Raw genomic sequence first — 42016 nt, forward strand, 5'->3', positions numbered from 1 at the left:
TAAGTCCGGTCCATCGTCCAATTAAGCGCCCTCGAGAGCGCCATATTGACGAGGTCGCCGTCGCCGAGTTGCTGGAAGACGCGAGCCTCGTCGATCAGATCGCGAGCGTCGACCGTGACGACGACGCCTCCGCCGAGAGAAAAGCCTTCAGCCATGACGGATCCTCCGAACGGCAGAACCGGAGCGAGGCGGAGCCGGACGGAAGCCGCCCTTCTGCGGCTGATAGCCATTCCGGCGGCCTCGAAGCATCTCTCCGGAGATGAAGGCCGCGGCGAGAACCCATCCGACCGCGAGAGCCAGGAAGCCGCCGGAGAGGACGAGATAGAGATCGGAGACATTCGGGATCATGATTCGACGCCTTCGAATTTCGAAGTTTCCGGTTCGACGTTCCGGGAAACTAACCCGCGGACGGCCTCGCCGATAGCGCGGAGGGAACGATCCTTCTCGGCCGGATCCTCGAGGAGAAGACCCGTTTCCGCGAAGAGGTTGATCTTCCGGAGGACGCTCTCGACTGTCGCGACGTCGTTCCGGAGGTTCTCGAGAAGGGAGCGTTCACGCATCGGAGCCGCTCCCGACCCGAGGAACCCAAATCGGGCGCCCTAGTCCCCTTCTCGCTTCGACGCCGTCCGGAGAGACGTCAAAGATCCGATATCCCTTCGCCTCGAGCGACGATCGGATCCGGAGGATCGCGGCCGTCTTCTCGCACCGGCGGCCGATGATGCCGGGAGCCGGCCCTAGTTTGTTGTCACGCGGCATAGGATTCGATCTCCGAGACGGAAAGGTTGAGCCGGAGCATCGTCCGGAGGAGGAGGACGACGGACTTTGGGATCTCCTGTCCGGTCTGCCACCGGCGGAGCGTCCGGGAGTTCACGCCGAGGAACTTCGCCGCCTCGGAAGGCGAGAGGCCGAGAGCCTCGATCGCTTCGCGGAATTGATCGCCTGTCATGGTGCGAGCCTCAAACGAGCGGACGAGCGAGGAAGAGAGCGGCGATGGCGACTTGCCAGCCGACGAGAGCCGAGCAAACGGCGCCGGCGAGGACGGTCAGGATCTTTACGGGAAGCGGAGTCATGGGAGGCAATCCGAAATTCGGAGGGAGAGGGAGGGAGCCGAGAGGCTCCCGTTAGGCAGGGAAGAAAGCCTCGACGGCGATCTCTTTCCGCTTCGAGATCTCGACCGCGTTGTTCGCGAGACCCGTCATAACCGCGAGGTTCTTCTCGATCGCCTCTTCGAAGGTGAAGCCCTTCTCGATCCAGACGGAGAGGCCGGCGACGAAGCCGCGAACGTCGGCTTCAGAAACGCCCATGAGGGAGGCAAGTTCGGCGATCTTGTTCATCTGTCGTGTCTCGCTGCTGTCGTGTCTGCGATGACCTGACACTAGCGGACAAAATGTCCGACCGTCAACTCCGAAATTTCAAATTTCTATTCGGAGTTTCAAACCTGACGCTTCAACGATCGAAACGAAGCGTCAGGAGGGAGGCTCTAAGCCTTGAAATTGTTCGCTTTTACGAGGGTTTCCGCCATAGAGCCGAACGTCGGCCGGATGACCGGAGACGAATTTCGGATATTCGGAGAGGAGAGGGACGTCGTCCGCCGGAGGAAGGAATCGGCCGGCTCGCGGCTCTTGTTCGCTTCGGTCTGGATCGTCGGGAGATGCTTCGGAGCTTCCATCGTCGCGCCTTTCGCTTTGAGGAGGTCTGTCCTCCTGCCCTAAGCGAAACGGCCGGCCCCATGAGGAGACCGGCCGCTCGATCTGCGATCCGGGACACGACCACCGGACCGGGAGATTTCGCCGCTGTCTCCTTCGCCTTTGATCTCGACCACTTGCCGAGAGGCTCCGGAGTTTTCGGCGCCGCGGCCGCGCCTGTCATGGGGGATCGGCCCCCTCCGTTTATTTCGCCGCCTTTAGATCCTCTCGGATCAGGGATGACGGCCCCCCTTCTTCCGGCTCCGGCGAGGAGCGGAAAATTACTTGCTCGACGAGGAAGACTTCTTCGCCGTCTTCGGACGCTGCGTCTCGTCCGTTCCCTGGATCTCGACGCCCTCGGCGTTGCCGCCCGTCGTCGTGACCGTCTCGCCTTTGTCGTCACCAGTCGAGACAGGCTCCGAACCATACGGAAGGTTGACGATGACAGGACGGCCGGCGCGATCCTCCGTCGGAGTGCCTTCCGTCGTCTGAAGCGGCTTGAAGAGCTTCTCGGATTCCGGAACGCCGGCGTCCGTCGCCTTCGTCTCGTTCTCCTGATTCGTCGTCTTTTCGTCTGCCATGATGAAAACCCTCGATCGAAGTCCGGGACGGAACGCTAGACCGGAGACCCGTCCCGATGGATGCACCGGAAGGGAAACGCCGCTGTAGTCCGATTCGTGCCGCTAAATTTGTCCGTCGTCAATTTCCGAAATTCGATTGATGACTCTCATTCCTCCCGGCGGCCGCTCCAAGGTCCGCGAGCCTTCAGGAATCAAGCATCCCTTCTCCCACGGAGGAGGCCCATACTTCGCACAATCCCAGACCAGCAAGCCCCGCGCGACCTTCTGGATCTTCTCCCAATCCGCCGGCGTCTTCTGTAGGATCTCGGCCGGATTCGGCCCTTGGAAGATCTGAGGCGAACCGTCCGAAGCGATCGCCTTCGGGAGACCTTCGGGAAACTCGCCCATCCAATACTCGCCGTTGAGCCATGCCGCGGCGCCCTTAATGAACTCCGGCTCATGCCCCTTCCGGCGCTTATATCGGACCGCGCCCTCGACGATCGTCGCCGGATCGTGACCGTCTCCGATCGCTTTCCGGAAAGCCTTCTCGGCGTTCTTTCTGCTGTCGCCCGGACGCTTGGCGCAACTCTGCCAGAACCTCGGGAACCATTCTTCTGAGATTCGATCCTGTCGTTCTTTCTTAGATTCTTTTCTATTCTCTTCTTCTCTCTTTGGGTTTTCGGCCACGAAAGGGAACCCTTTCTGTAAGTCACTGAGATTATTGATCTCGGCCCCGCTATCTTCGGAGGAAGTCGAGACAATGTCGGAATCTTCTCCGTCTGTTTTCGGGGACTTCTTCTCGACTTCTTCTCGACTTAGCTCCGACTTAGGTCCGGACGGACGGCCTCCCTTGGCTCCATCGGAGGCCGCCTTAGCCCGTTTTTCGGCCGCCTCTTGGAGCGCCTGATCTGCCTCCCGATTGCCGACGAGGCCGTCGTCTGTTCGGTAGATTTTGCCGAGTTCCTCGAGCCGTCGGATCAATGCCGCTGCCTTCCGCGTCGGGAAGCCGGTCCCCATGTGCGAGGCGATATGTCCGAGATCGTAATAGATCGGACCGCCGTGTTCATAGATCAGATCGAGGAGCGTCGAATAAGCGGCTCGTTCCTCGAAGCTCATTCCGAGGCAACCGTTAAAGAAGGCTCGAGGCCGGCGAGGATACCAAGCGGCTTCACCGCGAGGCTTGATTTTGGGAGGAGAAACGGGAATATTCGACGCCATGGAAGGCGCCTCCTTTCAGCACAAAGGGACGTCATAGGCCGGAAGCGATGCCAGTCGCTCCGGCCTTTTCCATTTCTGCGCTCATGATTTCGAATCTTCAAGCCTGAATCTCCGATTCGAATTCCCGAATTTCGAACCGAACGGCCAAGCCGGACGTTATCCCGGCGTCTGTAAGGCAGATCCGCAAACTAAAAGGCCGCCCCTGCAACCGAGGAGCGGCCTATTTTTTTCGTTACTGTAGCGTAAGGAAGGGATCAGCCGCGGCCGGTCCGGAGCGCCTCGCGGCCGTCCTTATTGATCGAATAGAGGACGGAAGCGACGTTCCCCATCTCCGGACCCTTCATCCAATCCAGGAAGCCGCGGAGCCGGCAGGAATGGACGGCGTCCCATCTAACTTCCTCTTGACCGCCGTCGGCGTCGATAACGGCCGCCGAACTGTTTTGGGAATCTTGCTCGTAAATGACTAGGCAAACCGCCGTAGGTTTTGCCATTAGCTCGAGGACTTTCATCATCCGAGGAGAGACAGGCTTCGCCATCCTCTCGCTAACCGGCCGGAAACGACGACCTTCCTTGTATGGTCGCGTTTCCTTTGTCGTCGTCGAACTGGCGTCGGATTTGTCTTTGGTCTTCTTTGCCGCGTTCATGGTGTTTAACTTCTTTGATACTGAGGACGCCCCCCGATTTATGGTTCGCGCCGCGCTTTCACTTGCCATCTGCATCATAACCATTTTCGACCCCCTGATTTCGACGTTCGGTTTTTTAGCCCCGACGTTTGAAAGGTAATCCCGCAAAAGTGAAATTCTCAAGACATTTTCTCATATCTGAGCCTTTTTTAACCCTTTTGCGCCATGGGCAGCAACATATGAAACATTTCCGCTATGTCAAGGATTACGCTTAAGACAGGCTTAACTAGCCCTCCGGGAGTCCTTCAATGCGTACCGCTCAAGTCTATACGGATCCCTTAACGGCCCTGGAAATCCTTCGGACCCTGAAAGGGAAGGAGCCTCGCGTCCTCGAATCCTTGAGGCTCGAGGAGGAGGCTCCGGCCGTTGTGCGACTAACCGTCCCGGAAATTCGGAGGCGCCGCCGGGATTAACCGGCGGCCTTCTCCTCGTCGAACCATCCCTTCCGGAAGGCGATCGCGACGGCGTGAGGAGCGTTCTTAGCTCCCATCTTCCGATAGAGGCTCTTCCGATGGACCTTCACCGTCGCGTCAGTAATGCCGAGGATCGAGCCGGTCTCCTTTGAGCCGGCGCCGTCGGCCGCGAGCTTTAGGATCTGCTTCTCGCGCTCGCTGAGATGCCGCCAAGCAACCATGACTAGACCTCCTCCGGGACGTTCTCGATCGTCGGCCCGAGATCGAGCGGCTTCCCGCTGTCGATCCCGTATTCGTAAACCTGACCATCGATCCTGACGCGAACGAGCCGGTTAAGTTCGAAGATGCTAGAGACCCGCGCCGGCCGCCCGTCGATCGTCCGGAGCGGCTTCGTCCATTCGATCCGCTTAGGCGCCGGCTCCTCCTCCGGGATCTGGACCTCGATCGTCTTAAGGTTCGCCGCGATCGCCTCCTCGACCTTCGACGGCGTCCCGACGGGATTCCTCTCGTCGACGATCTCGATCGCCTTCCCGACGTTCCCGGAGAAGAGCCGGACGATCCCGTCGCCGAGGACGATCCGGTCCGGGAACGCGAGCGCGAGGATCTCCTCGATCCGCTGAAGGCGCTCCTCGATCGAGGGAGGGACCATTCCCTCGGCCTTCAGTAAATCGAGATGGGAGGCGAGAGCGACCGTCTCCTCGTAAGTGAGGCCGAGGAGATTCCCGGCGGCCGCCTCCTTCTCCGCGAACGCTTTGATCCGCGCGATCGCGCTCTCGAGATGCTCGCCGCCGATCGCTGGCTTCGTGTCTGTCATGATGCTTTCCCTTAGTCTTCGCTGCTACGGAGGCCGGCGCCGTTCCTGACGACGCTCGCCGGCATATCGACGAAGAGAGTCGCCTGTCCGATCTCTCCGAGACGATTCTTCAAAACGTGAAATTCGAGGTCATGCGTGAAGTCATGCGAGTCCGTCCCGTCCTCCATCGCCTTAGCCTGGAGCGTCGGATCTCGATCGACATAGTATTGATGACGGTAAAGAGCGCCGATGACGTCGGCGTCTTGTTCGATGTGACCGGAGTCGCGGAAGTCTGCCAACTGCGGACGCTTGTTCTCGCGGCCTTCGACGGCTCGCGACAACTGACAGAGCGCGAGGACGCAAACGTCGTTATTGACGGCGATCGCCTTCAGTCCCTCCGTAATCTCGCCGATCTCGTTCACGCGATTCCCGTTGTGAGACCGGACCGGCCGCATCTTTCCGATATGGTCGACGACGACGAGCCGGAGCGGCGCTCCTCTGCGCTCGAAACGCTCCTTCCACTTGCGGACCCTCGCGCCGAGTTCCGGGATCGTCATCCCCGGACGGCCCTCGACCTCGATCGGGAGGCGCTTCAGATCCTCGGCCGCTTCCCGGAGGCGCCATAGTTCTTCCGGCGTGAAGGCGGATCCCTTCATCGTCGGCGACGGCCGGAACTTCTGATAAGCGATCGGCTGTCGATACTGCCACGACATATCCGTAAGGAGTCGTTGGTGCGTCTGCTCGACTGTCATCTCGAGAGTCTCGAAGAGGACACCGTTCGCGGCCCGAAGCTTCAGGAGGTCCGCGAGGTTATAGGCGGCCGCCTGTCTCGAGGAGGCGACGGCGATCGTCGATTTACCCATCGAAGGCCGCGCTCCGACGATCCAAAGATCGCCGGCGACATAGCCGCCCGTTAGGCGATCGAGATCTTCTAGTCCTGTCGTGATCCCGCGCGGCATACGGGACGGATCTTCGGCGTTCATAAGGATATCCTCCAAGACGATTGTTTTAGGTTTGGCGGCCGTCGAGACGTTCTCGGACATAAGGACGCCGTCGAGCGCGGAGATCTGCTTCTCGACCTCCTCCTTCAGTCCGACGCGGACGTTCCGGACCTTCTCCGCGACGTCGATCGATTCCGTGATGACGCGGCGCCGGTTCGCATATTCCCGGATGATCCGCGCATAGGAGGGAGCCTGTTCCGCCGGGACGGACTGATAAGTCGTCCACCGAGCTAGGACCGCGGAGAGCGGCTCGTCGCCGAGGCCCTCGACCTTCCCGATCTTCGCGCCGATCAGAGCGGCCGTGATCGCCTGATTTCCCTCTCGAAGCTCGCACATTGCCGCGAAGATCGCGGCCGTGATCGGCTGCGAGAAGTCGTCCGAGGAGACGAGCGTCCGGACGCTATCGAGCGCCTTGTTATGAAGCATGATCGTTCCCAGGAGACCGGCTTCGGTCTCGAGGGACGTCGGGAGTTCGCCATAAGGCGAGGCGTTTTGATTGTTGTTCATGATGCCGTGTCGTGTCGGGAAGGGATCAAGCCGCCGAGGCCGCTAGATCGTTGAACTTCGTCGTCTCATTGCCCCAAGCGTCCCAACCCGGACGGACCTGTCGCGAGAACATATCGAAGCGGCGAGCATCCGGACCGGACATTTCCTCCGCTGCGCTGTAAGCCTCTTCCGGCTTCTGGGAGTGAGCGCGGAGCGGACCCTCGAGTAGCGATCGGATTCGCCGGGAATGAACCTTCGGCTTCCCACGCTTCCCGATAAGAATCATCTCGGAGGAATTCCGGAAGACGTAGCCGGTCCCGAACGCGAGCTTCCCGTTCGTCGTCCGCTTCCCCCAGACGCCGGAGGTCGAATAGTTGAAGCCCCAAGCGTGAAGGACGTCGATCGCCTCGCAAAGCATGGGATGAGTCCCCCAGAGCCAGAGGAGGCAATCCTTCGCGGCGAGATCATGAACCGGGAGATCCTTAATCTCCTCGAGCGTCATCGTCTGATAATGGTTCTCGGCGCTCTTCTTCTCTTTGCCCTTCTCGGAGAAGGTCGCGAAGCGCCAAGGCGGATCGCTCATGATGAAGTTATAAGCGTTGCGCTCGTAACCGGCGAAGGGACCGTTCTCGATAATCATTCTCTGTCGTGCCTGTCGTTTTAGAGGTCTGTGATTTTCTTCGCGAAGGCTCCGAAGACCGTCCCGGAGAAGGCGCCATCGGCGCGGCCTTCTGGGAGCTTCTTCACCTTTCCGGAGGCGACGAACTCGGCGATCAATTCCGCGTCCGTCCTCGGCGTCGTCGCCTCTGCTAGTCGTTCCGCGCGGCGCTTCGCATTGAGCGCGATCGCGGCTTGTTTCTTGATGTGCGAACCCTGTCGCTTACGCTTTGCCGGATCCATGGCCGCGATCCCTTAAGGAGATGACGTCTCCCGGCTTGACGTCCTCGAGGCGCTTCCGCGCATCCGGACCGCGGCCGAAGACAGACTCGACCGTCGGGACGGCCGGAGGAGGAGCTTTAGGAGGAGACTTCGGAGCGCCGAATTTCGGAGCGGGAGCCGGCGCTGGCTTCATGCCGTAAGCGAAGAGCGGATCGACGATATGGGCGATCGCGGGATTCGTTTGTCCGACGCCAAACGACCATACCGCTAAAGCATCGGCTTCATCGGGATTCTGGAAGCTCCATCCGAGGAGCCGGCATTTGTCCTGCGTCTTCGTCTTCCCGGACTTGTCGCGGCCTTTGCCGCTTGTCGCCTGTCCGATGAAGTGTTTTCGGACCTTCTGAGAGTCGACGAGTTCCGCGCGGATCCCGCGGCTCTTGCATGTGACGAGGACGAGATAAGCGATCCCGATCAGGAAGAGAGCCGTCTCCGGCGTCGTCCCGATCTGTGCCATAACGACCGGCGTCATCGGCTTTTCGATATAGACGCGATCGATCTTTTGCATCGATAGGAAGTCGAGGAGATGCCGGAGGAGCTTAACGCCCTTCTCCTCCGGCGAGAGGATCGAGACAGTCCCGCCGATATTCCAAGTCGCCGCGAACGGCTTCCCGTCTGCCGGTCCCCAAGCGACGCCGACGTTCGTCGCGAGGTCGAGTCCGAGGATTACTTCTTTCGCCATTGCTACCCCTGGAAGAAAAGGAGCGGCGCTCGCCGGCGCCGCTCATTCTGTCGTTAATGGACGTTGGCGCCGAACGCCGGAGGAGGCGTCTTCTTCCGGCCGCGACGGGAGGTCTTCTCCTCCTGCGCTGCGTCGGCCTCGGCGTCCTGCGCCTCGCGATCCTTCAGGAAGCGCGGACGGACGTCGTCCTCGTCGGAGCCGTTCTCGTCGCCACCGGCGGAGCCTTCCGAATTTCCGAAGACGCGATCGATCTCGGATTGACCCTCGAGGGAGACCTCCTCCGGATCCTCGCCGCGGAGGACGGCGATCCGGCGAGCGGCGATCAATCGAGCTTCGCCGAGGAAGTCGACTCCCTCGTCCGCATGATCGGCGAGGAAGCGATTCAAGCCGAGGTTGACCGCGACCTCGTCGCCTTGCTCGAGGATAGCAAGCTCGAAGGAGACGAGGCGGTTATCCTTCTCGCCGAAGCCGGCCGGAGCGTCGCCGTCGAGAATTCGGCTCATAAGAGCGCCGTTATTCTGCTCCTCCGCCCGATCCTCTTCTTCCGACTTCTTAATGAGGTCTTCGAGGTCGACTTGCGAATTCAGCCCGAAGCAATCGACATAGTACATGAACGCCCGAAAGGTCTGGGAGCGCCGCGGCTCTTCCATCTTCTCGAGATCGGCCGCCATGTTGAACGCCTTCTTATTCAAATGCGCGTGTTCGACGGCATGATTCAGAGAGGCGCCATAGGACTGATTTTCCTCGGCGACGCGGGACTTCGTTCCCTTCCGCTTCGCCAGGAGCGCCTTTAGCTGTTCCGCCGGCGTGAGGCGTTCCACGATCTGAGAGTCTTTCTGTTTCGCCATATCGGCGACCTCCTTCGTTAAGCCGCGACCGTGCGGCGCTCGTCCGCCGGCGCACCGGCGAAGCTCTTCGGGACCTCGAAAAAGAGACGGTCGTCCCAATCGATACCGGCCTCGATCGCGGCCTTCCGGATCCGGGACATTTGACCGGCGTCCGGAAATCCGCGGCCGGATTCCCAACGCGAAACCGTAGCCTTCGAAGCTCCGGCGATCTCTCCGAATTTCGTTTGATCGTTCCGGAAGATGTGTTCCCGGATGAACTTCAGAGCGAAGCGGACCTCGTCGCCTCTGCTATTTGCCTTGGAAATCATAGGTTTTCCGCTGTTTTTGGGATGACCCATCCGGCATAGGGCCGAAATTTTGATCGATCAACGTCAAATGTGATCCGAATTTCGAAATTCAGAAATTGAAATTTCAGGATTGACGTTCCGCGAGTTTAGCCCTCTCTCATGGGATATCGATCGGCCGTTTCGCTCCCTGGAGCCTCTCGCTCGATCCGATGAACCCCAGAGGGACACGACCCGATGACAACAGAATCGCCCCCGCTCCTCCGCCTCCCGGCCGAGTCGAGCCTGATCTCCGAAATTCGAAATTCCGAGTTCGCGTCCGAGTGACGCGGAGGCCGCCGGCGCCCCCTGAAACCATGCCCCCGACTTGCCGGCGGCCCCTTTTCTTCACCCCCAGAGAGAGAAGCCCCCATGATTGAAGCGGGAAAAGCCTATCGGCCGGCGGAGCTTGTTAAGGCTCTCGTCGATCTGCCGACGACGACGACCATCACGTTCCGAGGTCTGACGCTCGCGTTCGCGTCGGAGCCGGAGAAGGGTCTCGGCGCCGGGACGTTTACGATCGAGAAGCTCCCGGAGGATCTCGCCTCCGATCTCGATCGCTTCGCCAATGCCGGCCCGTCCTCGGACGAGCTTAACGCCGCGATCGCTCCCGCCATGAGCGGGAAGCCTGTCGTCCCTGAGATCGTCGGCGACCTCTTCGCCGGCCCGTCGCGCCAGAAAGGCGCTTACAAGATCCGCAATCGCGGCCGGATGCCGACGATCCGCTTCGATGCCGCGAAGATCGTCTTCGATCGGAAAGAGGACGGCGCCGCGACGACGATCCGGGACGTCGCCTCTCGCCTGAAGATCCCGCAAGAGACCGCGCGACAGGCTCTCCGATTCCTGGAGCGCGGAGGGTGGATCCGCGAGGTCTCCGTTCCCGGACGGATCGTCCACTTCACCCGGACGTCAAAGCGGATCCGCTTCGAGGATTGCCAGGAGGCGAACGCATCATGAGCCGCCTTCGCTATATCTCCCTCTGTGCCGTTATGGGCGTCGTTTGCGTCGCGATCGGCGTCGCCGCCGGCCTGTTCGTGATTGCGTTCTTCTTCCTCGGACTGAGAGCGTTTCTCTCGCTCCGGACGCTGGCGATCCTCCTCGAATTTCCGGAGATGCTCGCGACGACGGCCTCGATCGTTGCTCTCCTCGTCGGCCTCTTTGTCGTCCTCGTCTGCGGCCTGTCCGTTCAAAGGGATCTGGCCGAGATCATCGAGGAGAGAGGCGCGAAGCAATGAAGGAGATGCTTCTAAGGCTCGTCGACTTCGAGACGACCGGAACGCCTCCGGATGCCGCGATCTGCGAGGTCGGATTCCGCGACGTCTTGTTTAAGGACGGCGAAGCCAAGATCGATCGAGGCTTCGGGATGCTCGTCAATCCCGGACGGCCGATCCCGCCCGAAGCTATGGCCGTCCATCATATCCGCGATCATGAGGTCAAATTCGCGCCTCCTGTCGATCGCGGATTCCGGCTCCTGATGGATGACACGCCGGACATCTTCGTCGCTCATAACGCGAGCTTCGAGCGGGAATTCTTCGCGGGAGGTTCGATCCCCTGGATCTGCACACTAAAGGCCGCGCGTCGCGTATGGCCGGAGGCTCCCGGACATTCGAACGGAGTTCTCCGCTATTGGCTAGATTGCGACTCCGCCGCTGACTTCGACGACGCTCTCGCCATGCCGCCGCATCGCGCCGCGCCGGACGCTTACGTTACCGCTCATATCCTCGTCGAGCTTCTGAAGGTCGCGACGATCGAGGAGATGATCGCTTGGACCGCGGAGCCGTCGCTCCTGCCGAAGATCAACTTCGGAAAACACCGCGGAAAAAAATGGACCGAAGTCCCGCGCGACTATCTCGAATGGATTCTTCGTCAGGAAATGGACGAGGACACCAAGCACACCGCGCGGCACTACCTCAACGGAGGCGAGGCGCCATGACGGAGCGCGTCCGTTGCTGCGTCCCTTTCTGCCGCCGGACGATCGCCGCCGAGAAGCTGAAGCCTTGGAACGAATGGATCTGCGGGAAGCATTGGAGCGCCGTCCCAAAGATCGAACGCCGCGAATACTCATGGACGAAACGTCGGATCCCGAACTCGGACGCGACGTCCGTCCAATGGGAACGCCTGAAGGCCGTAGCGATCGAAGCCGCGGCCGGAATTTGACCTCTCAACCCTGAAGGAGCCGCCACAATGGCGCATAATTTCGAAGAGCTTTTGAAGTCCCTCCGCGCGGAAGAGAAGCGCCTCTCCCTCTTCGAAGGGAACGCGCAAGTCGACGCCGACGTCCGCGCTCGCGTCCGCGTCGATCTCCTCTTGATCCGCTCGAACGCTGCGATCCTCGAAGCGATGGGCGCCGGCAAGCCGAAGGACGAGAAGGGGAAGAAGTCCGGCTCCGCTGAAGGCGCCGGCAAATGAGCGGCGATCCCTGCCTCTGCCTCCGCTGTCAGACGAGAAAACTCGTCAAAGACTGGACCGCGACGGATCCGAAGGGAGAACTCGTCGCGCTCCGGAAAGACAACCCGGAGAACGCCGACGAAGAGATCATCGGCGCTTATGTCGCTGTCTCTCTCTTTTACGTAGCCGGAGAGTTCCTCTCGAAACTCGATCCGTTCGATCGTCTCGTCATGATGAGCGAAGCGACGGCCGCCTTTAACGCCGCTGTGAGAGCCGGCCCTCCTGCCGAGGACCATATCGGCCCCGTCGCCGGCTCCTGCTGATCTTCCAAGCCAGAAAGGAAAAGCGCCACCATGAGCGCGAAGGATCTCATTCGACACCATATCCGCCACGGCTCCGCGCCGGTCCGCGCCGACGACTCGATCCCGAAGGGACAATTCTCCCTCCGCGACAAACAGACGGAGCGCGTCGTCGCGGCCGGCAAGATGACGGACAAGGCGACGCCTCCGACGGCCGGCCGCGTCCTCTGCGTCAATCCCGAAGATTATTCCGATCTGGGAGGCGTCTAACGTGGCGACGTATGATTACTATTTCGCCGCGCTGCGCTTCCACGCCGGCGAAGGCCCGAAGCCGGATGCTCATTTCAATGAGCCGCAACCGGGATTTTATCGGACGCTGGATAAGTCCGGCGTTTGGCTCCCTGTCGCGATCTGGGAAGACGAAGGCGTTCTCGTCGCGCAAAAGGCGAAGAAGCCTCGCGACGCGACAACGCCCTTCGAGATGATCGACGTCGCCGCGGACGAGATTTGGGACTTCGTCGTCGGGAAGGAAGTCCCGGAAGAGACTTGGCGCCGCGTCTGCGATCGCTCCGAGGCTTGGCCCGACGAGGCTCCCGGCTTCGGTCATAACGAGGCGCCGCTCGATAAGGATCCGCTCGTTCGTATCGATCAGGTTCTCGAGAACGCGGACAAGTTCCTCGCCGTTGAGATCATCTCCTCGAAGCCGAAGGCAGACGCCGCGGCCGAGTTCATCGCGGAGCTTCTCGACCTGAAGGGGATCCTCGAGGAAGCCGAGAAGGAAGAGAAGGCCGAGGCGAGCCAGGAGATCAAGGATATCTCGGCGAAGTTCAAGCCGAAGCTGAAGGCCGCGGAGAAGACGATCGCGAAGATCCGCGACGAGCTAACCGCTTACATGCTGAAGGCCGAAGTCGATCGCGTCGGCGCCCGTCGCCGCGCCGTGACCCTCCGGAAGACGACAGTCCCGGTAATCGAGGACTTCGGGAAGGCGCTCCAACACTTCGCCGCCGACGAGAAAATTCGGGAGGCGCTCGAAAAGCTGATCGCCGCCGAGATCAAAGCCGGAAAGACGATTCCCGGCGTCACCACTAAGGAAGAGAGGAAGGCCGTCTAATGAACGAGATCGTCACTTATAACGACTCGGCGCTCGAGATTATGAGCGTCGACGACAACACCGCGGCGAAGCTCGCGAAGGCAGAGATCGACGTCCAGATCGCCACCGCGAAGAAGTACCCGCGGACGATCTCCAAGGTCCGGACAAACCTCGTCGGACTCGCGACCCTCGACGCCGAGATCGCCGGCTCCTGCGTCTATGCCCTGCCGCGCGACGGGAAGACCATCGAAGGCCCGTCCGCTCGCTTCGCCGAGATCCTCGTCTCGGAATGGGGAAACTGCCGCGCCGCCTCTCGGATCATCGATGAAGGGAAGGAGTTCATCACCGCTCAAGGGATCTTTCACGACCTCGAGCGGAACGTCGCTATCGCCATGAATGTGCAAACCCGGATCGTCGGGAAGAATGGCAAGCGTTACGGCGTCGATATGATCGGGACCGCCGGCGCCTCGGCCGGATCGAAGGCCGTCCGTAACGCGATCTTGAAGGGGATCCCTCAAGCCTATTGGATGGAGTCCTTCCAAGCCGCGCGGAAGGTTGTCCGCGGCGACTTCAAGACGCTTGCGAACCGTCGCGCCGACGCTCTCGTCATGCTCCAGGGATTCGGCGCGAAGCCGGAGGACGTCTTCGCTCTCCTCGGCGTTCGCGGCGAGGACGATATCGGCCTCGATCATCTCGTCTCGCTCCGCGGCATTGTGACCGCTGTCCGGGACGAAGGCGCGAGCCTCGAGGATATGATCGCGGAGGCAAAGACCCGCGCTCCTGCCGCTCCGCGTTCCGGTCCGCCTCCCGCCGCTGCGAAGCCGCCGAAGGCCGCCGCTCCCAAGCAGGAGGAGGAGAAGCATCCGGAGGGAGATCCCGCTCGTCTCGCGGAGAAGAAGACCGCGGCGAAGCCGGAGCCGGAGACGCCGGCGCATAACGGCGAGACCGGCGAAGTCCTGGACGTCGAGAAGCTCCTCTCGGATATCGAGACGCAACTCGCGGCCGCCACGACCCGCGATCAGGTTCTCGAAGTCGTCGAGAGCATGACGGACGGCGTCGAACTGCCTCGCGAGGCTCAAGTCTATATCGAGAGCCTGTCTGATAAGGCGATCGAGCGGATCCTCGACGCGATGCCGAAGGCGGCCGACAACGCCGACGAGCCGGAGAACAATATCGACGCCGGCGACGGCGATCCCGTCTCCGATTTCCCCGGCGACAAGCTCCCGGACGACCTCGTCGATATGGCCGAAGTCGAGAAGGATCTCGACGCGGCGAAGACCCTCGAGGATCTGGGAAAGGTCGCGGAGAAGTATCAGGGACGGAACTTCGGAGAGAACGGCGCGAAGGCCGGCGAGCTTTACGCCGCGGCTGAGAAGCGGATCAAAGGCGCCACGAAGAAGACCCGGACCCCTCCGGCCGCCGGCGCCTCCAAGGAAGAGAAGAAGCCGATCTTCCTCGCCGTCGACGACGCAATCTCCGCCATGGATAAGGCCGGCGATCAAGACGCTCTCTCCGGGATCTGGACGGAGCAAGTCGAGCCGATCGAAGGGAAGACGAACGCGGACGAGAAGAAGCGCCTCCGCGACGCCTTCGACCGAAACACCTACCGCCTCCGGAACGGCTGATCGAAGCCGCGGCGCCGGTCCCTGCGATCGGCGCCGCCTCCCTCATTTCAGACCGAAAAAATTAACACCGATGCAAACGCGAACCCTTTCCGTCCCTCAACTCCATGCCCTGTTATCCCGGACGTTCAAGACGAACCCTCCGCGCGAGGAAGCGCCTTGGACCCTTAAGAGCCTCCGGGACCGCGGCCTTATCGACGAGAGCGGCCGCATAACGCCGGCCGGCGAAGAAGCCCTCCGGACGAAGCGGATCGCCGTCCATCCGAAGGAGATCGCGGCTTGACCTACTTCCCGCCCCGCAATCCGCCGACGGCCCGGAAACTGATCGAAGAGCTTCAGAAACTCGACCCTGAGACGCTCGTCTTCCTGCCAGGAATCGCCGGCGACGTCCGTCCGGTCCGGATCGGCGAGCGGATCCGCGTTCAATGGTCCGGCTTTTGGCGCCGGAACGAGAGGCGGCCGGAAGACGAGACGATCGCGGCCGTCCTCCTCCGCTCGCGGGATTGAACCATGCCGATATCGAGAGAGAACATGAAGCGATATCCGGGAGGCTCGATCCGGTCCCCGGAATGGCTTTCGATCCGGAGGGAGATCCTCGATCGCGCCGGGAATCGCTGCGAAAGATCGCCGGCCTTCCCGGACTGTCGCGCCGAAAACGGCCTCCCGCATCCCGACACCGGCTCGAAAGTCGTCCTTACGATCGCCCATGTGGACGACGACCGGCCGGAGAACGTCGATCGAGAGAACCTCCGCGCATGGTGCCAACGCTGCCACAATACGCACGACGCCCCGCGTCGCGCTCTCTCCCGACGGAAGGCGGCCGCTCATGAATAACCCCAAAGAGACGGCCGACTCTCTTCCGCCCCTCGACCCGCTCCTCGTCGCCTTCGTCCGCGCTCTTGCAAGAGACCTCGCTCGCGCGGATCATGCCGCCGAGAATCTGACACGAGACACGACAAATGAATCCCCAAAAGAATCGAGCGGCGCTCTACGCCCGTTATTCGAGCGAGCTTCAGCAAGACCGTTCCGTTGAGGATCAATTCGACCTCTCTCGGACCTATGCCGCGCGAGAAGGTCTCCAGATTGTCGCCGAGTTCGCGGATCGCGCCAAGTCCGGCGCCTCCTTCCTGGACCGGGACGGCCTAATCTCCCTCATGGCCGCCGCCAAAGAGCGCCGCTTCGACGTCCTGATCGTCGAGAGCCTGGACCGCCTGTCCCGCGATCAAGAGGATCTCGCCGGACTCTTCAAGCGTCTGAGCTTCTTCGAGGTTGAGATCCGGACCCTTAACGAAGGCGTCGCGACGCCGGTCCACGTTGGACTCCGCGGCCTCGTCGGACAGTTGTTCTTAACCGATCTGGGACAGAAGGTCCGCCGCGGACATATCGGCCGCGTGAAGGAAGGGAAGATCCCAGGACGGCCGCCTTATGGCTATAGATCCGTTCCCGGACGGCCCGGAGATCCGGAGATCGATCCCGAGACCTCGGAAGTCGTCCGCCGGATCTTCCGGGAATATGCCGCCGGCCGGACGCCTCGCCAGATCGCCGCCGGTCTGAGCGCGGACGGGATCCCGGCTCCTCGAGGCGGCCGATGGAACCCCTTCGGGATGATAAAGAGCGCCGGCGAAAATACCCATCAAGGCGGGATGCTCCGGAACCGCGTCTATATCGGCGAACTGGAATGGAGCAAACAACGCCGCGTCCGGAACCCGGAGACCGGCAAGTCCCTGACGCGAATCGCTCCGATCGCCGATCGCGTCATCGTCAAGGCGCCGAAATATCGAATCATCGATGACGAACTTTGGAACGCCGTCCAGGAGGTCGCGAAGAGCCGATCGACCGGCGTCGGAAAGGACCGGAGCTTTAAGGGCGGCTTCGATAGTTTCCTCGCTGGCCTCGTCTCCTGCGAGGTCTGCGGCTCCAATATGGTTGTCATGGAGCGTTGCAAGGTGACGAAGCGGCCGCGGATCTGCTGCGGCGAGGCGAAGCGGACTCAAGGCTGTAGCCACTCGAAGAGCTATGACGTCGGCCGGCTCGAACGGCTCGCGATCGACGGCGTCCTCGAGCGACTGAACGACACCCGTTATATGAGCGAGTTCGTCGAGGCTTATCGGGAGGCGAGGCAAACCGAGGAGAAGAAGGCGAGACAGGAGAAGGGATCCGTCTCGAAGCGCCTCTCGGAAGTCGAGGGAGCGATCCTCCGCCTCGTTAATGCCCTCGAGCGCGGATCGATGCCGGAGGAGATGATCGTCCCCAGACTTCAGACCCTCGAAGCCGAGCGCGTCACCCTCGAGGAGAGGAAGCGGCGAGCCGAGGAAGTGACGAACGTCGTCACCCTGCATCCGAACGCCGTCGAGCGGTATCGGGAGGGAATCGCCGCTCTTTATGAACTCCTGAATAAGACGGAGATCTCCGTCGAAGCCCGTCTCGCCTTCCGGACCCTCGTCGCGGAGATCAAGGTCCGGCCGACCCGCAAGAGGATGCCTTACGAGATCGATCTCGCTTGGAACGCCTCTGCGCTCCTCGGCGTCGACCTCTTCCCGGAGCAAAGGCCGGCGTCCCAGATCATCGCCGAGGCCGGCGTCTCCTCGCGTCTATATCCTGTTTCCGCACCCGACGAGAAACGCGAGGCGGTGGGGTACGGGCGAGCCGCGGTGCGGAAGGGCAGGCGGGGGTGAGGGCGCTCGGCTTTATCCCGAGCGCGACGTCTTCACCGGGCTTGTCCCGATGATCCCGAACGCTCGAAGCGCCATCAGCGTCATTCCCGGCCGGAGATGGCGAAGCCATCGGGGGGAACGGAAGCCACCTGCCCGCTGAGCGGCATGGATCCCTTTCCCGCGCTGCGTGCACCGGGATGACAGAGGAGTGCTCCACAGCATCAGGATGGCCGGCGCGAGGCTGGTGATGCCATCCGAGAACAGGGCTTGGAACACCGCTCGAGAGGCAACACGCAACCGTGCCCACCGAAACCTGGATCACCCCACACACCCCACGCGCACTCACCCTCAACGGAGTTCTTGTGCAGGAACAAATCATGAACACATTCGACCAGATCACCGAGGCCGTCATCCGGCGCGGGGATCTTGCCCACCTTGCCCTGTTCGTCTGGGCGAGCGGGGCGTCCGCTTTGCTTGCCATGACATTGCGCGATCTGTTCGCGGCCAACCGCCGGTTCGACGCGTTCGTGCGCGAGCTGTCCCTCTTCAACCGCCGCCATTCGGGAGACCCTTCATGACACGTTCCATCACCCGGCCGTCGCGCAAGCCGAAGGCCGCGCGGGACGGGCAGGGCCGCGCCACCCTCGTGTTCCGCGATTTCGTGCGCCAGCTCGAAAAGCTCGACGTCAAGCCTCCGAAGACGATCCGCGGAGCCGTGCGATGAAGTCCGGCCTGCCCATCATCCAGGAGCGCAAGTTCCTGCCCGAGTCCCTGAACGCGGTCGATGTCGACGGCGTGTTCGAGGGCTACGCCAGCCTGTTCGGCACGGCCGATCTCGGCAAGGACGTGGTGATGCCGGGAGCGTTCGCGGACTCCTTACGCAAGCGCGGCGCGCGCGACGTACGGCTGCTCTGGCAGCACGATCCCGGCCAGCCAATCGGGCGCTGGCTCGTGATCGAGGAGGACCGACGCGGCCTGCGCGTGCGCGGCAAGCTCAACCTGGCTGTGGAGCGCGCGCGGGAGATCCATGCGCTCATGCGCGAGGGCGCCGTCGACGGGCTCTCCATCGGCTTTCGCGTCGAGCGCGCCCGCGCCGAGCGGCCCACCGGCCTGCGTCGTCTGGAGAAGCTCGACCTGTGGGAGATCTCCATCGTGACCTTCCCGATGCTGCCCGCCGCGCGGGTCGAGACCGTGAAGCACACGGCACCCAAGCTCGCCGCGAGCATCCGCAGGGCCACGGTGCGATTATTGTCCTGAACCTTGTCCGTAGGAGCGCGTTAGAAGATCGCCCGCACGTGCGCGGACGCGGCGGGCCCTTTCCCGAACAGAAAGGCGTCCCGGCTCCGCGCCTGTTGGGAGATTTTCATGAAGAAGCTCGCTTTCGTCGCTCTCCTCGGCCTTGCGGCAGCGGCCTGCACCACCACGGAAGAGCGAGTCGGCGGCGCAGCCGTCGGCGCCGGCGTCGGTGCTGTGGCCGGTCCCGTCGGCGCGGTGGCCGGTGGTGCGGTCGGCGCGGTGACCGGTCCGACCGTCGCCCGCTCGGCGCGCCGCACCGCGCGCAAGATGTAAGCCTTTCCCTCACGGGAAATTCACGGGCCCGCCTCCAGGCGGGCCTTTTTCATTGAAGCATTCAAAACCGATTGATTGATATGATCCCAGTTGTAGACACCAAATCCGTTTCCGACGATGTCGCCTCGGCCTTCGAGGATTTCGCCCGCGCCTTCGAGGCGTTCAAGGAGACTAACGACACACGCCTGTCCGAGATCGAGACGCGGCTTTCGAGCGACGTGGTGACGGACGAGAAGCTCACGCGCATCGACACCGCCCTCGACGATGCCAAACGCCGCATCGACCGTCTTTCCCTCGACCGGTCGCGCCCGCCGCTCGGCGGCGCCCGGGACACGGCGCGCGATCCGGTCCAGGCCGAGCACAAGGCTGCGTTCCATTCCTATGTCCGAAGCGGCGAGGCCTCGGGCCTGAAACGCCTCGAGGAAAAGGCCCTGTCCGCCGGGTCCGGGCCCGATGGTGGCTATCTCGTGCCCGACACGGTCGAGGCCGAGGTTCTGCGCCGTCTCTCGGCCGTCTCGCCGATCCGAGCCATCTCGTCGGTGCGGGTGATTTCCGGCGGCCAGTACAAGCGCGCGTTCTCGGTCACCGGCCCGGCGACGGGCTGGGTGGGCGAAACGGCAGCCCGGCCCCAGACCGCGAGCCCGACGCTCTCCGAGATGAGCTTCCCGGCCATGGAGCTCTATGCCATGCCGGCGGCCACCCAGACCCTTCTCGACGACGCGGTGGTGGATATCGATCGCTGGATCGCCGAGGAAGTCGAGGCGGCCTTCGCCGAGCAGGAAAGCACCGCCTTCGTGACCGGCGACGGCGTCAACAAGCCAAAAGGCTTCCTCTCCGCCGATACGGTCGAGGAAGAGGTCTGGGAATGGGGCAAGCTCGGCACGGTGCGCACGGGCGGGGCGAGCTTCCCGGCGGACAATCCGTCCGACGTGCTGGTGGACCTGATCTACGCCCTCAAGGCCGGCTACCGCCAGAACGCCTCCTTCGTCATGAACCGCAAGACGCAAAGCGCAATCCGCCGCTTCAAGGACGATAACGGCCAGTATCTCTGGGCGCCGCCTGCGAGCATCGGCCAGGCCGCGACCCTGATGGGCTTTCCCGTCGTCGAGGCCGAGGACATGCCGGACATCGCGGCAAACACCTGCGCGGTCGCCTTCGGGGATTTCAAGCGCGGCTATCTCATCGTCGACCGGGCGGGCATGCGCGTGCTGCGCGATCCGTATTCCGCCAAGCCCTACGTGCTGTTCTACACGACGAAACGCGTGGGCGGCGGCGTGCAGGATTACGCGGCGATCAAGCTGCTGAAGTTCGCCGCTTGAGAGGCACGCCCATAGACGGGTCCATGCTCCTACGTCATCACCGGCCTTGTGCCGGTGATCTCGATGGTATCCGGCTCGGCATTTGACGGAAGCGGGATGGCCGGCCTTGTGCCGGCCATGACGTCAGAGGCTGTGGGGGGCGACAGAGCCGGACGAGGACGCCCCTAGTTCCCCGTCCAGGTGCTGTTCATCGTCCCGAGAAGGCGCATGTTCGACGAGATCCAGCCGATATGCTCGACCACCGGGGTCACGGCCGTGAGGCCGCCGCAGGCGCTCCGTTCCCGGCTGCGCAGGGGGCCGCTCGACCAGCTCGTGATGCCGTAGAGCAGGTAGCCCGAGCGGGTGGCGGCCAGGATCGGACCGCCGGAATCGCCCCGGCAGGCGCCGGCACCGGTCGTTTCGGCCAGCCGGCTGCGGTCGGCGACGATCAGGACGCGATTGGCCACCTCGATGGGGCCGAGCGACACCAGGTTCGTCTGGCGCAGGGTCCGGGCCGTGCGCTTCGCCCGCTCGGACAGAACGCCGAAGCCCGCAATCGTGACGCCGTCGCCCACATCGATCCGGCCCGCCTGGGACGGGTCGAGGGGCAGGAAGTCGGGGCCGAGCGGACGGTCGAGCTTGACGAGGGCGAGGTCGATTCCGGGTTGCGTTCGCGGCGTCGTGCCGGGCACGAAACTCGGGTGAACCGTCAGCGCGGCGACGTTGAACCGCTGCTGCTTGAAGGCGCGGTTGAGCGCCGTCACCCGGTAGGCGGCCCGGTCCGTCATGCAATGGGCCGCAGTGAGCACGAGGTCCGACCCGACGACGACGCCGGAGCAGAGTTCACCGGTGGAGCTCTCAATCGACACGACAGAGCGGCGCAGTCCATCCGGATCGCGCGAGGGCGCGCCTTGCAGGACGGCCCAGGCCGGCGTGGCGACGAGGGCGAAGACGGCAAGGGCAAGGGTTGGCAATGCGCGCATGGAATCATGATGCCGTGTGGGAGAAGGATTTTTTAAGGCAAGATCCTGGCTGTCAGGATAGTTCCTTTCGTAAGGGAAAATCTAGTTCTCATTCCAGAGTGCCGTGCGATTCCAGCCCCTCAGGATCCTGTCGATCCACTCGCGTTGCGGGCCGAGGAGGATGCCCTGCGTCACGCCTCCGCAGCCGCGCCCTTTGGCCGGCGATGACCAGCTCGTGATCGCCGCGACGGAGGTGCCGGAGGCCATCGGACCGCCGGAATCGCCCTGGCAGGCGCCAGCCGTGCCGGAGCCATCCGCCCACAGCAGGACACGGCTCGGCCCATAGGGCTCGACGGCGGTCAGGGCGGCGGTGCGGAAGGTGCCGGAGCTCTTGGCCTCGCCCTCGCGGGCCAGGCCGTAGCCGCCGACCGTCACGGGGCTGCTTTTCGCGACGGCTCCCGCCGAGAGCGTCGCCCGCTCGAACCGCGCAGGCAGGGCCTCGGGGATCCGCACCAGGGCAAGATCGATGGAGCGCTGCCGGGTCTCGATGGCCTTCGCGTTGTAGCCGGGATGCACCGCCTTAGCGGCGGGCGAAATCAGCACCGGCTCGCCCGTCTCGTCGCGGAAATGCACCCGGTGCTCGGCCGCGCCCGTCACGCAATGGGCAGCCGTGAGCACCACGTCCTTCGCCAGCACCACGGCGCTGCACACGCCGCCGTTCGAACTCAAGACCATGACGCTCCGGCGGGCGAGGGGGCCTTCATCCTCGTCGCCGCCGACGATGGCTTTCGCCTGCGCTGCCATCAGCGGTAGGGCGAGGCAGATCACAACCAGACGTTGCATGACACATAAGGATCCCTGTTCACGATGATTCCCATATTCATCAGCGGCCCTGCCGTCGAGCCCGTAACGCTCGGCGAGATGAAGGCCTATCTCCGCGTCGATGACGACGACGTCACGCAGGACGACCTGATCTTGGGGCTCGTCAAGGCGGCGCGGCTCATGGTCGAGGCAGCCTCGCGGCGGGTCCTGATCGAGCAGCGCTGGCGCGTGGTGCTCGATCGCTGGCCGGACGGCGGAACGATCCTGCTGCCGGTCTCGCCTCTGATCGCGGTCGATCGCATCACGGTGGCGGATGCGTCGGGCGACACATCCGAGGTTCCGGCCAATGCCTTCGAGACGGATGCGTTGAGCGATCCGCCGCGCATCGCGGTCATCGACGCACCCCAGCCGGGCAAGTCGCGCAACGGTATCGTCATCGAGCTGCGGGCCGGCTACGGCACCGCGCCCGAGGCGGTGCCAGCCACGCTGAAGCTCGCGATCCGCATTCTCGTGGCCCATTGGTTCGAGAACCGGGGCGACGCCATCGGCGAGCAGATCCTGCCGCCGGAGGCGCTCGCCCTGGTGGTGCCGTTTCAAAGAGTGCGGATTTAAGCCCACCACTGTCGTTCCGGGTTCGCCTGCGGCCCCTGGAACAACGACCTCCCCGTTATGGCCTCCTGGGGCCGGATTCGGGGACCCGTGCCGGTGATCCTGCTTCCCGCACCCTCACACCTCCTCAGGATGAGGTGTGAGGGTGCGGGACATGGATGGCCGGCACAGGTCCTCGGATCAAGTCCGAGGAGGTGATGACGTGTCGTCCGGAATCTTTCGCATTCCCTCCAAAAGACATTGCCATGAAAACCAAACCCATTCCCATCGGTGCGCGGGCGCGCCGGTTCGTGCTCGAAATGCCGCTCGAACGGCCCGACGGGTTCGGCGGCGTCATCCGCACCTACACAGCCGGTCCGCAGCTATGGGGCGCCATCGAGATGCTCTCCGGCACTGAGCGCGTGCGCGCCGACCGGCCCGAACAGAGCCTGACCCATCGCATCACCCTTCGCTATCGCGACGGCGTGACCGGCGCCATGCGCCTGACCGCCGGCTTGCGCCGTTTCGCCATTCGGGCCGCGTCCGATCCGGATGGATCGAAGCGCGATCTCGTCTGCCTCGTCGAGGAGATGCGCGCATGACGAGCCCCGTTCTGGCGCTTCGCCATGCGATCCTCGACGCCGCCAGTGCGGACACGCAGCTGCCTGCGCTCATGGGCGGGACCTTGCGCCTCTACGACGAGCCGCCGCGCGGCGCGGATCCGGTCTATGCCCTGTTCGCCGACGTGCGCGCGACGGATTGGTCCACGGATCACGACCGCGGCCACGAGCAGAATCTCGGCATCGTCGTCTGGTCGGAGCGCGGCGGCGCGCGGACGGCGCTGGCCGTGGCCGAGCGCTTCGACGCGATCCTCGACGGCGCATCGCTGTCGCTCGACGGACACCGCCTCGTTAACCTGCGCGTCACGGAGCTCTCCTCCGAGCGCGACAAGGACACTGGCCTCACCCGTGTCACCTTGCGCCTGCGCGCGGTCACGGAAGTGGTGTGATGTGCGCTTAGAGCGCCTGTCATTCTTTCCCCTCATTCAACAAAGGACATCCCATGCCTGCTCAGAAGGGCAAGGACCTGCTCATCAAGATCAGCGACGGCGGCAACGGCTTCGTCGCCGTGGCGGGCCTGCGCACGCGCCAGATTGCCTTCAACGCCGAGACCGTGGACGTGACCCATGCGGAATCCGCCGGGCGGTGGCGCGAGCTGCTCGCCGGCGTCGGCGTGCGCCGCGCATCGATCTCCGGCTCCGGCGTGTTCAAGGACGAAGCCTCGGACGCACGCATGCGCCAGGTCTTTTTCGACGGCGACATTCTCGCCTATCAGATCGCCATCCCGGATTTCGGCCGCATCGAAGGCCCGTTCCAGATCACCAGCCTGGAATATCGCGGCGACCATGCGGGCGAGGTGACGTTCGAAATGGCCTTCGAATCCGCCGGCGCGCTCGCCTTCGTGGCGCTGTGAACGGACGTTCGATCGGCGCGAACCGCATCAAATCCCGCAACGTCATCACCAGCCTCATTCCGGCGATGACGAGAAGGATCTCTCCCATTAAAGGAACGAACATGCCCAACAGACGACGGGGCGAGGTGGCGCTGCAACTCGGCGAGACGCGCTACACCCTGTGCCTCACGCTCGGCGCGCTCGCGGAACTCGAGGAGGCTTTCGGCGTGCAGGATCTCATCGCGCTCGGCGAGCGCTTCGGCTCTGGCCGCCTGTCGAGCCGCGATCTTCTCACCTTGCTCGGCGTCGCCCTGCGCGGCGGCGGACAGGCGATGAGCGACGCGGAGGTGTCGAATCTGCCGCTCCACGAAGGCATCGAGCCGGTGGCCGCAGCGCTCGCTGATCTTCTCGTCGCGACCTTCGGCGGGAGCGATGCCGCGCCAAACCCTCGCTAGCGCATCGTTCGCACCCGGGCGATGCGCATTCGAAGGAAGGGAGCAGCGTACCCGATCCGCGCCGCGCGGGATGCGAGCCCAACGCCTTCCCCTGGGACGACGCGTTGACGCTTTGCCTCGGCATCCTGCGGTGGAGCCCCGACGCCTTCTGGCGCGCGACGCCGCGCGAATTGATGGCGGCCTGGGGCGGATTGAACGGGGAATGGAAAACCGGCCCGGTGCTCAGCGGCGATCTCAGGCGGCTGATGGAGGCGTTTCCAGATGAAGGAAATGATGAGCCTCACTGCGTCTTAGGCAGTTGATTTCTCATTCCTAAATATTTGCCGCCTCGGAGTTCAAGGCCGCTGATGAGACGCTACCTTGGGTCATCGTTTCAGCTCGGGAAACTGCTTCGTTGTCCCAAGAAAGCGAGCCCCCTTCGCTTCCATGCAGAGCACAAAGATTTTTCGCCAATTTTCTCCTGCCGTGATGCTGTTTTTGGCTTGGATCGCAGCCTTCTCAGCCTCCAATTCGCACTCTGCTCCGGCTCGTGAATACTGCTGTTGCGACAAGCCTTGTGCATCGAAGACGAAGTCGGGCCTGACCGCCGTGTTGCAGCCCGCCAGTATTGTAAGTGGAAATATCAACGATAAAGAGAGGCGTAGAATGGCTGAAAACAAGCAGGGATGGAAAGATGGCTCTCCAGATTCCGAGCTAAAGAAAGTTCGAGAACGCCAGCTCACGACGCTCATTGGTCTCTCCGCCGGAGCTCACCTTCTGTTCCAAGAAACTTGATGCCCTTTGATTCAGCGCAAAGAATATATATTCTTCGATAGTTTTCCCCAGTGACATCACCATATTTCAGAGGCACGACGGCTTTCGCTGCTTCGAATTTGCATTCTTTGTCCGCTTGTCCCCACTGCTTGTGAGTGAGTACGCCTGCATCAAAAATCAGGTCCGGCTTTTTGCTTGCGGTGTTGCAAGCGCCGAGAGAGACTATTGATAAAAATACAAAACAGGATGGGCTAACGGCTCCTAACGAGAAGAAGTTACCGGCTGATTTAGGGCAAGATCCTATCGCTGAGAATCGTAAACGCCAGCTCACCACACTCATCGTTCAGTTCCAATAATAGGGTTGGACTGCAATGGTCTTGGGTCCTCGGTTGTTTACGGTATCAGTGCTCCCGATGAAAGTTGCTCCTTTCGACTCTGCGCAAAGGATGTAAAGTTTACGGTATCGTTCAGTTGCAATGATGCCGATCTTGATCGGCGCAACTTCTTTCGCAACCTCGTATTCGCAAGTCTTGTCCACTCGCTTCCATTCAACCTCTTTCAGAGATCCTATTTCAAAGAGAAGCTGAGGTCTTTCTCCCTTATCGACACATCCCATAGACGCCGACAACATCAGAGCTATTATTGAAGATCGTAAAATGCCTTCAAATCCCAAAGACCAACCCGCCGTAAGTCCGAACGATGAGAAAGAGAAAGATCGCGCCCGCCAGCTCACTACGCTCATTGGCCTCTCCGAAAAGTTCGGCGACTCCCTGTCCAATGCTTTCGCCAAGAATATCGCGGAAGGCAAGAAATTTGATAACGTTCTAAAGTCGGTCCGCCAGTCTCTTGTGGAAAGCGGACTGCGTCTGGGCCTGGCGCCCCTGCAGCTGGCCTTGAGCCAAAGCCTCAAGGGCTTGATGGCGGGATCGATGCAGGGATCTCTGCCGCTCGATGGCGGCGGCTTGCTCGACGGGGTCGTCAAGGGGCTGGGTTCCGTCCTCGGCTCCCTGTTCGGCGGGGGAGGCGCGGCTTTCGCCAAGGGCGGCGCGTTCTCGCGCGGCATGGTGATGCCGTTCGCGCAGGGTGGGGTGATCGGCGCGCCGACCTATTTTCCGCTCGGGCGCGGGCTCGGCCTCATGGGGGAGCAGGGTGCCGAGGCCGTGATGCCGCTGGCGCGCGGGCCCGATGGGCGGCTCGGCGTGCGCGGCGCCGGAGGAGGGCGACCGCTCTCGGTGACGGTGAATGTTTCCACGCCCGATGCGGAGAGCTTCCGCCGCTCCGAGGCGCAGGTCTCCGCCGCGCTGGCCCGGGCGGTCGCCCGCGGCCAGCGCGGGATGTAGGTTCTAGTCAGCCGCCCGCGCCGTCCAGCATCGCCATGATCTCGTCCTTGATCTGCAGGCGACGGCGCTTGAGGTCTTCCTCGGCCTCCTCGGTCCTCGGCTCCACCCGGGTCTCGATCCGGTGGATGGTTCGGTTCAGCTCGTCGTATTCATCGTAGAGCCGCGCGAAGTGGTTGTTGCTCGTCTTGAGCTGATGGATCCGGTCGCGCTTGTCCGGGAAATCGTCCGCGAGGTCGTTGGGAGCATTGCTCATGGCGTGCCGCCTCCTGGTCGTTCGGGTTTCGCGATGTCAACGCCACCCCGGCTTTTTTCGTTTCATCTTTCATCAGGGAGGGATCATGCCCTCGGATTTCCATGAGGTCCGCTTTCCGCTCGATGTCAGCCTCGGCAGTCGGGGCGGGCCGGTGCGGCGGACCGATATCGTCACGCTCTCCTCGGGCCGCGAGCACCGCAACAGCCGCTGGGCCGGGTCCCGGCGCCGCTACGATGCGGGCCTCGGGGTCCGAACCGTCGATGCGCTGCACACGGTGATCGCGTTCTTCGAGGAGCGGCGCGGCCGTCTCTACGGCTTCCGTTTCCGCGACCGCACCGACTGGCGCTCCGGCCCGCCATCCAGCGAGCCGACGCCGCTCGACCAGCGCATCGGCACCGGCGACGGGCAGGCCTCGAGCTTCCCACTGGTGAAGGCCTACGGCTCGTCCTTCGCACCCTATAGCCGCCCCATTGCCAAGCCGGTGGGCGGAACGGTGCGGGTGGCGCTGAACGGGATCGAGCAAAGCGTCGGCACGGGCTTCAATTGCGATCCCACGACGGGGATCGTGACCTTCACGGCCGCGCCGCCCGTCGGCGCCATCGTCACGGCGGGCTTTGCCTTCGACGTGCCGGTGCGCTTCGACACGGATGAGCTCGACATCGACCTCTCCACCTTCGACGCCGGCGGCATTCCGCAGATCCCGCTGATCGAGATCGTTCCCTGACGGGGCCGTTCCTCACGTCATCAACGGGCTTGTCCCGGCGAACTCGATTCTTGCACCCTCTCACCTCATCCTGAGGAGGTCCCGGACGCGACCGTCTCGAAGGATCATCCAGTGCGCGCTGGAAGCTCCTTCGAGACGCAGCCTGGCGGCTGCTCCTCAGGATGAGGATGGAGCGTCGGCAATGGAGACGCGGAAGGCCGATCGAGTCTAGCCATTTCGGAAACACCACGCATGCGCACCATTCCTGAAAACCTCGCCGCCCATATGGCCGATGGGGCGACGACGCTTTGCCATTGCTGGAAGCTGATCCGGCGCGACGGCGCAATTCTCGGCTTCACCGATCACGACCGCGATCTCTCCTTCGGCGGCACCGTCTACGCCGCGCGAACCGGGTTGGAGGCTGCGGAGGTCACGGCCGAACTCGGCTTTGCCGTCGGCGGCGGCGAGGTGTCGGGCGCCCTCGTGTCCGCCGGTCTTACGGAGGACGACATCGCGTCGGGCCGCTACGACGATGCGAGCGTCGAAACCTGGCTCGTCAACTGGAACAACGTGGAGGAACGCCTGCTCCTCGACATCGGCTCCATCGGCGAAATTCGCCGCGCCGACGGCGGCTTCGTGGCCGAGGTGAGGGGGCTCATGCACCGTTTCGACGAGGAACGCGGCCGCCTGTTCCGCGCCACGTGCTCGGCGGATCTCGGCGACACGCGATGCGGCATCAATCTCGCTTCGTCCACTTATGGCCAGGTCGGCACGGTCACGGCGACGGACGGCGCCCTGACCCTCGCGGCTTCCGGCATCGGCTTTTCGGACGGCTGGTGCACGGCCGGACAGCTCACATGGATGAGCGGCGCCAATGCCGGCCTGTCGGTGGAGATCAAGGTGCACCGCGCGATCAACGGCACGGACGAGTTCGACCTCTGGCAGCGCGCGTCGCGGGCCATCGGGGTCGGCGACACGTTCCGCGTGACGGCCGGTTGCGACAAGACCCACGCCACCTGCCGGTCGAAATTTAAAAACGTCGTGAACTTCCGCGGTTTCCCGCACATGCCCGGCAACGACTTCATCATCCGCATGCCGCAGCAGGGCGAGCCGGGCCTCGACGGCGGGAGCTTCTTCCGATGAGCCCCCTCAAGGGGAGGGGGCTCCCGCACGCGATCATGAACATGCCCCAACATCACATCATCCTCACCGAGGCCCGGTCCTGGATCGGCACGCCTTACCGGCACCAGGCATCGCTCAAGGGCGTCGGCTGCGATTGCCTCGGTCTCCTGCGTGGTGTCTGGCGCGGCGTCATGGGCCGCGAGCCCAAGCTGCCGCCGCCTTACTCGCCCGATTGGGCCGAGGCCGGGGCCGATACGCTCGTGGCCGCGGCCCGAAAATACCTCGTCGAGATCTCATGCGACGAGTTCGCGGCGGGCGACGTGCTGCTGTTCCGCTGGCGCGCGACCATGCCGGCCAAGCACTGCGCCATCGCGACCTCGTCCGACGCCATGATCCACGCCCATGACGGCGCGTCGGTCGCCGAGGTCGCGTTCCATCCCTGGTGGCGGCGCCACCTGGCTTACGCCTTTCGCTTTCCGGAACCACATTGATGGCCACAATCGTACTTCAAACCGTCGGCGCCGCGGTCGGCGGCATGGTCGGCGGGCCCCTCGGGGCCATGGCCGGACGGGCGCTCGGCGCGCTCGCGGGCGCGGCCATCGACAACGCCCTGTTCAGCGGCGACAGCTCCAAGCATGTGGAGGGTCCGCGCCTCAAGGACATCGATGGCCTCACATCGACGGAAGGCGCGCCGATCCCGCGCGTCTACGGCCGCGCGCGCATCGGCGGCCAGCTCATCTGGGCGACGCGGCTTGAGGAGGTGGCGAATACCGACCGTTCGAGCCAGGGCGGCAAGGGCATGGGCGGGCAGAAGACCACCACGACGACCTTCTCCTATTTCGCCAATCTTGCGGTCGGCCTGTGCGAGGGCCGTATCGGGTATATCCGCCGCGTCTGGGCCGATGGGCGCGAGCTCGATCTGAGCACCATCACCATGCGGGTGCATGCGGGGAGCGAGACGCAGAGCGCCGATCCGCTGATCGTCGCGAAGGAAGGCGCGCAGCGCGCCCCGGCTTATCGCGGGCTGGCCTATGTGGTGTTCGAGCGCCTGCCGCTTGCGGATTTCGGCAACCGCGTGCCGCAATTTTCCTTCGAGGTGGTTCGTCCCGTGGACGGGCTCAACCGCATGATCCGGGCCGTCTGCCTCATCCCCGGCGCCAGCGAGTTCGGCTACGACACGCTGCCCGTGACACAGGTTCTCGACCTCGGGAAGACCCGACCGGAGAACCGGCACCAGATGCAGCGCGACACCGACGTGGCGGCATCGCTTGATGCTCTGCAGGCGCTGTGCCCGAACCTCAAGCGCGTGTCGCTGGTGGTGAGTTGGTTCGGCGACGACCTGCGCGCCGGATCCTGCCTCATCGAGCCGCGCGTGGACGTGAAGACCAAGGCTAATGACGGCGCCGCCTGGTCCGTGGCGGGCGTGACACGCGCGGAGGCGAAGGCGGTGTCGCTCGCGGGCGGCTCCCCGGCCTATGGCGGCACACCCTCGGACGAATCCGTGAAGCGCCTGATCCGCAATCTCAAGGCGCGCGGGCTCGAAGTGGTGCTCTATCCCTTCGTGATGATGGATGTGCCCGCGGGTAACGATCTTCCCGACCCTTACGGCGGCACGGGCCAGCCGGCCTATCCCTGGCGCGGACGCATCACCTGTCATCCGGCGCCGGGCCGGAGCGGCTCGCCCGATGGAACGGCGGCGGCGGCCACGCAGGTGGACCAATGGTTCACGCGCTCTTCCGGTTTCAACCGCATGGTCCTGCACTATGCCGAGCTCGCCGAGCAGGCGGGCGGCGTCCACGGCTTCATCCTGGGGAGCGAGCTCGTCGGCTTGACTCGCGTGCGCTCGGCCTCAGGCGTCTACCCGGCCGTCGCGCGGCTCAAGGCGCTCGCGGGTGAAGTCCGCGACATCCTGCGCGCCTCCACGAAGATCGTCTATGCGGCGGACTGGACGGAATACGGCGCCCATGTGCTCGACGGTGGCAACGAGGTGCGCTTCCCCCTCGATCCGCTCTTCGCCAGCAACGATATCGATGCGGTCGGGATCGACTATTATCCGCCGATTTCGGATTGGCGCGACGGTCCCAACCATGCCGACCTGTCGGTGGCCCGCAACGTCTACGACGTTGATTACCTGCGTGCGCGGCTGGGTAGCGGCGAGGCCTTCGACTGGCATTATGCCAACGCCTCCGAGCGGGCCGCGCAGGCGCGACGGCCGATCACTGACGGGGCTTACGGAAAGCCGTGGATCTTCCGGGCGAAGGATCTGGTGTCCTGGTGGTCGAACCGTCACGTGGAGCGCGTGAACGGCGTCGAGACCGGAGCGACGTCCTGGCTCTCGCAATCGAAGCCGATCTGGCTCACCGAGATCGGCGTTCCGGCCGTGGACAAGGGCGCGAACGGCCCGAACGTTTTCCCCGATCCGAAGTCGTCGGAATCGGCCTATCCGCCGTTCTCGCGCGGCGTGCGTGACGACCTCGTTCAGGCGCGCACGCTCGAGGCGATCCTGTCGCGGTTCGATCCGGCCCAGAGAGGTTTTCTCGCGGAGTACAATCCGACATCGCCGTCCTACAATGGACGCATGGTGGACCCGGACAACGTCTTCGTCTGGGCCTGGGACGCGCGTCCCTATCCGGCTTTTCCCGATTTCGACAGCGTTTGGGCCGATGGAGGTAATTGGGAAACCGGGCACTGGATCACCGGTCGCATCGAGGGCGCGACGCTCGACCGGCTGATCGCGCGCATTCTGCGGGATTACGGGCTCAATGATCCCGGCGCCATTCCCGTCGACGGCTTCGTGGACGGCTACGTGATCGACCGGCCCATGTCTGTGCGCGGCGCGGTGGAGCCGCTGCTGCGCCTCTTCGGCGTCGACACGGTCGCGCGTGGCGGCGGCATCGCGTGGCAGGGGCGCGGCGGTCGCGCGGTCGTGCATCTCACGAAGGACGATTTCGTGCTCGGCGACAAGGAGCCGTCGCTCAAGCTCACCCGCGCGCAGGAAACCGAACTGCCCCAGCAGGTGGAGGTCGGTTTCATCGAAGGCGATGCGGATTACCGCCGGGCCGCCGTGGCCTCGCGCCGGCTCTCCGGTTCGAGTCGCCGTGAGGCGAGGGCGGATTGCGCCGTCATCACCCGCCGTGCGGAGGCGCAGCGCCTCGCCGATACCTGGCTGCAGGATCTGTGGGCCGGGCGCGAAGGAGCGGAGTTCGAACTGTCGCCCCGGCGCATGGAGCTGGAGCCGGGCGACGTGATTGCGGTACCGACCGATGCGGGCGGGAAGCTGCATCGCATCACGCGCATCGCGGACGGCCCGACGCGGAAGATCAGCACCCGGGCCGTGGAACCGGCCGTCTTCGAGCGGCCGGGCTTCCCCAACGAGAAACCCATCAAGCGTCCGCCACCAGTGCCGGGCAAGCCCGCCGTCGTGGTGCTCGATCTGCCGGCGGCGTTCGGCGACCCCGCGCCGTTGCAATACGTCGCCGTGGCGGCCGATCCCTGGCCCGGCGCCATGACGATCTGGCGATCCGGGAGCGGGACGAGCTTCACGCCTCTGCGCGTTCTCGGCCTGCCGGCCATGATCGGGCGCACGAAGACCACCCTTATGCCGGGGCCGCTCTGGCGCTGGGATCCGTCCGCCGTGTTCGACGTGGAGGTATCCTCGGGCGCCCTGAGCGCCATCGACGACGAGGCTGTTCTGGGCGGCCGCAACCTCTTCGCCCTGCAAGGCCCGGATGGCCGGTGGGAGATTCTGTCCGCCGCGCGTGCGGAACTGATCGGCGAGCGCACTTACCGCCTCTCGCGGTTCCTGCGCGGGCTTGCCGGATCCGAGCCGGAGGCTGGCCGCGCCGTGCCGGCGGGCGCTCTCCTGGTGAAGCTCGACGAGGCCGTGGTGCCGCTCACCACGAGCCTGCAGGATCTGGGCCAGACTTGGCGCTACAGGATCGGGCCCTCGGGTCGCGACCACGCAGATCCTGCCGCCGCCGAGGTCGCCGCAACGGTCGGGCGTGACGCTCTCAGGCCCCTCAGTCCGATCCAGATCTCGGGCCATCGCGAACCCGGCGGCGTCCGCCTTCAATGGGCGCGTCGCGCACGCCGCAACGGCGACGGCTGGGACGCGATCGAGGTTCCGCTCGACGAGGATGCGGAACTCTATGAGATCGACATTCTCAAGGGTGGCGCGGTCGTGAGGACGCTGATGAGCGCGCAACAATCCATCGTCTACGACGATGCCGAGGAGACGGCCGATTTCGGAGCGCCCCAATCCACGCTCAGTCTTCGCATCGCCCAAATGAGCGCTGTGGCCGGGCGAGGCTTCGAGCGTCACGCGACAATCGTCGTCCGCTGACCTCGGAATGAAGCTCACCACGTCATGGCCGGACTTGTCCCGGCCATGCCGATACTCGGAAGCGTTGCACTCTTCCGATCGAGGTCACCGCCACAAGGCCGGTAACGATGAGTGAGGGCATGTCCCCGGCGATTTTTATATTTCCGATCAGAGAAGAATCCATCCCATGTCGACGACACCCCATCTCGCCCTGCCGCTTCTCGCGGCCGCGCAGGCGCAGAAGCACGTCACCCACAACGAAGCGCTCGCATCCCTCGATGCGCTTGTCCAGCTCTCGGTCAGGGAGCGCAACCGCGCCGCCCCGCCGGCATCGCCCGCCGAGGGAGACCGCTATCTTGTCGGAGGCGACGCGACCGGCGCCTTCGCCGCTCGAGAGGGCGAGGTCGCCCTCTTCGATCTCGGAAGCTGGCGCTTCTTCACGCCCAATCTGGGATGGCTGACTTACATCGAGGCGGAAGATCTGTTCGTCGTCTTCGACGGCGCTGAATGGAAGCCCTTCGGGACGGTGCCCGACGTGATCGACAACCTGCAGCGCCTCGGGCTCGGCACGACGGCCGACGATCTCAACCGCCTGTCGGTGAAGCTCAACGCGGCGCTCTTTACCGCGCTCGGCGCTGATGACGGCGGCACGGGGGACCTGCGCCTCGTGCTCAACAAGAGCACGGAATCCGATGTCCTGTCGCAACTCTATCAGCGCGGGTACAGCGGACGCGCGGAGACCGGCCTGATCGGCAACGACGATTTCCGCATCCGGGTCTCGGCCGACGGGAGCACTTGGCGGGATGCGCTGCTAGTGGATCACGGGACGGGTGTCGCGTCCTTTCCCTGCGGCATCGCCAACGTGCCGGGATCGAACCTCCTGATCAACTCCGCCTTTCTCGTGAATCAGCGCAGGTTCCCGGGCGGTGCTCTCGGGGCGGGCATCTACGGTTACGACCGATGGAAAGGCGGGCCGGGCGGCTGCACCCTCGGCGTCGCGGCGGACGGCACGATCACCCTCTCCGGAGCGCTCGACCAGGTGATCGACGTTGCCCAGGCGGCCGCCGAGTACGGCATGGCGAGTTTCGCGGGCGCGAGCCTGACGCTCTCCCTAGAGGATCTCTCGGAGCCCTTGCCGGTTTCCATCGGGTCGAAGGCCGCCACGATTCCTGCGGGAAGCGGGCGGCGCTCGGCGAGCGTGACGCTCGATGGATCGGAGACGGGCAACCTCACGGTCCGCCTCCAGCCCTCGGCCGCCTGTACCTTCAAGCGCGCGAAGCTGGAAGTCGGAACCTTCGCGACGCCCTGGGTCGGCGTCCCGCTCGACGTGGAGGAGTTCCGCTGCCGCCGCTATTACCAGCGCCTCGCCGTCAGCGGCGGAGCGCCTGCGATCGTGGGCGCGCTCGGGCAGCGCGCGTCCACCACCATCATCGATCTACCCTATACGCTGCCCGTGCCCATGAGAGCCGATCCGGCCGTGATCACGAGCGGGTTCACCTGGGCGAACGGCTTTCCGGCCGGCAACCAGATCGGCTTCTACAACAACAGCGGATCGGCCTGGGTCTCACTTTCGGGAACTCTGACGGCAACGACGCTGACGGGCGCCGGTTCATCGGCCGTCGTGCTGAGGCTGCAGGCTAGCGTGTCCTTCAGCGGCGTCGCCGGTGCGGTCGGCCATCTCTATGTCGGCCATCAGGCCTTCATCGCCCTCCAGGCCGAACTCTGAGGAACGCGCATGAATGCTTCTCTATCGCGCTTCGAAACGGCCGTCGATCATGTGCTCACGCACGAAGGTGGGTTCGTTCAGCACTCCCGGGATCCGGGCGGCGCGACCAAGTTCGGCATCACCCGTGAAACCCTTTCCCGGACGAAAGGCCGCCCGGCATCGGTCACCGACATCCGCCGCCTCTCCCGGCAGGAGGCGATCTCCCTTTATCGACGACTTTACTGGGATGTGGTGCGCGCCGAAGCGCTTCCGCCGGGGCTCGACCTCGCCGTCTTCGATCTGGCGGTCAATTCCGGGCCCCGGCGGGCCGTGACGATGCTGCAGGCCTCCCTCGGGATCGAGGCGGACGGGATCGTCGGGCCGGTCACGCTGGGCGCGGCCCGCGAGGCCGATGTCCCGGCGACGATCCGCCGTCTCACGAAAGCCCGCCTGGGCTTTCTCGGCCGCCTTGCCACCTGGCCGGTCTTCGGCCGGGGCTGGCGCCGGCGCGTCCTCGCCGTCGAGCATGAGGCTCTCCGGCTCGCATCTCTTCCGTCCTCTTCATCAAGGAATACCTGACATGTTCGATACCAAGACCATCCTGGCCAGCCGCACCGTCTGGGCCAATCTCATCGGCCTCGCGGCCCTCCTTCTCGGCCTCTTCGGCTTCGACGGTTCGGCCCTTGTCACCGGGGCCTTCGAGGAAGCCTTCGTGCAGCTCATCGCGGCTGCAAGCTTCATCGCCTCGACCGTTTTCCGCATCCTGGCGACGAAACAGATTCTGAATTAGAAGCATTTTCAAGCGGATGAGGCCGATTTCCTGGCACGAAATCGGCCTCCGAAGCATTCAGAATTTGTTCATTGCGGCAAGGTCATGGTCGATTCATGCGTCTGGTTTGGCTGGTCATAGCATTGTGGGGGGTGACGGGGGCGGCGTTCGCGCAGAGCCCTGCGGCTGCCCTGAAGAACTGTCTGCCGCCGCGAGAGATGCAGGAGGCCGTGGCCGCCAAAGGCGTCGTCGCACCGGCTTCCGCCGTGATGACGGCGCGGCGCCAAGTGCCGGGAGCGGATGTGGTCCGGGCCAGCCTGTGCCGCAACAGCAATGATCTTGTCTATGTGATCTCGGTCCTGCAAAAGGACGGTCGCATCGTGCAAGTGATGATCGAGGGCGCTTCCGGGCGCGTGAAATCGGTCCGCTAGCGTATCGCGCGAGCCCTTCGGGCCGCGCCCGTGACAGCGGATCCGGCTCTCGCGCCCGAGAACGGCCAACAAAGGAAATTCACCATCGGGGCGATCCGATGCTCTAGGGGAAGCTCGAACCGTGCGCCTACTCGTTGTCGAGGACGACAGAACCCTCAATAAGCAGATCGTGACTGCCCTTGAGCAGGCAGGCTATGCGGTGGATACCGCCATGGACGGCGAGGAAGGCCAGTTCCTCGGGGAGACCGAGCCCTACGATGCCATCATCCTCGACCTCGGTCTTCCCAAGGTCGACGGCGTGTCGGTCCTGACCGCCTGGCGCCGCGACGGGCGCAAGACTCCGGTGATCATCCTCACCGCCCGCGACCGCTGGAGCGACAAGGTTCAGGGCTTCGACGCGGGAGCCGACGACTATGTCACGAAGCCCTTCCATATGGAGGAGCTTCTCGCCCGCGTCCGCGCGCTGCTTCGGCGCTCGGCCGGCCATGCCACGAGTGAAATCGCCTGCGGCCCCGTGAAGCTCGATACCCGCTCCGGCCGCGTGGCCGTGGACGGCAACCCGGTGAAGCTCACATCCCACGAGTACCGGCTCCTGTCCTACCTCATGCACCATACCGGCCGCATCGTCTCGCGGGGCGAGTTGACCGAGCATCTCTACGACCAGGATTTCGACCGGGATTCGAACACCATCGAAGTCTTCATCGGCCGCCTGCGCAAGAAGCTCGGGGTCGACATCATCCAGACCGTGCGAGGCTTGGGCTACCTCCTCGACGCGGGCCAGACCAAGACGTGACCCGCCTGCCGCCGTTCGTGCGCCGCTTCGCTAGCCGGCCGATCGCGGTCCGGCTCGCGGTTTCCTCCGTCTTCTGGAGCTTCGTGATCCTGCTGATCGCGGGGCTCATCCTCTCGACGCTCTATCGCGACAACACGGAGCGCGCATTCGACCAGCGGCTCCTCGTCTATGCCAATACGCTCGCGTCCAACCTCGTCGGGCCCGGCGACCCGGACCGGGACCTCGGCCCCATCGGCGATCCGCGCTTCGAGCTGCCCCTGTCCGGCTGGTACTGGCAGGTGGCGCGGCCCAATGCGGCTTTGGGCGAGATCCGCTCCTCGAAATCCCTTTTCGGTGGGCAACTGCCGAGCCTCGCAACCGGCGATAACCGCTTCGGCCAGATCCGCCGCGGTTACGGCAAGGCCCCGGACGACCGCAACCTCCGCATCATCGAGCGTGATATCGATCTCGGCGAAGATGGGCGTTACATCATCCGGGTCGCAGGTCCCGCCGACGAGATCGAGGGGGCTGTGCGGGATTTCATCTTCGCGCTTACGGTCACCTTCTCGTTGCTCGGAATGGGCCTGGGCTTCACGACTCTGCTGCAGATCCGCTTCGGACTGCGTCCTCTCGCCAATCTCCGCAGTGCGCTCGGGGCGATCCGTCGGGGCGAGGCGGAACGAATCGCCGGCGAATATCCCCGCGACATTTCCCCGCTCGCCAGCGAGCTGAACCTGCTCCTCGACACCAACCGCGAGATCCTGGAGCGCGCCCGCACGCAGGTCGGCAATCTCGCCCATGCGCTCAAGACGCCGCTCAGCATCATCATGAACGAAGCCGAGAACGCGCCCGATGATGTCGCCGCCAAGGTCCGTGAGCAGGCGACGACGATGCGCGATCAGGTCAACTACTACCTCGACCGCGCCCGCGCGGCGGCGCTTGCGGGGACGCTCGGCACGCTCACCGAAGCCGAGCCCGTCGTCGCGGGCCTCGCGCGGACCTTCGCCAAGATCTACCGGGACAAGGACCTGGAAGTCGAATTGGCCATTCCGTCGGATCTGCGCTTTCGCGGCGAGAAGCAGGATCTGGAAGAAATGGCCGGCAATCTCATCGACAATGCGGCCAAATGGGCTGCCCACAAGGTGGTGGTGTCGGCTGAAATCCTGCGCGACGACGACCGGCCCCGCTTCCGCCTGCTCATCGACGATGATGGGCCCGGATTGCCGGAGGCGGCGCGCGAGGAGGTGCTCAAGCGCGGTCGCCGCCTCGACGAAACCAAGCCCGGCTCGGGCCTTGGCCTGTCCATCGTAAGCGATCTGGCGGCCCTCTATCGCGGCACCTTGCGGCTGGACGCCTCTCCCGCGGGCGGGCTTCGGGCCATCCTCGAACTCCCCGGGGATAGGAGTTCTGCTTAGGGACATTTACGCGTGACACCGTGCCACCGTCGTGCTTGAGGAAGACACGCAGTAAATAGGACTTTATGGTGATCTGGATCATTCTCCTGGCGATGACGGCGGCGGCCGTGATGGCGGTGCTTTGGCCGCTATCGCGTCATTACGCCGTGGCACGGCAGGTGGATCCGGACACGCAGTTCTACCGCGAGCAGATTTCCGAGATCGAGCGCGACCTAGCGCGCGGCGTGCTGCTGCCCGCCGAGGCCGAGGCTGCCAAGACGGAAGCCGGACGGCGTCTCCTGCGGGCGACGGGCCTGCATGGCGAGACGTTCACCGCCGTCGGAGAGCCGGCCCTGCGCCGCCGCCGCGCCGCTTCGACCCTGGCCCTCTCGATCATCCCGATCCTGGCGCTCGCCACCTACGAGATCTATGGCTCGCCGCAATCGCTGGGCCAGCCCGCCGCCGCGCCGGCGTCGCAGCAGGCCGGCAATGTCGACCTGATGACGGCCGTGGCCCAGATCGAATCGCATCTGGCGAAGAACCCGCAGGACGGCCGCGGCTGGGAGGTGATCGCGCCGGTCTACCTTCGCATGGGGCGCATCGACGATGCCGCGAAGGCCTATGAGGCCGCGGTCCGCTATCTGCCGCCGAACGCGGAACGTTTCGCGAATTACGGCGAGGTTCTGGTGATGACCAACGACGGCCTCGTGTCGGATGAAGCTCAGGCGGCCTTCGAGCAGGCCGTCAAGCTCGACTCCGGGTCGCCGAAGGCGCGGTTCTATCTCGCCCGCGCGGCCGTGCAGGACGGGCAGGTAGAGAAGGCCAAGGCGGCCTATGCGGAGCTTCTGTCCTCCTCGCCGCCCAACGCTCCCTGGGCCGAGGCCGTGAAGCAGGAACTCGCCGCCCTCGGCGCGCCTCAGGCAGCGGGCCCGGCCGGTGCACCGCAGATCGGCCCTGAGGCGATTGCCGGCATGGTGGCGGGCCTCGCCAGCCGCCTGGAGGCTCAGGGCGGCACCGCGGAGGAATGGGCGCGACTGATGCGCTCCTATGCGGTTCTGGGCCAGCGTGATAAAGCCGTTGCTGCTGCCCGACGCGCCCGGGAGTCATTGGCGCAGGACAAAGACGCCTTGAAGACCATCGATATGATGGCGCAGGAACTGAAACTGACCGACGCTCAGCCATGACGAGAAAACAACGCCGCTTGACCCTGATCGGAGTCGCAGGATGTGTCCTGGCGATTGCGCTTGGTCTCGTGCTCTACGCCATGAACGACACGATCGTATTCTTCAATTCCCCTGCTGACATCCAGGCGAAGAACGTGCAGCCCGGCACGCGCATCCGCCTTGGCGGCCTGGTCAAGGAAGGCTCCGTCCAGCGCGGTTCCGACCAGCAGATCAGCTTCGAGGTCGTGGACGCCCATGCGGCCATCCAGGTGAGCTACAAGGGCCTGCTGCCCGATCTTTTCCGCGAAGGGCAGGGGATCGTGGCCGAGGGCGTGCTCGTGAGCCCCAGCATGTTCCGGGCCGATTCCGTTCTCGCCAAGCACGACGAGAACTACATGCCCCGCGAGGTGGCCGACACCTTGAAGAAGCAGGGGCATTGGATGGGCGAGGCCGATGCCGCGCCCAAGACGCAGTAAGGTAACGCAGTAGCAAGGGAGATCCCTCGTGTTGGTCGAGGCCGGACATTTCGCACTCGCGCTGGCGCTGGGGTTGTCACTGATCCAGTTCATCGTGCCGCTCTGGGGCGCACGCGCCAACGATCCCGTGCTCATGGCGGTCGCGCCGACGAGCGCGCTCGCCGTGCTCGCCTGCATCGGGTTCTCGTTCTTGGCGCTGACCTTCGCCTATCTGAACTCCGACTTCTCGGTCCTCAACGTCGTCCAGAACTCCCATTCGGCTAAGCCGATGATCTACAAGATCTCCGGCGTGTGGGGGAACCACGAAGGGTCCATGCTGCTCTGGGTGCTGATCCTCGCACTCTTTGGCGGCGTGGTGGCCCTGGCGAGAAACAACATTCCTCTGCGGTTGCAGGCGAATACGCTCGCGGTGCAGGCGTCCATCACCATCGCGTTCCTGCTCTTCATCTTCACCACGTCGAACCCTTTCACGCGCGTCATTCCGGCCCCACCCGAGGGGCAGGACCTGAACCCGCTGCTGCAGGATCCCGGCCTCGCGATCCATCCGCCGCTGCTCTACATCGGCTATGTGGGCTTCTCGATCTCCTTCGCCTTCGCCTGCGCGGCCCTGATCGACGGGCGCATCGACGCGGTCTGGGCCCGGATCGTGAGACCCTGGACGCTCGGGGCCTGGGCGTTCCTGACGCTCGGCATCGCCATGGGCTCCTACTGGGCCTATTACGAGCTCGGCTGGGGCGGCTGGTGGTTCTGGGATCCGGTGGAGAACGCCTCGCTCATGCCGTGGCTCGCCGGCACCGCGCTCGTGCATTCCACCGTCGTGATGGAAAAGCGCGATGCCCTGAAGGTCTGGACGATCCTTCTCGCCATCCTGACCTTCTCGCTGTCGCTTCTCGGCACCTTCCTGGTCCGCTCCGGTGTGCTCACCTCCGTGCATTCCTTCGCCGTCGATCCGGAACGCGGGACGTTCATCCTCGGCATCCTGATCCTGTTCATCGGCGGGTCGCTGGCGCTCTTCGCCTGGCGCGCGCCGATGCTCCGGCAGGGCGGCCTGTTCGCGCCGGTGTCCCGCGAGGGCGCGCTCGTCCTCAACAATCTCTTCCTCGCCAGCGCCTGCGCCACCGTGTTCATCGGCACGCTTTATCCGCTCGCCCTGGAGGTTCTGACCGGCGAGAAGATCTCGGTCGGCGCGCCGTTCTTCAACTTCACCTTCCTGCCGCTGATCGTTCCGCTGCTGCTGCTCCTGCCGCTCGGCCAGACGCTCGCCTGGAAGCGCGGCAACTTCCTCGGCACCGCCCAGCGCCTCTATACGGTGTTCGGCGTCGCGCTCGTGGCCGCCCTCGCCATGTACGCCTTCCAGCATGGCGGGCCGGTCGCGGCGCCGCTCGGCGTAGGGCTGGGCGTCTATCTGGTGCTCGGCTCCCTCAACGAGATCGTCACCCGGTCCTGGTCCAAGGGCACAACCCTGTCCGTCGCCTGGCGGAAAGCGCGCGGTTTGCCGCGCTCGGCATGGGGAACGGCGATCGCCCATGCGGGCGTGGGCCTGACGGTCATCGGCATTGCCGCGACCGCCTGGGGCGTCGAGGCCATCGGCAGCCTGAAGCCCGGCGAGCGCCTCAAGGCGGGCGATTACGAAGTGCGGCTCGAGCGGGTGACGCCGCGCGTCGAGGCGAACTATCGCGAGGATGTGGCGCTCCTGACGGTCATCGGCTCCGGCCGCGAGCTTGGGACGATCGAGACCATGAAGCGGCTCTACGTGACCCGCGGCATGCCGACGACGGAGGCGGGCATCATGACCATCGGGCTCGGACAGGTCTATGCCAGCGTCGGCGAGATCCAGGCGGACGGGTCCATCGGCATGAGGCTCTATCACAAGCCGCTGGTCCTGCTCATCTGGATCGGTTCGCTCGTCATGGCGGCGGGCGGCGCCCTGTCGCTCACGGATCGGCGCCTGCGCATCGGCGCGCCGGCCCGTGCCAAGGTCGTGCCG

The 42016-nt window shown here is 64.2% G+C and carries 56 protein-coding genes and 1 pseudogene (1 of these 57 running past the window's edge); 36 read left to right on the plus strand and 21 right to left on the minus strand.

Annotated features, from left to right (window positions below):
- From OC446_RS03260 to OC446_RS03335, 16 genes are all read right to left on the minus strand, one after another.
- A protein-coding gene (locus tag OC446_RS03260; protein WP_262027611.1) for a phage tail protein crosses the window boundary here: on the minus strand, positions 1–155 show its beginning. 412 nt of this gene lie to the left of the window's left edge; only the first 155 of its 567 coding nucleotides appear in the window; its start codon is at positions 153–155; its stop codon lies off the left edge, out of view.
- Positions 148–348, minus strand: a complete 201-nt coding sequence (locus OC446_RS03265; protein ID WP_262027612.1) for a hypothetical protein — start codon at positions 346–348, stop codon at positions 148–150. The genes OC446_RS03260 and OC446_RS03265 overlap by 8 nt, the downstream gene beginning before the upstream one ends.
- Positions 345–560, minus strand: a complete 216-nt coding sequence (locus tag OC446_RS03270) for a hypothetical protein (protein WP_262027613.1) — start codon at positions 558–560, stop codon at positions 345–347. Before OC446_RS03270 ends, OC446_RS03265 begins: the two co-directional genes overlap by 4 nt.
- A 185-nt stretch (positions 561–745) precedes the next feature.
- Entirely contained in the window at positions 746–946 is a 201-nt protein-coding gene (locus OC446_RS03275; RefSeq protein ID WP_262027614.1) for a helix-turn-helix domain-containing protein, read from the minus strand.
- 175 nt (positions 947–1121) lie between these two features.
- Complete coding sequence (locus OC446_RS03280; RefSeq protein WP_262027615.1) at positions 1122–1334, minus strand: hypothetical protein; 213 nt, start codon at positions 1332–1334, stop codon at positions 1122–1124.
- A 632-nt stretch (positions 1335–1966) separates the two neighbouring features.
- Positions 1967–2266 carry a hypothetical protein gene (locus OC446_RS03285; protein ID WP_262027616.1) on the minus strand — a complete coding sequence of 100 codons (300 nt, stop codon included), beginning with the start codon at positions 2264–2266 and terminating at the stop codon, positions 1967–1969.
- 102 nt (positions 2267–2368) lie between these two features.
- Positions 2369–3463, minus strand: coding sequence for a YdaU family protein (locus OC446_RS03290; RefSeq protein ID WP_262027617.1), 1095 nt, complete (start codon positions 3461–3463; stop codon positions 2369–2371).
- 254 nt (positions 3464–3717) lie between these two features.
- Positions 3718–4269: a hypothetical protein gene (locus OC446_RS03295; protein ID WP_262027618.1), complete on the minus strand. Its 552-nt coding sequence runs from the start codon at positions 4267–4269 to the stop codon at positions 3718–3720.
- 286 nt (positions 4270–4555) lie between these two features.
- Positions 4556–4780 carry a response regulator transcription factor gene (locus OC446_RS03300; RefSeq protein ID WP_262027619.1) on the minus strand — a complete coding sequence of 75 codons (225 nt, stop codon included), beginning with the start codon at positions 4778–4780 and terminating at the stop codon, positions 4556–4558.
- A 2-nt stretch (positions 4781–4782) separates the two neighbouring features.
- Positions 4783–5373 carry a hypothetical protein gene (locus OC446_RS03305; protein WP_262027620.1) on the minus strand — a complete coding sequence of 197 codons (591 nt, stop codon included), beginning with the start codon at positions 5371–5373 and terminating at the stop codon, positions 4783–4785.
- A gap of 11 nt (positions 5374–5384) precedes the next feature.
- Positions 5385–6860 (minus strand): replicative DNA helicase, encoded by a 1476-nt coding sequence (locus OC446_RS03310; protein WP_262027621.1) that lies wholly within the window; start codon positions 6858–6860, stop codon positions 5385–5387.
- Positions 6861–6885: 25 nt separating this feature from the next.
- Positions 6886–7479, minus strand: coding sequence for an MT-A70 family methyltransferase (locus OC446_RS03315; protein ID WP_262027622.1), 594 nt, complete (start codon positions 7477–7479; stop codon positions 6886–6888).
- Between the two features lie 20 nt (positions 7480–7499).
- Positions 7500–7739 (minus strand): hypothetical protein, encoded by a 240-nt coding sequence (locus tag OC446_RS03320; RefSeq protein WP_262027623.1) that lies wholly within the window; start codon positions 7737–7739, stop codon positions 7500–7502.
- Positions 7720–8457, minus strand: coding sequence for a hypothetical protein (locus OC446_RS03325; RefSeq protein WP_262027624.1), 738 nt, complete (start codon positions 8455–8457; stop codon positions 7720–7722). The genes OC446_RS03320 and OC446_RS03325 overlap by 20 nt, the downstream gene beginning before the upstream one ends.
- 53 nt (positions 8458–8510) lie before the next feature.
- Complete coding sequence (locus tag OC446_RS03330) at positions 8511–9305, minus strand: hypothetical protein (RefSeq protein WP_262027625.1); 795 nt, start codon at positions 9303–9305, stop codon at positions 8511–8513.
- 17 nt (positions 9306–9322) lie between these two features.
- The gene (locus tag OC446_RS03335; RefSeq protein ID WP_262027626.1) at positions 9323–9445 is read right to left on the minus strand and encodes a hypothetical protein; all 123 of its coding nucleotides are present in this window, start codon (positions 9443–9445) and stop codon (positions 9323–9325) included.
- Between the two features lie 555 nt (positions 9446–10000).
- Between OC446_RS03335 and OC446_RS03340 the strand changes: the two genes are divergently transcribed.
- The 16 genes from OC446_RS03340 (at position 10001) to OC446_RS03415 (ending at position 20569) form a co-directional block, all read left to right on the plus strand.
- Positions 10001–10585: a 40S ribosomal protein S25 gene (locus OC446_RS03340; RefSeq protein ID WP_262027627.1), complete on the plus strand. Its 585-nt coding sequence runs from the start codon at positions 10001–10003 to the stop codon at positions 10583–10585.
- Complete coding sequence (locus OC446_RS03345) at positions 10582–10863, plus strand: hypothetical protein (protein ID WP_262027628.1); 282 nt, start codon at positions 10582–10584, stop codon at positions 10861–10863. The genes OC446_RS03340 and OC446_RS03345 overlap by 4 nt, the downstream gene beginning before the upstream one ends.
- Positions 10860–11561, plus strand: a complete 702-nt coding sequence (locus OC446_RS03350; protein ID WP_262027629.1) for an exonuclease domain-containing protein — start codon at positions 10860–10862, stop codon at positions 11559–11561. The genes OC446_RS03345 and OC446_RS03350 overlap by 4 nt, the downstream gene beginning before the upstream one ends.
- Positions 11558–11785 (plus strand): hypothetical protein, encoded by a 228-nt coding sequence (locus OC446_RS03355; protein ID WP_262027630.1) that lies wholly within the window; start codon positions 11558–11560, stop codon positions 11783–11785. The genes OC446_RS03350 and OC446_RS03355 overlap by 4 nt, the downstream gene beginning before the upstream one ends.
- A gap of 27 nt (positions 11786–11812) precedes the next feature.
- Positions 11813–12037 carry a hypothetical protein gene (locus tag OC446_RS03360; RefSeq protein ID WP_262027631.1) on the plus strand — a complete coding sequence of 75 codons (225 nt, stop codon included), beginning with the start codon at positions 11813–11815 and terminating at the stop codon, positions 12035–12037.
- A complete protein-coding gene (locus OC446_RS03365) occupies positions 12034–12339 on the plus strand; it encodes a hypothetical protein (protein WP_262027632.1) in 306 nt (101 codons plus the stop codon). Before OC446_RS03360 ends, OC446_RS03365 begins: the two co-directional genes overlap by 4 nt.
- A gap of 30 nt (positions 12340–12369) precedes the next feature.
- Complete coding sequence (locus OC446_RS03370) at positions 12370–12585, plus strand: hypothetical protein (protein ID WP_262027633.1); 216 nt, start codon at positions 12370–12372, stop codon at positions 12583–12585.
- Between the two features lies 1 nt (position 12586).
- On the plus strand, positions 12587–13426 hold the full coding sequence (locus tag OC446_RS03375; RefSeq protein ID WP_262027634.1) for a siphovirus Gp157 family protein: 840 nt from the start codon (positions 12587–12589) through the stop codon (positions 13424–13426).
- Positions 13426–15030 (plus strand): hypothetical protein, encoded by a 1605-nt coding sequence (locus OC446_RS03380; protein WP_262027635.1) that lies wholly within the window; start codon positions 13426–13428, stop codon positions 15028–15030. The genes OC446_RS03375 and OC446_RS03380 overlap by 1 nt, the downstream gene beginning before the upstream one ends.
- A gap of 276 nt (positions 15031–15306) precedes the next feature.
- Positions 15307–15534: a hypothetical protein gene (locus OC446_RS03385; protein ID WP_262027636.1), complete on the plus strand. Its 228-nt coding sequence runs from the start codon at positions 15307–15309 to the stop codon at positions 15532–15534.
- 452 nt (positions 15535–15986) lie between these two features.
- Complete coding sequence (locus OC446_RS03390; protein ID WP_262027637.1) at positions 15987–17702, plus strand: recombinase family protein; 1716 nt, start codon at positions 15987–15989, stop codon at positions 17700–17702.
- A gap of 356 nt (positions 17703–18058) precedes the next feature.
- The gene (locus OC446_RS03395) at positions 18059–18259 is read left to right on the plus strand and encodes a hypothetical protein (protein ID WP_009493950.1); all 201 of its coding nucleotides are present in this window, start codon (positions 18059–18061) and stop codon (positions 18257–18259) included.
- Positions 18256–18405 (plus strand): hypothetical protein, encoded by a 150-nt coding sequence (locus OC446_RS03400; RefSeq protein ID WP_262027638.1) that lies wholly within the window; start codon positions 18256–18258, stop codon positions 18403–18405. Before OC446_RS03395 ends, OC446_RS03400 begins: the two co-directional genes overlap by 4 nt.
- Complete coding sequence (locus OC446_RS03405; protein WP_262027639.1) at positions 18402–18938, plus strand: HK97 family phage prohead protease; 537 nt, start codon at positions 18402–18404, stop codon at positions 18936–18938. The genes OC446_RS03400 and OC446_RS03405 overlap by 4 nt, the downstream gene beginning before the upstream one ends.
- Before the next feature lie 108 nt (positions 18939–19046).
- The gene (locus OC446_RS03410) at positions 19047–19250 is read left to right on the plus strand and encodes a hypothetical protein (protein ID WP_262027640.1); all 204 of its coding nucleotides are present in this window, start codon (positions 19047–19049) and stop codon (positions 19248–19250) included.
- 80 nt (positions 19251–19330) lie between these two features.
- Positions 19331–20569 (plus strand): phage major capsid protein, encoded by a 1239-nt coding sequence (locus tag OC446_RS03415; protein ID WP_262027641.1) that lies wholly within the window; start codon positions 19331–19333, stop codon positions 20567–20569.
- 164 nt (positions 20570–20733) lie between these two features.
- Here OC446_RS03415 and OC446_RS03420 read toward each other — a convergent pair whose 3' ends face one another.
- Complete coding sequence (locus tag OC446_RS03420) at positions 20734–21531, minus strand: S1 family peptidase (RefSeq protein ID WP_262027642.1); 798 nt, start codon at positions 21529–21531, stop codon at positions 20734–20736.
- 81 nt (positions 21532–21612) lie between these two features.
- Positions 21613–22353, minus strand: coding sequence for a S1 family peptidase (locus OC446_RS03425; RefSeq protein WP_262027643.1), 741 nt, complete (start codon positions 22351–22353; stop codon positions 21613–21615).
- A 24-nt stretch (positions 22354–22377) separates the two neighbouring features.
- Between OC446_RS03425 and OC446_RS03430 the strand changes: the two genes are divergently transcribed.
- The 6 genes and pseudogenes from OC446_RS03430 to OC446_RS03455 all read left to right on the plus strand — a co-directional run.
- Complete coding sequence (locus OC446_RS03430; RefSeq protein WP_262027644.1) at positions 22378–22944, plus strand: head-tail connector protein; 567 nt, start codon at positions 22378–22380, stop codon at positions 22942–22944.
- A gap of 242 nt (positions 22945–23186) precedes the next feature.
- A complete protein-coding gene (locus tag OC446_RS03435; protein ID WP_262027645.1) occupies positions 23187–23522 on the plus strand; it encodes a phage head closure protein in 336 nt (111 codons plus the stop codon).
- A complete protein-coding gene (locus OC446_RS03440) occupies positions 23519–23929 on the plus strand; it encodes a DUF3168 domain-containing protein (protein ID WP_262027646.1) in 411 nt (136 codons plus the stop codon). The genes OC446_RS03435 and OC446_RS03440 overlap by 4 nt, the downstream gene beginning before the upstream one ends.
- 53 nt (positions 23930–23982) lie before the next feature.
- Positions 23983–24393 (plus strand): phage major tail protein, TP901-1 family, encoded by a 411-nt coding sequence (locus OC446_RS03445; protein ID WP_262027647.1) that lies wholly within the window; start codon positions 23983–23985, stop codon positions 24391–24393.
- A 101-nt stretch (positions 24394–24494) separates the two neighbouring features.
- Entirely contained in the window at positions 24495–24827 is a 333-nt protein-coding gene (locus OC446_RS03450) for a gene transfer agent family protein (protein ID WP_262027648.1), read from the plus strand.
- 98 nt (positions 24828–24925) lie between these two features.
- Positions 24926–25129 (plus strand): annotated as a pseudogene (locus OC446_RS03455) (phage tail assembly chaperone); the annotation flags it as partial.
- Between the two features lie 63 nt (positions 25130–25192).
- Here the strand turns inward: OC446_RS03455 and OC446_RS03460 are convergent.
- Together OC446_RS03460 and OC446_RS03465 are read right to left on the minus strand one after the other, a co-directional pair.
- A complete protein-coding gene (locus tag OC446_RS03460; protein ID WP_262027649.1) occupies positions 25193–25558 on the minus strand; it encodes a hypothetical protein in 366 nt (121 codons plus the stop codon).
- The gene (locus OC446_RS03465; protein ID WP_262027650.1) at positions 25555–25920 is read right to left on the minus strand and encodes a hypothetical protein; all 366 of its coding nucleotides are present in this window, start codon (positions 25918–25920) and stop codon (positions 25555–25557) included. Before OC446_RS03465 ends, OC446_RS03460 begins: the two co-directional genes overlap by 4 nt.
- Positions 25921–26236: 316 nt before the next feature.
- Here OC446_RS03465 and OC446_RS03470 point away from each other — a divergent pair, with 316 nt between their 5' ends.
- Positions 26237–26920 (plus strand): phage tail tape measure protein, encoded by a 684-nt coding sequence (locus tag OC446_RS03470; RefSeq protein WP_262027651.1) that lies wholly within the window; start codon positions 26237–26239, stop codon positions 26918–26920.
- A gap of 7 nt (positions 26921–26927) precedes the next feature.
- On the opposite strand, the gene OC446_RS03475 is transcribed toward OC446_RS03470, so the two are convergent.
- Entirely contained in the window at positions 26928–27173 is a 246-nt protein-coding gene (locus tag OC446_RS03475; RefSeq protein ID WP_181053478.1) for a YdcH family protein, read from the minus strand.
- Positions 27174–27258: 85 nt separating this feature from the next.
- On the opposite strand from OC446_RS03475, the gene OC446_RS03480 reads away from it, so the two are divergent.
- From OC446_RS03480 to OC446_RS03540, 13 genes are all read left to right on the plus strand, one after another.
- Positions 27259–27897, plus strand: coding sequence for a DUF2460 domain-containing protein (locus tag OC446_RS03480; protein ID WP_262027652.1), 639 nt, complete (start codon positions 27259–27261; stop codon positions 27895–27897).
- Between the two features lie 231 nt (positions 27898–28128).
- On the plus strand, positions 28129–29019 hold the full coding sequence (locus tag OC446_RS03485) for a DUF2163 domain-containing protein (protein ID WP_262027653.1): 891 nt from the start codon (positions 28129–28131) through the stop codon (positions 29017–29019).
- 41 nt (positions 29020–29060) lie between these two features.
- The gene (locus OC446_RS03490; RefSeq protein ID WP_262027654.1) at positions 29061–29489 is read left to right on the plus strand and encodes an NlpC/P60 family protein; all 429 of its coding nucleotides are present in this window, start codon (positions 29061–29063) and stop codon (positions 29487–29489) included.
- A complete protein-coding gene (locus OC446_RS03495; RefSeq protein WP_262027655.1) occupies positions 29489–33340 on the plus strand; it encodes a glycoside hydrolase/phage tail family protein in 3852 nt (1283 codons plus the stop codon). The genes OC446_RS03490 and OC446_RS03495 overlap by 1 nt, the downstream gene beginning before the upstream one ends.
- Before the next feature lie 166 nt (positions 33341–33506).
- Entirely contained in the window at positions 33507–35045 is a 1539-nt protein-coding gene (locus tag OC446_RS03500) for a DUF2793 domain-containing protein (RefSeq protein WP_262027656.1), read from the plus strand.
- Positions 35046–35054: 9 nt separating this feature from the next.
- A complete protein-coding gene (locus OC446_RS03505) occupies positions 35055–35603 on the plus strand; it encodes a glycoside hydrolase family 108 protein (RefSeq protein WP_262027657.1) in 549 nt (182 codons plus the stop codon).
- A 1-nt stretch (position 35604) separates the two neighbouring features.
- Positions 35605–35814 carry a hypothetical protein gene (locus OC446_RS03510; protein ID WP_262027658.1) on the plus strand — a complete coding sequence of 70 codons (210 nt, stop codon included), beginning with the start codon at positions 35605–35607 and terminating at the stop codon, positions 35812–35814.
- A 95-nt stretch (positions 35815–35909) separates the two neighbouring features.
- Positions 35910–36224: a PepSY domain-containing protein gene (locus OC446_RS03515; RefSeq protein WP_262027659.1), complete on the plus strand. Its 315-nt coding sequence runs from the start codon at positions 35910–35912 to the stop codon at positions 36222–36224.
- Between the two features lie 121 nt (positions 36225–36345).
- A complete protein-coding gene (locus OC446_RS03520) occupies positions 36346–37017 on the plus strand; it encodes a response regulator transcription factor (RefSeq protein ID WP_181053469.1) in 672 nt (223 codons plus the stop codon).
- Positions 37014–38411, plus strand: a complete 1398-nt coding sequence (locus OC446_RS03525; protein ID WP_262027660.1) for a sensor histidine kinase — start codon at positions 37014–37016, stop codon at positions 38409–38411. Before OC446_RS03520 ends, OC446_RS03525 begins: the two co-directional genes overlap by 4 nt.
- Positions 38412–38476: 65 nt before the next feature.
- Positions 38477–39574, plus strand: a complete 1098-nt coding sequence (gene ccmI, locus OC446_RS03530; RefSeq protein ID WP_262027661.1) for a c-type cytochrome biogenesis protein CcmI — start codon at positions 38477–38479, stop codon at positions 39572–39574.
- On the plus strand, positions 39571–40029 hold the full coding sequence (gene ccmE, locus OC446_RS03535; protein WP_262027662.1) for a cytochrome c maturation protein CcmE: 459 nt from the start codon (positions 39571–39573) through the stop codon (positions 40027–40029). The genes ccmI and ccmE overlap by 4 nt, the downstream gene beginning before the upstream one ends.
- A gap of 28 nt (positions 40030–40057) precedes the next feature.
- Positions 40058–42016, plus strand: a 1959-nt coding sequence (locus tag OC446_RS03540) for a heme lyase CcmF/NrfE family subunit (protein WP_262027663.1), incomplete at its 3' end; no start/stop codon positions are given.

Origin of the sequence: Microvirga sp. Mcv34, from assembly GCF_024519725.1 — a bacterium.
Taxonomy (GTDB): domain Bacteria; phylum Pseudomonadota; class Alphaproteobacteria; order Rhizobiales; family Beijerinckiaceae; genus Microvirga.

Excerpts from the sequence above, each read along its gene's own strand:
- OC446_RS03490 (WP_262027654.1), top strand. The coding sequence starts at position 29,061 with ATGCCCCAACATCACATCATCCTCACCGAGGCCCGGTCCTGGATCGGC.
- OC446_RS03495 (WP_262027655.1), top strand. The coding sequence starts at position 29,489 with ATGGCCACAATCGTACTTCAAACCGTCGGCGCCGCGGTCGGCGGCATG.
- OC446_RS03485 (WP_262027653.1), top strand. The coding sequence starts at position 28,129 with ATGCGCACCATTCCTGAAAACCTCGCCGCCCATATGGCCGATGGGGCG.
- OC446_RS03365 (WP_262027632.1), top strand. The coding sequence starts at position 12,034 with ATGAGCGGCGATCCCTGCCTCTGCCTCCGCTGTCAGACGAGAAAACTC.
- ccmE (WP_262027662.1), top strand. The coding sequence starts at position 39,571 with ATGACGAGAAAACAACGCCGCTTGACCCTGATCGGAGTCGCAGGATGT.
- OC446_RS03435 (WP_262027645.1), top strand. The coding sequence starts at position 23,187 with ATGAAAACCAAACCCATTCCCATCGGTGCGCGGGCGCGCCGGTTCGTG.
- OC446_RS03450 (WP_262027648.1), top strand. The coding sequence starts at position 24,495 with ATGCCCAACAGACGACGGGGCGAGGTGGCGCTGCAACTCGGCGAGACG.
- OC446_RS03350 (WP_262027629.1), top strand. The coding sequence starts at position 10,860 with ATGAAGGAGATGCTTCTAAGGCTCGTCGACTTCGAGACGACCGGAACG.
- OC446_RS03465 (WP_262027650.1), bottom strand. The coding sequence starts at position 25,920 with ATGAGTGTGGTGAGCTGGCGTTTACGATTCTCAGCGATAGGATCTTGC.
- OC446_RS03505 (WP_262027657.1), top strand. The coding sequence starts at position 35,055 with ATGAATGCTTCTCTATCGCGCTTCGAAACGGCCGTCGATCATGTGCTC.
- OC446_RS03305 (WP_262027620.1), bottom strand. The coding sequence starts at position 5,373 with ATGACAGACACGAAGCCAGCGATCGGCGGCGAGCATCTCGAGAGCGCG.
- OC446_RS03285 (WP_262027616.1), bottom strand. The coding sequence starts at position 2,266 with ATGGCAGACGAAAAGACGACGAATCAGGAGAACGAGACGAAGGCGACG.
- OC446_RS03360 (WP_262027631.1), top strand. The coding sequence starts at position 11,813 with ATGGCGCATAATTTCGAAGAGCTTTTGAAGTCCCTCCGCGCGGAAGAG.
- OC446_RS03315 (WP_262027622.1), bottom strand. The coding sequence starts at position 7,479 with ATGATTATCGAGAACGGTCCCTTCGCCGGTTACGAGCGCAACGCTTAT.
- OC446_RS03335 (WP_262027626.1), bottom strand. The coding sequence starts at position 9,445 with ATGTCCCGGATCCGGAAGGCCGCGATCGAGGCCGGTATCGATTGGGAC.
- OC446_RS03480 (WP_262027652.1), top strand. The coding sequence starts at position 27,259 with ATGCCCTCGGATTTCCATGAGGTCCGCTTTCCGCTCGATGTCAGCCTC.
- OC446_RS03470 (WP_262027651.1), top strand. The coding sequence starts at position 26,237 with ATGCCTTCAAATCCCAAAGACCAACCCGCCGTAAGTCCGAACGATGAG.
- OC446_RS03380 (WP_262027635.1), top strand. The coding sequence starts at position 13,426 with ATGAACGAGATCGTCACTTATAACGACTCGGCGCTCGAGATTATGAGC.
- ccmI (WP_262027661.1), top strand. The coding sequence starts at position 38,477 with ATGGTGATCTGGATCATTCTCCTGGCGATGACGGCGGCGGCCGTGATG.
- OC446_RS03500 (WP_262027656.1), top strand. The coding sequence starts at position 33,507 with ATGTCGACGACACCCCATCTCGCCCTGCCGCTTCTCGCGGCCGCGCAG.
- OC446_RS03345 (WP_262027628.1), top strand. The coding sequence starts at position 10,582 with ATGAGCCGCCTTCGCTATATCTCCCTCTGTGCCGTTATGGGCGTCGTT.
- OC446_RS03400 (WP_262027638.1), top strand. The coding sequence starts at position 18,256 with ATGACACGTTCCATCACCCGGCCGTCGCGCAAGCCGAAGGCCGCGCGG.
- OC446_RS03405 (WP_262027639.1), top strand. The coding sequence starts at position 18,402 with ATGAAGTCCGGCCTGCCCATCATCCAGGAGCGCAAGTTCCTGCCCGAG.
- OC446_RS03515 (WP_262027659.1), top strand. The coding sequence starts at position 35,910 with ATGCGTCTGGTTTGGCTGGTCATAGCATTGTGGGGGGTGACGGGGGCG.
- OC446_RS03270 (WP_262027613.1), bottom strand. The coding sequence starts at position 560 with ATGCGTGAACGCTCCCTTCTCGAGAACCTCCGGAACGACGTCGCGACA.
- OC446_RS03410 (WP_262027640.1), top strand. The coding sequence starts at position 19,047 with ATGAAGAAGCTCGCTTTCGTCGCTCTCCTCGGCCTTGCGGCAGCGGCC.
- OC446_RS03390 (WP_262027637.1), top strand. The coding sequence starts at position 15,987 with ATGAATCCCCAAAAGAATCGAGCGGCGCTCTACGCCCGTTATTCGAGC.
- OC446_RS03475 (WP_181053478.1), bottom strand. The coding sequence starts at position 27,173 with ATGAGCAATGCTCCCAACGACCTCGCGGACGATTTCCCGGACAAGCGC.
- OC446_RS03440 (WP_262027646.1), top strand. The coding sequence starts at position 23,519 with ATGACGAGCCCCGTTCTGGCGCTTCGCCATGCGATCCTCGACGCCGCC.
- OC446_RS03395 (WP_009493950.1), top strand. The coding sequence starts at position 18,059 with ATGAACACATTCGACCAGATCACCGAGGCCGTCATCCGGCGCGGGGAT.
- OC446_RS03310 (WP_262027621.1), bottom strand. The coding sequence starts at position 6,860 with ATGAACAACAATCAAAACGCCTCGCCTTATGGCGAACTCCCGACGTCC.
- OC446_RS03300 (WP_262027619.1), bottom strand. The coding sequence starts at position 4,780 with ATGGTTGCTTGGCGGCATCTCAGCGAGCGCGAGAAGCAGATCCTAAAG.
- OC446_RS03290 (WP_262027617.1), bottom strand. The coding sequence starts at position 3,463 with ATGGCGTCGAATATTCCCGTTTCTCCTCCCAAAATCAAGCCTCGCGGT.
- OC446_RS03330 (WP_262027625.1), bottom strand. The coding sequence starts at position 9,305 with ATGGCGAAACAGAAAGACTCTCAGATCGTGGAACGCCTCACGCCGGCG.
- OC446_RS03445 (WP_262027647.1), top strand. The coding sequence starts at position 23,983 with ATGCCTGCTCAGAAGGGCAAGGACCTGCTCATCAAGATCAGCGACGGC.
- OC446_RS03320 (WP_262027623.1), bottom strand. The coding sequence starts at position 7,739 with ATGGATCCGGCAAAGCGTAAGCGACAGGGTTCGCACATCAAGAAACAA.
- OC446_RS03340 (WP_262027627.1), top strand. The coding sequence starts at position 10,001 with ATGATTGAAGCGGGAAAAGCCTATCGGCCGGCGGAGCTTGTTAAGGCT.
- OC446_RS03275 (WP_262027614.1), bottom strand. The coding sequence starts at position 946 with ATGACAGGCGATCAATTCCGCGAAGCGATCGAGGCTCTCGGCCTCTCG.
- OC446_RS03510 (WP_262027658.1), top strand. The coding sequence starts at position 35,605 with ATGTTCGATACCAAGACCATCCTGGCCAGCCGCACCGTCTGGGCCAAT.
- OC446_RS03460 (WP_262027649.1), bottom strand. The coding sequence starts at position 25,558 with ATGAGCGTCGTGAGCTGGCGTTCTCGAACTTTCTTTAGCTCGGAATCT.
- OC446_RS03415 (WP_262027641.1), top strand. The coding sequence starts at position 19,331 with ATGATCCCAGTTGTAGACACCAAATCCGTTTCCGACGATGTCGCCTCG.
- OC446_RS03370 (WP_262027633.1), top strand. The coding sequence starts at position 12,370 with ATGAGCGCGAAGGATCTCATTCGACACCATATCCGCCACGGCTCCGCG.
- OC446_RS03355 (WP_262027630.1), top strand. The coding sequence starts at position 11,558 with ATGACGGAGCGCGTCCGTTGCTGCGTCCCTTTCTGCCGCCGGACGATC.
- OC446_RS03325 (WP_262027624.1), bottom strand. The coding sequence starts at position 8,457 with ATGGCGAAAGAAGTAATCCTCGGACTCGACCTCGCGACGAACGTCGGC.
- OC446_RS03425 (WP_262027643.1), bottom strand. The coding sequence starts at position 22,353 with ATGCAACGTCTGGTTGTGATCTGCCTCGCCCTACCGCTGATGGCAGCG.
- OC446_RS03280 (WP_262027615.1), bottom strand. The coding sequence starts at position 1,334 with ATGAACAAGATCGCCGAACTTGCCTCCCTCATGGGCGTTTCTGAAGCC.
- OC446_RS03420 (WP_262027642.1), bottom strand. The coding sequence starts at position 21,531 with ATGCGCGCATTGCCAACCCTTGCCCTTGCCGTCTTCGCCCTCGTCGCC.
- OC446_RS03265 (WP_262027612.1), bottom strand. The coding sequence starts at position 348 with ATGATCCCGAATGTCTCCGATCTCTATCTCGTCCTCTCCGGCGGCTTC.
- OC446_RS03430 (WP_262027644.1), top strand. The coding sequence starts at position 22,378 with ATGATTCCCATATTCATCAGCGGCCCTGCCGTCGAGCCCGTAACGCTC.